The organism is Serratia sp. CY52157, from assembly GCF_052168495.1.
GTDB classification, from domain to species: Bacteria; Pseudomonadota; Gammaproteobacteria; order Enterobacterales; family Enterobacteriaceae; genus Serratia; species Serratia ureilytica.
Window position 1 is genome coordinate 169,666 of record NZ_JBJNMO010000006.1, and the last position, 57,188, is coordinate 226,853.

General features: G+C 59.5%; 52 protein-coding genes (2 of these 52 only partly in view). 22 read left to right on the forward strand and 30 right to left on the reverse strand.

Features of this window, described 5'->3' with window-relative positions; translation table 11 throughout:
* Positions 1-656: the 3' portion of an MFS transporter gene (locus tag ACJ8IP_RS19425; RefSeq protein ID WP_033633516.1), read on the forward strand. 592 nt of this gene lie to the left of the window's left edge; the window shows 656 of its 1,248 coding nt (coding positions 593-1,248); its start codon lies off the left edge, out of view; the stop codon is at positions 654-656.
* Positions 657-709: 53 nt separating this feature from the next.
* Here ACJ8IP_RS19425 and ACJ8IP_RS19430 read toward each other — a convergent pair whose 3' ends face one another.
* Positions 710-1,336: a LysE family translocator gene (locus ACJ8IP_RS19430; protein WP_033645107.1), complete on the reverse strand. Its 627-nt coding sequence runs from the start codon at positions 1,334-1,336 to the stop codon at positions 710-712.
* A 121-nt stretch (positions 1,337-1,457) separates the two neighbouring features.
* Here ACJ8IP_RS19430 and ACJ8IP_RS19435 point away from each other — a divergent pair, with 121 nt between their 5' ends.
* Positions 1,458-2,369, forward strand: coding sequence for a LysR family transcriptional regulator (locus ACJ8IP_RS19435; RefSeq protein WP_033645108.1), 912 nt, complete (start codon positions 1,458-1,460; stop codon positions 2,367-2,369).
* On the opposite strand, the gene selB is transcribed toward ACJ8IP_RS19435, so the two are convergent.
* The 8 genes from selB to fdnG all read right to left on the reverse strand — a co-directional run bounded on the left by selB (position 2,359) and on the right by fdnG (position 12,610).
* Positions 2,359-4,215: a selenocysteine-specific translation elongation factor gene (gene selB / locus ACJ8IP_RS19440; protein WP_442524498.1), complete on the reverse strand. Its 1,857-nt coding sequence runs from the start codon at positions 4,213-4,215 to the stop codon at positions 2,359-2,361. The genes ACJ8IP_RS19435 and selB overlap by 11 nt on opposite strands.
* On the reverse strand, positions 4,212-5,606 hold the full coding sequence (selA, locus tag ACJ8IP_RS19445; RefSeq protein ID WP_197809875.1) for an L-seryl-tRNA(Sec) selenium transferase: 1,395 nt from the start codon (positions 5,604-5,606) through the stop codon (positions 4,212-4,214). Before selA ends, selB begins: the two co-directional genes overlap by 4 nt.
* Before the next feature lie 69 nt (positions 5,607-5,675).
* Positions 5,676-6,281, reverse strand: coding sequence for a glutathione S-transferase (locus ACJ8IP_RS19450; RefSeq protein ID WP_122004618.1), 606 nt, complete (start codon positions 6,279-6,281; stop codon positions 5,676-5,678).
* Between the two features lie 40 nt (positions 6,282-6,321).
* The gene (locus ACJ8IP_RS19455; RefSeq protein WP_033645112.1) at positions 6,322-6,972 is read right to left on the reverse strand and encodes a DcrB-related protein; all 651 of its coding nucleotides are present in this window, start codon (positions 6,970-6,972) and stop codon (positions 6,322-6,324) included.
* Between the two features lie 114 nt (positions 6,973-7,086).
* Positions 7,087-8,016, reverse strand: a complete 930-nt coding sequence (fdhE, locus tag ACJ8IP_RS19460) for a formate dehydrogenase accessory protein FdhE (protein ID WP_069100543.1) — start codon at positions 8,014-8,016, stop codon at positions 7,087-7,089.
* On the reverse strand, positions 8,016-8,651 hold the full coding sequence (gene fdoI / locus ACJ8IP_RS19465; protein ID WP_004934017.1) for a formate dehydrogenase cytochrome b556 subunit: 636 nt from the start codon (positions 8,649-8,651) through the stop codon (positions 8,016-8,018). The genes fdhE and fdoI overlap by 1 nt, the downstream gene beginning before the upstream one ends.
* Positions 8,648-9,550: a formate dehydrogenase subunit beta gene (gene fdxH / locus ACJ8IP_RS19470; RefSeq protein WP_004934014.1), complete on the reverse strand. Its 903-nt coding sequence runs from the start codon at positions 9,548-9,550 to the stop codon at positions 8,648-8,650. The genes fdoI and fdxH overlap by 4 nt, the downstream gene beginning before the upstream one ends.
* Before the next feature lie 12 nt (positions 9,551-9,562).
* Complete coding sequence (gene fdnG, locus ACJ8IP_RS19475) at positions 9,563-12,610, reverse strand: formate dehydrogenase-N subunit alpha (protein WP_116286579.1); 3,048 nt, start codon at positions 12,608-12,610, stop codon at positions 9,563-9,565.
* A gap of 427 nt (positions 12,611-13,037) precedes the next feature.
* On the opposite strand from fdnG, the gene sodA reads away from it, so the two are divergent.
* Together sodA and ACJ8IP_RS19485 are read left to right on the forward strand one after the other, a co-directional pair.
* Entirely contained in the window at positions 13,038-13,658 is a 621-nt protein-coding gene (gene sodA, locus ACJ8IP_RS19480) for a superoxide dismutase [Mn] (protein ID WP_004934003.1), read from the forward strand.
* Positions 13,659-13,783: 125 nt separating this feature from the next.
* Positions 13,784-15,712 (forward strand): methyl-accepting chemotaxis protein, encoded by a 1,929-nt coding sequence (locus tag ACJ8IP_RS19485; RefSeq protein WP_122004620.1) that lies wholly within the window; start codon positions 13,784-13,786, stop codon positions 15,710-15,712.
* Between the two features lie 32 nt (positions 15,713-15,744).
* Here the strand turns inward: ACJ8IP_RS19485 and ACJ8IP_RS19490 are convergent, their stop codons facing one another.
* The gene (locus tag ACJ8IP_RS19490) at positions 15,745-16,359 is read right to left on the reverse strand and encodes a histidine phosphatase family protein (RefSeq protein ID WP_033652302.1); all 615 of its coding nucleotides are present in this window, start codon (positions 16,357-16,359) and stop codon (positions 15,745-15,747) included.
* Between the two features lie 135 nt (positions 16,360-16,494).
* On the opposite strand from ACJ8IP_RS19490, the gene yiiM reads away from it, so the two are divergent.
* Together yiiM and ACJ8IP_RS19500 are read left to right on the forward strand one after the other, a co-directional pair.
* Entirely contained in the window at positions 16,495-17,166 is a 672-nt protein-coding gene (yiiM, locus tag ACJ8IP_RS19495; protein ID WP_033645117.1) for a 6-hydroxyaminopurine reductase, read from the forward strand.
* 102 nt (positions 17,167-17,268) lie between these two features.
* Positions 17,269-18,048: a class I SAM-dependent methyltransferase gene (locus ACJ8IP_RS19500; protein ID WP_182074391.1), complete on the forward strand. Its 780-nt coding sequence runs from the start codon at positions 17,269-17,271 to the stop codon at positions 18,046-18,048.
* A gap of 11 nt (positions 18,049-18,059) precedes the next feature.
* Here ACJ8IP_RS19500 and ACJ8IP_RS19505 read toward each other — a convergent pair whose 3' ends face one another.
* Both ACJ8IP_RS19505 and ACJ8IP_RS19510 read right to left on the reverse strand, forming a co-directional pair.
* Positions 18,060-18,422 carry a YibL family ribosome-associated protein gene (locus ACJ8IP_RS19505; RefSeq protein ID WP_021504152.1) on the reverse strand — a complete coding sequence of 121 codons (363 nt, stop codon included), beginning with the start codon at positions 18,420-18,422 and terminating at the stop codon, positions 18,060-18,062.
* 73 nt (positions 18,423-18,495) lie between these two features.
* A complete protein-coding gene (locus ACJ8IP_RS19510; protein ID WP_042783403.1) occupies positions 18,496-19,962 on the reverse strand; it encodes an aminotransferase-like domain-containing protein in 1,467 nt (488 codons plus the stop codon).
* Positions 19,963-20,110: 148 nt separating this feature from the next.
* On the opposite strand from ACJ8IP_RS19510, the gene ACJ8IP_RS19515 reads away from it, so the two are divergent.
* The gene (locus ACJ8IP_RS19515) at positions 20,111-20,719 is read left to right on the forward strand and encodes a LysE family translocator (protein ID WP_033652305.1); all 609 of its coding nucleotides are present in this window, start codon (positions 20,111-20,113) and stop codon (positions 20,717-20,719) included.
* On the opposite strand, the gene ACJ8IP_RS19520 is transcribed toward ACJ8IP_RS19515, so the two are convergent.
* From ACJ8IP_RS19520 to glyQ, 6 genes are all read right to left on the reverse strand, one after another.
* Positions 20,716-21,267, reverse strand: a complete 552-nt coding sequence (locus ACJ8IP_RS19520) for an MltR family transcriptional regulator (RefSeq protein ID WP_016929575.1) — start codon at positions 21,265-21,267, stop codon at positions 20,716-20,718. The genes ACJ8IP_RS19515 and ACJ8IP_RS19520 overlap by 4 nt on opposite strands.
* Before the next feature lie 94 nt (positions 21,268-21,361).
* Entirely contained in the window at positions 21,362-22,507 is a 1,146-nt protein-coding gene (locus ACJ8IP_RS19525) for a mannitol-1-phosphate 5-dehydrogenase (RefSeq protein ID WP_033652306.1), read from the reverse strand.
* 58 nt (positions 22,508-22,565) lie between these two features.
* A complete protein-coding gene (locus ACJ8IP_RS19530) occupies positions 22,566-24,485 on the reverse strand; it encodes a PTS mannitol transporter subunit IICBA (RefSeq protein ID WP_108680012.1) in 1,920 nt (639 codons plus the stop codon).
* 542 nt (positions 24,486-25,027) lie between these two features.
* Positions 25,028-25,747, reverse strand: a complete 720-nt coding sequence (locus tag ACJ8IP_RS19535) for a DUF3053 domain-containing protein (RefSeq protein ID WP_025304780.1) — start codon at positions 25,745-25,747, stop codon at positions 25,028-25,030.
* Between the two features lie 331 nt (positions 25,748-26,078).
* On the reverse strand, positions 26,079-28,148 hold the full coding sequence (gene glyS, locus ACJ8IP_RS19540; RefSeq protein ID WP_442524499.1) for a glycine--tRNA ligase subunit beta: 2,070 nt from the start codon (positions 28,146-28,148) through the stop codon (positions 26,079-26,081).
* A 9-nt stretch (positions 28,149-28,157) separates the two neighbouring features.
* Entirely contained in the window at positions 28,158-29,075 is a 918-nt protein-coding gene (gene glyQ / locus ACJ8IP_RS19545) for a glycine--tRNA ligase subunit alpha (RefSeq protein WP_004933966.1), read from the reverse strand.
* 475 nt (positions 29,076-29,550) lie between these two features.
* On the opposite strand from glyQ, the gene ACJ8IP_RS19550 reads away from it, so the two are divergent.
* Positions 29,551-30,225 (forward strand): acyl-homoserine-lactone synthase, encoded by a 675-nt coding sequence (locus ACJ8IP_RS19550; RefSeq protein ID WP_033652309.1) that lies wholly within the window; start codon positions 29,551-29,553, stop codon positions 30,223-30,225.
* Here ACJ8IP_RS19550 and ACJ8IP_RS19555 read toward each other — a convergent pair.
* Complete coding sequence (locus ACJ8IP_RS19555; protein ID WP_033645125.1) at positions 30,172-30,918, reverse strand: helix-turn-helix transcriptional regulator; 747 nt, start codon at positions 30,916-30,918, stop codon at positions 30,172-30,174. The two genes, ACJ8IP_RS19550 and ACJ8IP_RS19555, sit on opposite strands and share 54 nt — an antisense overlap.
* Before the next feature lie 592 nt (positions 30,919-31,510).
* Positions 31,511-33,499: an autotransporter domain-containing esterase gene (locus ACJ8IP_RS19560; protein ID WP_033645126.1), complete on the reverse strand. Its 1,989-nt coding sequence runs from the start codon at positions 33,497-33,499 to the stop codon at positions 31,511-31,513.
* Positions 33,500-33,696: 197 nt separating this feature from the next.
* Here ACJ8IP_RS19560 and ACJ8IP_RS19565 point away from each other — a divergent pair, with 197 nt between their 5' ends.
* The 8 genes from ACJ8IP_RS19565 (at position 33,697) to ghrB (ending at position 41,132) form a co-directional block, all read left to right on the forward strand.
* Positions 33,697-34,263 carry a DNA-3-methyladenine glycosylase I gene (locus ACJ8IP_RS19565; protein WP_042783395.1) on the forward strand — a complete coding sequence of 189 codons (567 nt, stop codon included), beginning with the start codon at positions 33,697-33,699 and terminating at the stop codon, positions 34,261-34,263.
* Positions 34,260-34,712 carry an N-acetyltransferase gene (locus ACJ8IP_RS19570; protein WP_033645128.1) on the forward strand — a complete coding sequence of 151 codons (453 nt, stop codon included), beginning with the start codon at positions 34,260-34,262 and terminating at the stop codon, positions 34,710-34,712. The genes ACJ8IP_RS19565 and ACJ8IP_RS19570 overlap by 4 nt, the downstream gene beginning before the upstream one ends.
* Before the next feature lie 248 nt (positions 34,713-34,960).
* The gene (locus tag ACJ8IP_RS19575; RefSeq protein WP_108680009.1) at positions 34,961-35,623 is read left to right on the forward strand and encodes an OmpA family lipoprotein; all 663 of its coding nucleotides are present in this window, start codon (positions 34,961-34,963) and stop codon (positions 35,621-35,623) included.
* A gap of 124 nt (positions 35,624-35,747) precedes the next feature.
* A complete protein-coding gene (locus ACJ8IP_RS19580; RefSeq protein ID WP_004933951.1) occupies positions 35,748-36,782 on the forward strand; it encodes a LacI family DNA-binding transcriptional regulator in 1,035 nt (344 codons plus the stop codon).
* 165 nt (positions 36,783-36,947) lie between these two features.
* The gene (locus ACJ8IP_RS19585; protein WP_047573224.1) at positions 36,948-37,700 is read left to right on the forward strand and encodes a sugar phosphate isomerase/epimerase family protein; all 753 of its coding nucleotides are present in this window, start codon (positions 36,948-36,950) and stop codon (positions 37,698-37,700) included.
* Between the two features lie 7 nt (positions 37,701-37,707).
* Positions 37,708-38,673, forward strand: coding sequence for a sugar kinase (locus ACJ8IP_RS19590; protein WP_046688560.1), 966 nt, complete (start codon positions 37,708-37,710; stop codon positions 38,671-38,673).
* Positions 38,674-38,812: 139 nt separating this feature from the next.
* Positions 38,813-40,081, forward strand: a complete 1,269-nt coding sequence (locus ACJ8IP_RS19595) for an MFS transporter (RefSeq protein ID WP_033645131.1) — start codon at positions 38,813-38,815, stop codon at positions 40,079-40,081.
* Positions 40,082-40,154: 73 nt separating this feature from the next.
* Positions 40,155-41,132 carry a glyoxylate/hydroxypyruvate reductase GhrB gene (ghrB, locus tag ACJ8IP_RS19600; protein WP_033645132.1) on the forward strand — a complete coding sequence of 326 codons (978 nt, stop codon included), beginning with the start codon at positions 40,155-40,157 and terminating at the stop codon, positions 41,130-41,132.
* A gap of 67 nt (positions 41,133-41,199) precedes the next feature.
* Here the strand turns inward: ghrB and ACJ8IP_RS19605 are convergent, their stop codons facing one another.
* The 5 genes from ACJ8IP_RS19605 to ACJ8IP_RS19625 all read right to left on the reverse strand — a co-directional run bounded on the left by ACJ8IP_RS19605 (position 41,200) and on the right by ACJ8IP_RS19625 (position 46,448).
* On the reverse strand, positions 41,200-42,150 hold the full coding sequence (locus ACJ8IP_RS19605; RefSeq protein ID WP_240290129.1) for a hypothetical protein: 951 nt from the start codon (positions 42,148-42,150) through the stop codon (positions 41,200-41,202).
* Positions 42,140-43,402, reverse strand: a complete 1,263-nt coding sequence (locus ACJ8IP_RS19610) for an ATP-grasp domain-containing protein (RefSeq protein ID WP_033652315.1) — start codon at positions 43,400-43,402, stop codon at positions 42,140-42,142. Before ACJ8IP_RS19610 ends, ACJ8IP_RS19605 begins: the two co-directional genes overlap by 11 nt.
* Positions 43,403-43,505: 103 nt before the next feature.
* Positions 43,506-44,444, reverse strand: coding sequence for a phosphotransferase (locus tag ACJ8IP_RS19615; RefSeq protein WP_240290128.1), 939 nt, complete (start codon positions 44,442-44,444; stop codon positions 43,506-43,508).
* A 5-nt stretch (positions 44,445-44,449) separates the two neighbouring features.
* Positions 44,450-45,589, reverse strand: a complete 1,140-nt coding sequence (locus tag ACJ8IP_RS19620; RefSeq protein ID WP_046687995.1) for a trans-sulfuration enzyme family protein — start codon at positions 45,587-45,589, stop codon at positions 44,450-44,452.
* A 79-nt stretch (positions 45,590-45,668) separates the two neighbouring features.
* Complete coding sequence (locus tag ACJ8IP_RS19625; protein ID WP_033645137.1) at positions 45,669-46,448, reverse strand: 2OG-Fe dioxygenase family protein; 780 nt, start codon at positions 46,446-46,448, stop codon at positions 45,669-45,671.
* A 1,013-nt stretch (positions 46,449-47,461) separates the two neighbouring features.
* Between ACJ8IP_RS19625 and ACJ8IP_RS19630 the strand changes: the two genes are divergently transcribed.
* From ACJ8IP_RS19630 to ACJ8IP_RS19640, 3 genes are all read left to right on the forward strand, one after another.
* On the forward strand, positions 47,462-48,712 hold the full coding sequence (locus ACJ8IP_RS19630) for a valine--pyruvate transaminase (RefSeq protein ID WP_197782306.1): 1,251 nt from the start codon (positions 47,462-47,464) through the stop codon (positions 48,710-48,712).
* Between the two features lie 74 nt (positions 48,713-48,786).
* Positions 48,787-49,008 carry a ribbon-helix-helix domain-containing protein gene (locus ACJ8IP_RS19635; RefSeq protein WP_025304767.1) on the forward strand — a complete coding sequence of 74 codons (222 nt, stop codon included), beginning with the start codon at positions 48,787-48,789 and terminating at the stop codon, positions 49,006-49,008.
* The gene (locus tag ACJ8IP_RS19640) at positions 49,008-49,388 is read left to right on the forward strand and encodes a type II toxin-antitoxin system VapC family toxin (protein WP_147838417.1); all 381 of its coding nucleotides are present in this window, start codon (positions 49,008-49,010) and stop codon (positions 49,386-49,388) included. Before ACJ8IP_RS19635 ends, ACJ8IP_RS19640 begins: the two co-directional genes overlap by 1 nt.
* Positions 49,389-49,398: 10 nt before the next feature.
* Here the strand turns inward: ACJ8IP_RS19640 and ACJ8IP_RS19645 are convergent, their stop codons facing one another.
* The 3 genes from ACJ8IP_RS19645 to ibpA form a co-directional block, all read right to left on the reverse strand.
* Positions 49,399-51,057: a putative transporter gene (locus ACJ8IP_RS19645; protein ID WP_042783386.1), complete on the reverse strand. Its 1,659-nt coding sequence runs from the start codon at positions 51,055-51,057 to the stop codon at positions 49,399-49,401.
* Positions 51,058-51,224: 167 nt separating this feature from the next.
* The gene (gene ibpB, locus ACJ8IP_RS19650; protein ID WP_004933922.1) at positions 51,225-51,653 is read right to left on the reverse strand and encodes a small heat shock chaperone IbpB; all 429 of its coding nucleotides are present in this window, start codon (positions 51,651-51,653) and stop codon (positions 51,225-51,227) included.
* Between the two features lie 106 nt (positions 51,654-51,759).
* On the reverse strand, positions 51,760-52,173 hold the full coding sequence (ibpA, locus tag ACJ8IP_RS19655; protein ID WP_004933919.1) for a small heat shock chaperone IbpA: 414 nt from the start codon (positions 52,171-52,173) through the stop codon (positions 51,760-51,762).
* 309 nt (positions 52,174-52,482) lie between these two features.
* Between ibpA and ACJ8IP_RS19660 the strand changes: the two genes are divergently transcribed.
* The gene (locus ACJ8IP_RS19660; RefSeq protein ID WP_016929593.1) at positions 52,483-52,830 is read left to right on the forward strand and encodes a YceK/YidQ family lipoprotein; all 348 of its coding nucleotides are present in this window, start codon (positions 52,483-52,485) and stop codon (positions 52,828-52,830) included.
* A 30-nt stretch (positions 52,831-52,860) separates the two neighbouring features.
* Here the strand turns inward: ACJ8IP_RS19660 and ACJ8IP_RS19665 are convergent, their stop codons facing one another.
* Positions 52,861-54,141, reverse strand: coding sequence for a DUF3748 domain-containing protein (locus tag ACJ8IP_RS19665; protein WP_033652318.1), 1,281 nt, complete (start codon positions 54,139-54,141; stop codon positions 52,861-52,863).
* Between the two features lie 461 nt (positions 54,142-54,602).
* On the opposite strand from ACJ8IP_RS19665, the gene ACJ8IP_RS19670 reads away from it, so the two are divergent.
* Positions 54,603-55,571: a threonine/serine dehydratase gene (locus tag ACJ8IP_RS19670; protein ID WP_033645141.1), complete on the forward strand. Its 969-nt coding sequence runs from the start codon at positions 54,603-54,605 to the stop codon at positions 55,569-55,571.
* Positions 55,558-56,499: an ornithine cyclodeaminase family protein gene (locus ACJ8IP_RS19675; RefSeq protein ID WP_172755523.1), complete on the forward strand. Its 942-nt coding sequence runs from the start codon at positions 55,558-55,560 to the stop codon at positions 56,497-56,499. Before ACJ8IP_RS19670 ends, ACJ8IP_RS19675 begins: the two co-directional genes overlap by 14 nt.
* Before the next feature lie 25 nt (positions 56,500-56,524).
* Here ACJ8IP_RS19675 and yidA read toward each other — a convergent pair whose 3' ends face one another.
* Positions 56,525-57,188, reverse strand: the 3' portion of a protein-coding gene (gene yidA, locus ACJ8IP_RS19680) for a sugar-phosphatase (protein ID WP_172755522.1). 152 nt of this gene lie beyond the right edge of the window; 664 of the gene's 816 nt are visible here — the last part of the coding sequence; the start codon falls outside the window, past its right edge; the stop codon is at positions 56,525-56,527.

Consider the following 57,188-nt stretch of genomic DNA (forward strand, 5'->3'; position numbering starts at 1 on the left):
TGCAGGGCGAGGCGTTCTCCGCCGCCAACCTGTGGCGCGACTACCGCCAGGTGCTGGGCAACCGCCGCTTCCTGTGCGGCGCCCTGGCGATCGGTTTCGCCAGCCTGCCGCTGCTGGCCTGGATCGCCCAGTCGCCGGTGATCCTGATCAGCGGGGAGTCGTTGTCGACGCTGGATTACGGCCTGCTGCAGATCCCGGTGTTCGGCGCGCTGATCCTCGGCAACCTGACGCTGGCGCGCCTGACCGGCAAAAACAGCGTGGAGCGCCTGATCAAGCTGGGCGCTGGCCCGATGCTTCTGGGGCTGCTGATCGCCGCGCTGGCGACTCAATTCTCCAGCCACGCCTACCTGTGGATGACCGCCGGCCTGAGCCTGTACGCCTTCGGCATCGGCCTCGCCAACGCCGGGCTGTACCGCCTGACGCTGTTCTCCAGCAACGTCAGCAAAGGCACCGTGTCCGCCACCATGGGCATGCTGAGCATGATGGTGTTCACCGTCGGCATCGAGCTGGCCAAGGTCGCCTACGTCTGGGGCGGCAGCGGGCTGTTCAACCTGTTCAACCTCATCAGCGGCCTGTGCTGGCTGACGTTGGTGGCGCTGTTCCTCGCCAAACGCCGCAACGGCGATCCCACCCCGCAGCCGAACGGCGCGGCATAAGCGCGACGATAAAACGCCGGTCTGGTTTCCCGACCGGCGTTTTTTATGCGGCTTCAGCCGAGCAGCCCCCCCAGCGCATACCCCGCCCCCACCACCGCTACCGCCAACAACAGCAACGCCGACAGGACGGAGATCGCCCGTCGCGCGCGCTGCAATGCCGTTCCCGACAGCAGGGTGATATAGGCCAGCAAGATGGCGAAGTCCATCAGCACCCACAGCGCGGTCAGCAACGTCAGGCTGCCGCCGACCGAGGGGGTGACGGCGATGAACTGCGGAAAAAAGGCGACGAAGAAAATGATGTCCTTAGGGTTGGCGATGCCCACCAGAAAACCGTTCACGATCGCCGAGCGTTTTTGCGGCGGCGCAACGGGCCGCGCATCGGGGGCCGGCGAGGAGAAATCCTCATACAGCGAGGCGATCGCCATGCGGGCGATAAACAAGCAGCCCAACAGGCTGATCCCCTGCAGCATGCGCCTTTCGACGGCGAACAGCCCGGTGACGATCAGCGCAGCGATGCCGATCAGCAGCAGTGAGGCCCCGTTGCTGCCCAGCGCGGTCCACAGCGCCCGCCGGGCGCCAAAGCGCGTCGCGGTGTTGGCGACCATTACCACCACCGGCCCCGGCGTGGCGATAAGCAGGAAAATAGCGGCGAAATACGCCGCCAGCAACGACAGGTTCATCTTTATTTCACTCACATTCAGACGGTTGGCATCGGATCATTATGATGCCGCCGCCCCCGCCTTGAAAAAGGAGTAATCCTGTCGTTTACTGTGAATCAGACTCATCCTGAGAGACGCCGCGATGGCCAGTTCCCTTCCGCCGCTTTACGCCCTGCGCGCCTTCGAAAGCGCCGCCCGCACCGGCTCGTTCACGCTGGCCGCCGACGCGCTGCATCTCACCCCCAGCGCCGTCAGCAAGCATATCAAAACGCTGGAGCAGCACTTTGGCTGTCGCTTGTTCCAGCGCAATGGCCCGCGCATCGAGGTCACCCCGCAGGGAAAAATCTTCGCCGCCGAGCTGCAGCAGGGGTTTGCGCGCATCGAGCAAGCCTGCGAGCTGTTCAGAAGCCACCGCGATCTGCTGCGGCTGAAGGCGCCCTCTACCCTGACCCTGCGCTGGCTGCTGGACTGCCTGAGCCGGTTCCGGCAAACGGCGCAGGCGTTCGAAGTGCAGGCAGCCAGCGTGTGGATGGACATCGACAACGTGGACTTTTTCAGCGAACCCTACGACTGCGCCATTCTGCTCGGCAACGGCTATTTCGGCGCCAACACCGCCGCCGTAAAACTGTTCGACGAATGGCTGATCCCGATTTGCGCCCCTGCGCTGCTCGCCGACGCGCAGCGCGATCTTGCCGCCTGCCCGCTGCTCCATCCTTCGCCCGATCGGCGCGACTGGCGGCGCTGGCTGCAAAAAAGCGGCATCGCGACCCCGATCGATCTTATGCGCGGCCAGGTATTTGATTCGCTGGAACAGGGCAACGCGGCGGCCATCGCCGGGCACGGCGTCTCGATCGGCGATCTGGCGCTGAGCCTGCGGACGATTGAGGAGGGGTTATTGGCGGTGCCCTGTGACGCCGCCGTGCGCACCGGCGACGGTTACTATCTGGTTTGGCCGGAGGAATCGGCGAAACGGCCGCTGATCGAGCGTTTACAAGCGTTTCTCGCCGCCCAAACGCCCGACGTCAGCCGGGCCGCCGTCAGGTTTATCGGGTAGGGGACTCGCTACCGAACAACCCGCCGTCGCGCAGCAGATGCTCGTTGCCCTTGCGGCGGGTAAAGCCGCTGCGATCGAAGAACTCCAGCACCTGGATCGCCAGCTTGCGGCCGACGCCGAGCCGATCGCGGAAATCGGCGGCGTTGGCGCCCCCGCGCTCCGCATCCAGCTCGCGGATCAGCGCCGCGAACTGATCGATGCGTCGGCTGAGGTAGTAGCGATCCACCACCACCGCCGTCACATGGCCCAGCTGAGCCGCCTTGCGCAGCAGCGCGCGCACCCGGCTTTCCTCTTCGCCCAGCTCGCTCGCCAGATCGCGCACCCACCACGGCTCGTCGCCGAACAGCGGCTCGATGCGCGCCCACAGCGGCGCCTCGTCGGCGCTGAACGCCAGGCCGTGTTCCGGCAGATGCAGCCAGCCGCGCGTATTGCGCAGCGCGCCGGCCTTCAGCAGCCGATCGATCATCATAAACACCAGCGTTTCCGGCTGCTGAGGCAGGGCCATGCGCCGCAGGCGGGCGCGCCCTAAGCCCAGCTGATCGGCGTGCTGTTGGTGATACTCCGCCAGCACCTGCAGCAGGCGGCTTTCCGCCTGTTGCACCTGATCCTGCGCCAGCGCCCGGTCACCGACGATCAGCAGATCGCGGTTCGCCAGCAGTGCCGCCAGGCCGTCGTCGGTCAACTGACGCGCCCAGGCAAACGCCGCCAGCGACAGCGCGCCGTGCGGCAGCTCAAGCGCCAGCGCCTGCGCATCGTCCTGCGCCTGCGCCAGGGCCTGCAGCCAGGCCAGGTAGTCCGGCTGGCGCTTGCCGCGCTTGGGCGCATTCAGCCTGAGTACCCGGGCCGCGCCCAGCGTTTGCCGCGCGCCGATATCGCGCAGCACCAGCCGATCGTTCTGTGCCAGCCACAGCGGACGATCGAGGATCAGTTCCGCCAGCCCGTCGTTCAATAGCGAAATGCGCCCGGTGATGTGGCTGGCGGCATGGTGCAGATGCAGCGGCTGCCAATGGCGGATCGGCCGATCCGTCTCAAGCGCCACCAGAATGCGTTCCGCCGCCTCCGGCGGGCGCTGCGCCAGCAGCCAATCGCCGCGCGCGATCCGGTCTTTATCGACATCGCCGCTGATGTTAAGCGCGATGCGTTGCCCGGCCTGCGCCTGTTCCACGGTCTGATTCTGGGCATGCAGGCCGCGCACCCGCACCGGCGCGTCGGCGCCGGTCAGCCACAGCGTATCCCCCACCTTCACCCGGCCGCCGAGCGCGGTGCCGGTCACCACCAGCCCCGCCCCTTTGACGCTGAACGCACGGTCTACCGCCAGACGAAAACGGCGCGTCAGCGCATGCTCGCCGGGCGACAGCGCCAGCAAATGCGCGCGCAGCGCCTCGATACCCTCGCCCGCCGCCGCCGCGGTGACAAACAGCGGCGCATCGGGCCAGCCCTGGCGCGCCAGCTCGTCGCGCACCTGAACGCGCACCTCATCGATACGCGCCGCCTCCACCCGGTCGGCCTTGGTCAGCGCCACCGTCAGCGCCGCCCGCCCGCTCAGGCGCAGGATCGCCAGATGCTCGCGGGTCTGCGCCATCACACCATCGTCGCAGGCCACCACCAGCAGCGCATGGTCAATGCCGCCGACGCCCGCCAGCATATTGGCGAGGAATTTTTCGTGGCCGGGCACGTCGATAAAGCCCAGCACCCGGCCGTCCGGCTGCGGCCAGTAGGCGTAGCCCAGATCGATGGTCATGCCGCGGCGCTTTTCTTCCGGCAGGCGATCCGCGTTGATCCCGGAGATCGCCTGCAGCAGAGTGGTTTTGCCATGATCGACATGGCCGGCGGTGGCGATGATCATGATGCGCTCAACGCGTCGATCAGCGCCCCTTCCTGTTCCAGACAGCGCAGATCCAGCCACAACCGGCCGTCGCCAAGGCGGCCGATCACCGGCTGCGGCAGGCGGCGCCAGCGTTCAGCCAGCGCTTCCAGCGTAGCGCCACGGCCGTCGCGCGGCGTGAAGGTCAGCGCATAGCTGGGCAGACGATCCACCGGCAGCGAACCGCTGCCAATCTGCGACCAGCACGGTTCGGCGCGCAGCTCGAAATCGGCGGTGAACCGTGGCGTCAGCGCCGTCAGCAGCCGCTCGGCCGTCTGTTGCATCTCCTGCTGCGGGCGGGTCAGCAGCCGCAGCGTCGGCAGTTGCTCAGCCAGCTTTTCCGGCTGCAGATAAAGCCGCAGCGTGGCCTCCAGGGCCGCCAGCGTCAGCTTGCCGACGCGCAGCGCGCGCTTGAGCGGGTGCTGCTGCAGGCGCGCGATCAGCGCCTTTTTGCCGACGATGATGCCGGCCTGCGGGCCGCCCAGCAGCTTATCGCCGGAGAACGTCACCAGATCGACGCCGGCGGCCAGCAACCGCTGCGGCATCGGTTCGGCGGGCAGGCCGTACTGCGCCATATCGATCAGCGAGCCGCTGCCCAGATCGGTGGCGGTCGGCACGCCCTGTTCGGCCCCGAGCAGCGCCAGTTCGGCCTCATCGACCGCCGCGGTAAAGCCCTGAATGCTGTAGTTGCTGGTGTGCACTTTCATCAACAGGCCGGTCTGCTCGTTGATGGCCTGGCGGTAATCCTTCAGATGGGTGCGGTTGGTGGTGCCGACCTCAACCAATTGACAGCCGGCCTGGCGCATCACGTCGGGAATGCGGAACGCGCCGCCGATCTCCACCAGCTCGCCGCGCGATACCACCACCTCTTTGCCGGGGGCGATCGCCGCCAGCATCAGCAGCACCGCCGCCGCGTTGTTATTGACGATGCAAGCGTCTTCCGCGCCGGTCAGCCGGCACAGCAGACTCGCCACCGCCCGATCGCGATGGCCGCGCCCGGCGCCGTCCAGATCGTACTCCAGCGTCACCGCCTCCCCCATCACCGCGCTCACCGCATCCTGCACCGGCTGCGCCAGCAGGGCGCGCCCGAGGTTGGTGTGCAGCACAGTGCCGCTGAGGTTGAACACCGGCAATAACGCCGGGCGCTGCTGCCGGGCCAGCTCCGCCCGCAGCGCCTGCGGCCAGTCGCCGCACCAGGCCGGTAAACGTTGCTGCTGTTTTATCGCGTCGCGCGCCTCGGCCTGCAGCCGGCGCAGCAGTTCGCCGATCAGCGTCTGGCCATGCTGCGCCACCAGCGGTTCAATCGCGGGTTCACGCAGCAGGCGGTCGATGGCGGGCAGTTGGCTGTAAAGAAGGTGGGATTCAGTGCTCATGGTCGCTCGGTTTTCAGTTTAGACGTATCGGCATAGCAAAACCCCGCCGCGGCGGGGAGAAAAGAACGTTCAGGGCGGCGCCGTGCGGGCGAAACTTTCGCGGGCGAACAGGCGTTCGGCCAGCTTGACCAGCGCCGGACGTTGGACGCACCAGTTGGGCAGGATGCGGCGGAAATTCAGGTAGCCCAGCGCGCAGCCGGTGGCAATATCCGCCAGCGTCAGCCGCTCGGCATTGAGCCACGTTTTTTCCTGCGCCAGCGCCTCCAGCGCATCCAGGCCGCGCGTCAGCTTGTCACGTTGGCGCAGCATCCAGTTTTCGTCCTGCTTTTCCGGCGCACGCCGGCTTTCGCGGTACAGCGTCGCCGCCGCCTCAGTCACGCCGTCCGCCAGCGCCGCCACCTGGCGGACGCGCAGCGCCACGGCGCGATCGGCCGGCAAAAACGCCGGATCCACCGTCAGCAGTTCGAGGTATTCGGCCACGATCGGCGAGTCGTAAAACACCTCGCCGTCATCGGCGATCAGCACCGGCACTTTGCCGAGCGGGTTCTGCTCCTTCACCCGGCTGCCGGGCTCATACGGCGGATCGTTGACGAATTCAAACGCGATCCCCTTCTCCAGCAGCATCACGGAAATCTTGCGCACAAAGGGGCTGGTGTAACTGCCGATAAGCTTCATCCGGTCTCCTCCGCTTCGTCCTGGCCGCGGCGCAATGCCCTTACTTCACCGCCAGAGTATCGATAATCCGCTGCACCAGCGCCTGATGCACTTCCGGCGTTTTGGCCGGCGACAGCATTTGCAGCGTTACCACCCGTTTGTTGAACACCGTCAACACCAGGGTGGACACCACCTTTTGGCCGTTGACGGTCTGCTCGGTATCCACCCGGCGAAACTTCTGTTTGCCGACGGTGAAGTTCTCTTCTTTGGTGGTCTGGATATTCTGATAGCGCTCGGCCAGCACCGTGATGGCGCTCTGCGTCAGCTCTTTCAGCATTTTGTCGCTGGTATTGATCTTCATGCCGTCCGGCGGGATCACTTCGGACGAAACCGCGCTCTGGCGCGACTTGCCGTCGAGGAAGCGCTGGATGGTGGAGGTGCTGTCATTGACGATGCCGCTGTTCAGCGTTTGATCGCTAAAGCCCGGCGGCAACTCGAAGGTGATCTTGCCCTTCTGCAGCGACACGTTCAGCCCCGGCGGCGCGGGTGGGGCCTCTACCGGCGCAGGCGGCGGCGGTGGCGCGGGCTGCGTCACGGTCGGCTTGGTGTCCGGTGGCGGCACCGCCGGTTTGGTGTCGTCCTTGTTGTCGCAGGCCGCCAGTCCGATCGCCAACACGGCGACCGCGGTCAGTTTTGCCAGGGTGTTTAACATCGTGGTTCCTTTCGCTTGGCGCGTCATGGCCTAAACGTAGCAACTCGCCCGGGCGAATGCCAGAAGCCCGTTCTGAAATTGCTTGTCCGGCCCCGCGCGAACGGGGCCGGGCGGTTACTCCGCCGGGAACAGGAACGGATTGATGCTGCTGCGGCCGAAGCCTTCCTCTTCCATGCGGGCGTCCAGCACCAGCGAAGCCAGATCGTCGGCCACCGCTTCGACCTGCGGGTCTTTTTCCTGATAGAGGATCTTCAGGTAAGTGCCGCAGTCGCCGCAGCTTTCCGCCTTCACCGCCGCCTGCTCGCTGTCCAGCGACCAGTAGTTGAGATCGCGGGTCTGCTCGCAGTTGCTGCACTTCACCCGCACCACGTGCCATTCGCTTTCGCACAGGTTGCAGTGCAGGTAGCGCAGGCCGTTGACGGTGCCGATATGCACCATGCTGGAAACCGGGATGCTGCCGCACACCGGGCAGAACTGGCGCTGCTCGCCGTATTCGGCGCGCGCCTTGCCGGGGATCAGGCTGGCCATCTGCGCCCAATAGAGCGACAGTGCGGCCCAGAGGAACGGCGCCTTCTCGCTGCCCACCTTGCCGAACTCGCGGTTGAGCAAGGCGTCGGCCATCAGCTCCAGCTCGTGCGCCGAGGTCTTCTCCAGGTTGTCCAGCACCACCAGAATGTGTTCCGGCGCCTGCGGACGCAGCTCGGCGATCAGCGACGTCAGCAGCTTGCGCCAGTGCTCGCTGCGCGGGAACACGCTCAGATCGAGCGGCGGTTTGCCGCTGGCGGCACCCTGCACCAACGCTTCACTCAGATCGAGCTGCAGCGGGTTATCGTGCAGCGCATGCTGCTGCGCCTGCGCCAGCTCGGCGGCAAAGTTCAGGTAGTCACCCAGCGGGTTGTCGACCGCCAGCTGACGCAGACGATCGGCGCGGCGGCTGTACAGGCTTTTCAGGTTGGCGAAAAGTAACGGCGGGATGTTCTCCGCCGTTGTGGACTTCTCACGCTGTGCCCCTAACTGCTCTTTAGGAACGATGCGGATACTCATCAGGGTTTATCTTCCTGTCGTTTCTCGCGGACCTCACGGTACCAGCGCGGATGATGTTTCTTGGCCCAGGCCGCCGGCACCCAGCCTTCCACCATCGCGGTAATGGTGCCTTTTACCCACAATGCGGCGTAAATGTGCACCATAATCACGATGATAAGGCCGACCGCGGCCAGCGAATGCACCAGCAGCGCGATGCGGATCAGCGGGATGGAGAACGACGGCGCAAAATACGGCCGCCAGATCACCACGCCGCTGGCCAGCAGCAGCACCAGGCTGATAATCGCCGCCCAGAACACGCACTTCTGGCCGAAATTATAGCGCCCGGTGTCACCCACTTCCTCGTTCATGGCGATTTTGTGGATGTTCTTGGCCCAGACGATATCTTCCCGGTTGATCAGGTTATGCTTCCAGTAGCGCAGGAACATCAGCAGGAACGCGGCGAACATGATGACCCCGACAAACGGGTGCAGAATGCGCGCCAGCTGCGGCGTCCCGAAGATGTTCATCAGCCAGTTGAAGGAGGGGAAGAAGAACCCCAGCCCGCTGATGGCGGCGAACACGAAGCAGAACGCCACTATCCAGTGGTTGATGCGCTCCGGCGCGCTGTAACGCTGAATGGGCTTTTCCTTTCTCATTTGCGCGTCTCCTCGTCATGCGACTCGTCGTGCTCGTCCTCATCCTCGACGCGGTTAGGCCCGACGCCGACATAGTGGAACACGCTGGCCGCGAAGGTGGCGGCAAAGCCGATGGCCGCCAGGGGTTTCCACACGCCCTTCCAGAAGGTCACCGCCGGGCTGATGCTCGGGTTGTCCGGCAAACCGTGGTACAGCTGCGGTTTGTCGGCGTGGTGCAACACGTACATCACGTGCGTGCCGCCCACCCCTGCCGGATCGTACAGACCGGCGTTCTGGTAGCCGCGGGTGTTCAGCTCGCTAACGCGATCCGCCGCCACCTGCTTCATCGCTTCCTTGGTGCCGAAGTGAATGGCGCCGGTCGGGCAGGTTTTCACGCAGGCCGGTTCCTGGCCGACGTCCACGCGGTCGACGCACAGGGTGCACTTGTACACCCGGTTGTCGTCCTTGTTCATGCGCGGCACGTCGAACGGGCAGCCGGCGATGCAGTAGCCGCAGCCGATGCAGTGCTCGGACTGGAAGTCGACGATGCCGTTGGCGTACTGAATGATCGCGCCTTCCGACGGGCAGGCCTTCAGGCAGCCCGGATCGGCGCAGTGCATACAGCCATCCTTGCGGATCAGCCATTCCAGCTTGCCGTTTTCCTCCACCTCGGAGAAGCGCATCACCGTCCACGACTTGGCGGTCAGATCGGCGGGGTTATCGTACACCCCGACGTTGTGCCCCACTTCGTCGCGGATGTCGTTCCATTCGGAACAGGCCACCTGACAGGCCTTGCAGCCGATACAGGTGGTGACATCGATCAGTTTGGCCACTTCTTCCTGGTGGTCACGGGCGCGCGGCGCCGGCGTGAAGCCATTGGTGGCGGATTTACGAATGATGTCTTGAGATTGCATGGCCATAATTCGTCTCCGTTACACCTTTTCCACGTTGACCAGGAACGCCTTGAACTCCGGCGTTTGCGTATTGGCGTCGCCGACGAACGGCGTCAGCGTGTTGGCGATAAAGCCTTTCTTCGCCACCCCTTCGTAACCCCAGTGAATCGGGATGCCGATGGTGTCGACTTCCTGGCCGTGCACCTGCAGCGTGCGAATACGCTTGGTCACCACCGCCTTGGCCTTGATGTAGCCGCGGTTGGAACTGACCTTCACGGTATCGCCCTGCTTGATGCCCTTCTTCTCCGCCAGCTTTTCGCCGATCTCCACAAACTGCTCCGGCTGCGCGATGGCGTTCAGCCGCGCGTGCTTGGTCCAGTAGTGGAAGTGCTCGGTCAGACGATAGGTGGTGCCGACGTACGGGAACTTGTCGGATTTGCCCATCGCCGCCAGATCGTCCTTGAACACGCGCGCCGCCGGGTTGGACACCACGTTCGGGTGCAGCGGGTTGGTGCCGAGCGGCGTTTCGAACGGCTCGTAGTGTTCAGGGAACGGCCCTTCCGCCATCTTGTCGGTGGCGAACAGGCGGCCCATGCCTTCCGGCTGCATGATGAACGGCCCGACGTCGCTGCCCGGCGCGGCGGTGCTGTAGTCCGGGATATCGGCCCCGACCCACTTGGCGCCGTCCCACTCCAGCAGCTGGCGTTTCGGATCCCACGGTTTACCCTGCGGATCCGCCGAGGCGCGGTTGTACAGAATGCGACGGTTGAGCGGCCATGCCCAGGCCCAGCCCAGCGTGTTGCCGAGGCCGGACGGATCGGCGTTGTCGCGCCGCGCCATCTGGTTGCCGGCCGGCGTCCAGCTGCCGGCGAAGATCCAGCAACCGCTGGCGGTGGTACCGTCGTCGCGCAGCTGCGCGAACGAGCTGAGCAGCTCGCCTTTTTTCACCAGCACTTTGCCGTCGGCATCCAGCAGATCCGCCAGCGCCTTGCCGTTGTTCTCCTGCGCCACCTCTTCCGGCGCCGGGTTGTCCGGCGTCAGGTAGTCCCAGCGCATGTTCAGCACCTGTTCCGGCACCGCGCCGCCGTCGCGCGCATACATCTCGCGCAGGCGGCTGAAGATGCCCGCCAGGATCTCGCCATCGTTCAGCGCTTCACCCGGGGCGTCCGCGCCTTTCCAGTGCCACTGCAGCCAGCGGCCGGAGTTGACGATCGAGCCGTTCTCTTCGGCGAAGCAGGTGGACGGCAGGCGGAACACTTCGGTCTGGATCTGCGAGGAATCCACCTCGTTGAACTCGCCGTGGTTCTGCCAGAAGTTGGAGGTCTCGGTGTTCAACGGATCGATGGTCACCAGGAACTTCAGCTTGGACAGCGAAGCCACCACCTTGTTTTTGTTCGGGAACGACGCCACCGGGTTAAAGCCTTGGCAGAAGTAGCCGTTGACCTTGCCCTGCGACATCATCTCGAAGTACTGCAGCACGTCGTAGCCTTTGTCCCACTTAGGCAGCCAGTCAAAGCCCCAGCTGTTGTCCTTCTGCGCCTTGTCGCCGTAGAAGGTCTTCATCATGCTGACGAAGAATTTCGGGTAGTTGCCCCAGTAGTTCACCTGGCCCGGCAGCAGCGCCTTCGGCGTGTTGGCCTTCAGGTAGGTCTCGAGATCGGTCTGTTTCTCCGACGGCAGCGTCAGGTAGCCCGGCAGGCTCTGCGACAGCAGGCCGAGATCGGTCAGCCCCTGGATGTTGGAGTGGCCGCGCAGCGCGTTGACGCCGCCGCCCGCCATGCCCATGTTGCCGAGCAGCAGCTGGATCATCGCCATGGTGCGAATGTTCTGCGCGCCGACCGAGTGCTGAGTCCAGCCCAGGGCGTACAGGAACGAAGCGGTCTTATCCGCGACGCAGGTTTCGGCGATGTATTCGCACACCTTGAGGAAATCGTCCTTCGGCGTTCCGCAGATGTTGGTCACCACGTCAGGCGTGTAGCGGCTCACGTGCTGCTTCAGCAGGTTCCACACGCAGCGCGGATCCTGCAACGTGACGTCGCGCTTGGCGAAGCCGTTCTCGTCGAACTGGTAGTTCCAGGTGGTTTTGTCGTACTTGCGGTTTTCCGCGTCGTAGCCGCTGAACAAGCCGTCTTCGAAGGCAAAGTCTTCCCGCACCAGCAGGCTGGCGTTGGTGTAGGCCTCGACGTACTCGCGGTTAAACTTGTTGTTGGTCATCAGATACAGCAACACGCCCGACAGGAAAGCGATGTCGGTCCCGGAGCGGATCGGCGTGTAGAAGTCCGCCACCGATGCGGTTCGGGTAAAGCGCGGATCGATCACGATCAGCTTGGCATTGTTATGTATTTTGGCTTCCATCGCCCAGCGGAACCCCACCGGATGCGCTTCCGCCGCATTACCGCCCATGACGATAATCAAATTCGCGTTCTTGATATCAACCCAGTGGTTGGTCATCGCACCGCGACCAAATGTTGGAGCAAGACTTGCTACCGTTGGTCCGTGTCAGACACGCGCCTGGTTGTCTACGGCAAGCATGCCGAGAGCGCGACTAAATTTTTGCGACAGAAAACCGGTTTCGTTGCTGGCGGCCGAGGCGCACAGCATGCCGGTGGTCAGCCAACGGTTGACGGTAACGCCCTGGTCGTTGGTTTTGATGAAGTTGGCGTCACGGTCTTCTTTCACCAGCTTGGCGATGCGGGTAAAGGCGTCGTCCCAGCTGATGCGCTGCCATTTGTCCGACCCCGGCGCCCGGTATTCCGGGTACTTGAGGCGGCTTTCGCTGTGGATAAAGTCAACCAGGCCGGCGCCTTTCGGGCAAAGCGCGCCACGGTTTACCGGGTGATCCGGATCCCCTTCGATATGGAAAATGCTTTCTTTGGCGTTTTTGGCGCCATCACCAAGGCTGTACATCAACAGCCCACAGCCGACGGAACAATACGTACAGGTATTACGGGTCTCGCGGGCGCGCAGCAGTTTGTACTGCCGGGTTTCCGCCAACGCCACTTCGGGGGCAAAGCCCAGCGCGGCTACCGTCGTTCCTGCCATACCGCCAGCGCAGATCTTAAAGAACTGCCTTCTGCTGACCTGCATGGGGGTCTCCTTTACTCTCGATTGTCACATTGTTCAAATGGCGCTCCTCGCCAAAACGGCGGAGCGCTAATGTCACTGTTGTTATGCTGATACGCGACGCGGCGATATTACCACAGCGTGCTTGTGGTTGTTACACACTCGTGCTCATTCAGTGAACGCATTGGCACATTTCGATACATTTCGGCGTCGCAGCAGGCTCGGCGCTCTCTACAGTATAGAGAGTAACCAACGCATCGGCGCCAAGGCATGAAGAGGCGCTCAAGGCCTCCTTTCTATCAGTATGTTAACGCAGCGATTTGTTCATTAACCACACAGTCAGCAGGGCATTGATAATCATTTTCAATATCATTTAATTAACTATAATGATCCGACTGCTTACGCGGTGCTCGCCCTTTGCGCCGCCCATACACCACTGGAGATGATGATTATGAGTTATTCACTGCCATCCCTGCCGTACGCTTACGACGCACTGGAACCGCATTTCGACAAGCAGACGATGGAAATCCATCACACCAAACACCACCAGACCTACGTCAACAACGCCAACACCGTGCTGGAAGCTTACCCTGAGCTGGCCAAATACAGCGTTGAAGAGCTGATCCAGGATCTGGATAAAGTGCCTGCCGACAAACGCACTTTCATGCGCAACAACGCCGGCGGCCACGCCAACCACAGCTTCTTCTGGAAAAACCTGAAAACCGGCACCACGCTGGGCGGCGATCTGAAAGCGGCCATCGAGCGCGATTTCGGCAGCGTTGAGAAATTCCAGGAAGAGTTCGAGAAAGCCGCAGCCACCCGCTTCGGTTCCGGTTGGGCCTGGCTGGTGCTGAAAGACGGCAAACTGGCCGTGGTGTCTACCGCTAACCAGGACAGCCCGCTGATGGGCGAAGCCGTCGCCGGCGCTTCCGGTTTCCCAATCATCGGTCTGGACGTGTGGGAACACGCTTACTACCTGAAATATCAGAACAAACGCCCTGACTACATCAAGGCGTTCTGGAACGTGGTCAACTGGGACGAAGCGGCCGCACGCTTCGCCGCGAAGAAGTAATTCGCCCCCGTTGATGAAGATGCCCGCCGCAGGCGGGTATTTTTTTGCCTGAAATCCGCTAAAGTTTGACCACTTCTTGCCGATGGTTTGTTCAATTGACGTTCGCCCGGAGAAGGAAAAACGCTATGGCGGCATTGCAAGCATTGGCAGGAAAGTTCACCCATCTCACCGTAGGTAAAAAGCTCGGCTTCGGTTTCGCGCTGTTGCTGCTGTTGGCGGTCGTCATCGCCGGCACCGGGGCGCAATACCTGCACATCATCGAATCCCGCGCCGATCGCATCGACTTCAGCAACCGGCTGAACGAGGAGATCAACCAGGCCAAATACAACCGCGCCATGTACGGCCAGACCTACCAGCCGGAGTATCTGCAGAACAACCGCGCCAATATCGATAACGCCGTCAAACTGATAGACCAGGGCCAGACGTTGGACTGGGACGCCCAAAGCCGCAAGGATCTGCAGCGTCTGGTGACGCTGATTGGGGAATATCAGCAACAGCAAAAAATCTTTGAGCAGGCGGTCTCGGCGAAAGACGCGGTGCGCCAGAGCTGGAACATGTCGGAAGTGCAGGCCAGCCTGAGCCAAGTGGAGCGGCAGCTCACCAACGGCGATCTGCAGTTGGCCTTCATCCAGCTGAACCAGAAGCTGACCCAGGTGCGCTACGGCGCGCGCGGTCTGCTGCTGAGCCTGAACAAGGAAACCGAAGCGCCGCTGATGGCGGCCATCGACGACGCGCGCGACGCGGCCAACGCCTTGAGCCGCCGGGTCAGCGACGCGCAGCGCCCGCAGCTGCAACCGCTGCTGGCCGCCCTGGACGATTACAAAAACCGTATCGCGGCCTACCTGCCGGCCTATGAGCACGAGCAGCAGATCAGCCGACAGCTCGGTGAACGCGCGCATGAGATCGGCACGCTGGTGAACGCCTTTATGCAGGACGAATTGGTGCAGACGCGCAGCAACATCAACCTGGCGCAGCTGCAGATGGGCATCACCACCCTGATCGCGATTATCGCCGGAGTGCTTATCGCCTGGCGCATCACGCTGCAGATCACCCGTCCGCTGCAAAGTACGCTGGCGATGGCGGAACGCATCGCCAGCGGCGATCTGCGCCAGGCGCAGACCAGCACCCGCCGCGATGAGTTGGGGCAGTTGCTGAACGCGGTGGCGGCGATGAGCCAAAATCTGCGCACCATGATTGAGAAGATCCAGATGGGGGTCAGCCAGGTCTCCACCGCCTCCGCGGAAATCGCCGCCGGCAACACCGATCTCTCTTCCCGCACCGAGCAGCAGGCGGCGGCGGTCGAGGAAACCGCCGCCAGCATGGAACAGCTGACCGCCACGGTGAAACAGAACGCCGACAACGCCCATCATGCCAATCAGCTGGCCACCGACGCCTCGCAGACCGCGCAACAGGGCGGCAAGCTGGTGGAGAACGTGGTCAGCACCATGCGCGATATTTCCAGCAGTTCGCAGCGTATCGCAGAAATTACCACCCTGATCAACGGCATTGCCTTCCAGACCAACATCCTGGCGCTCAACGCCGCGGTGGAAGCGGCGCGCGCCGGCGAACAGGGACGCGGCTTCTCGGTGGTCGCCAGCGAAGTGCGCAGCCTGGCGAGCCGCAGCGCCCAGGCGGCGAAGGAGATCGAAGGGCTGATCGCCGAATCGGTCAGCCGGGTGAAAACCGGCACCGAACTGGTGGAAAGCACCGGCAATACCATGGAGCAGATCGTCCGCTCGGTTACCCACGTGCGCGACATCATGGCCGAGATCGCCGCCGCCTCCGATGAACAGACGCGCGGCATCGCCCAGATTGGCCAGGCGATCGTCGAAATGGACCATACCACTCAGCAGAACGCCGCGCTGGTGGAAGAGTCCGCCGCCGCCGCCGATTCGCTGGAAGAGCAGGCCGACATGCTGTTGCAGAGCGTTTCGGTGTTCCGTTTGGCGGAGCAGACCGAACCCGCCGCCGTGAAAGCCGCCGCGCCGAAAGCGCCGGCCGTAAAACCCGCGGCCGCCAACGCCGCAGCGGAAGAGAACTGGACCACCTTCTGACGCCCTCAGGCGAGGAATATCCGTTCCTCGCCCTATCTTTGTGGCAACAGGTGGGTCGCGACTCCCCAATTCAACAAGTTAAAACCAGAGGCGGTCGCATCAAGCATTGCGTAGCCGCAATTGCGATGACCGTATCTGCGGAGGTCCTCCTGCGGGTCGGCCCCTTTAAGCCACCAAATCAGTGCCTGCAGAGCATGGCCGTGCGTAACAACACCAAGCGTTTGATTTTGTCCATCGACAGCCAGATCGGACAGACAAGCCATCAGGCGCCAGGCAACCTCATAAGCATTCTCCCCTCCCGGAGCCGACGCCTCTGCCTTACCGGCAAAGAGGCACTGCGTCGCTTCTGGATAATCGCGCATGGCCTGCGCATAAGATAATCCTTCCAGTCGGCCAAAATCTTGCTCCTGCAAACGCCCATCCATTTGCACAGTGCAGCCACATCTCTCAGCCAACGTCTCCGCTGTCGTAAAAGCCCGACCAGCCGGTGAACTGATCAACAAAGTGACCGATAACATTTGCAAGCGAGCGCCAAGCCCAGCGATTTGACGTCGCCCCTCTTCTGTCAGCGGACTGTCACTTCGCCCCTGAATAATCCCCGAGCGGTTCCATTCTGACTCCGCATGCCTCAATACAATGAAACGCATGGTTTTTTCTCGACGATAGATAAAAGCCTAAATATAGACAGGAAAAACACATCCTTCCGTACAGGTAAACGCCGGGTAGTGTACGGGAACAACTCAGGCTATGCTGAGCCCTCGACGCGAGACACGGAGGCGCACATGCATCACCCAGACGTTTACATCGGCAGCATCCAACCCTATGAAGGCGGGCGCCCCAGCGCCATCGCCAAACGCCAGGTGGATGGCGCCATCCGGCTCACGCCGCTCGGCCTGGAAGGCGACGAACAGGCCGAAAAAAGCTACCACGGCGGGCCGGACCGCGCGCTGTGCCACTACCCGCGCGAGCATTATGCCCACTGGCGCGAGCAGTTTCCGGCGCAGGCCGAGCAATTTTGCGCCCCGGCCTTCGGCGAGAATATCTCCACCGAAGGGCTGACCGAACACAATGTGTTTATGGGCGACATCTTCCGCTGGGGCGAGGCGCTGATCCAGGTCACCCAGCCGCGCTCGCCGTGCTTCAAGCTCAATTATCACTTCGCCATCGAGGACATTTCGGTGCTGATGCAGCAAAGCGGCCGCTGCGGCTGGCTGTATCGGGTGGTGTCGCCGGGCGCGGTCAGCGGCGATCGTCCGCTGGCGCTGGCGGCGCGCAACAGCGATGTGTCGGTGGCCGAAGCCATCGCCATCGCCTGGCACATGCCGTTCGATGCGGAACAGTATCGCCGCCTGTTGGCGGTGGCCGGCCTCTCCGCCAGCTGGAGCAAGACCATGCTCACTCGGCTCGCCGAAGGGCGCCTTGAGGATTTCAACCGCCGCCTGCTCGGCCATTGAAAGCGCGGGCGGAAAAATGAAAAACGTGCGCCGAATGCCGCGTTAACCCTTTTCTTCCGCCTATACTGTAGCCGCACGTTTTTTCAGCCAGGAGCCAGGTATATGACCACCCCGACCCATTCGATTCATCACGCCGCCGCCGAGGGCTATCAGGCCAATGCCGATCGCTATGTGAAAGGCCGGCCGGATTACCCGCCGGAAATCGCCGCCTGGCTGCGTGACGTCATCGGCCTGCACGCCGGCATGACGGTCATCGATCTCGGCGCCGGCACCGGCAAGTTCACCCCGCGCCTGCTGGAAACCGGCGCGCAGGTGATCGCCGTCGAACCGGTGCCGCAAATGCTGGAAAAACTGTCGGCGGCGCTGCCGCAGGTGAAAACGCTGGCGGGCACCGCCGACGCGATCCCGCTACCGGACGAGTCGGTGGATGCCGTGGTGTGCGCCCAGTCCTTCCACTGGTTCGCCACGCCGCAGGCGCTGGCGGAAATCCAGCGCATTCTCAAGCCCGACGGCAAACTCGGCCTGGTGTGGAACATGCGCGATGCGCGCGTCGGTTGGGTGCGTAAACTGAATCAGATCGTCGATAGCCACGAAGGCGATGCGCCGCGTTTCTATACCGGCGAATGGCGCAAACTCTTCCCGTTCAAAGGCTTTGAACCGCTGCAGGAGCAGGTGTTTATGCTCGGCCACCGCGGCGCGGTGGAGGACGTGATCTACAACCGCGTGCGTTCAACCAGCTTTATCGCCGCGCTGCCGCAGCCGCAACAGGAGCAGGTTATCGATCGGTTGCGCCAACTGGTGGCGGAAGAAGAGGAACTGCGGGGCAAGGACACGGTCACCGTGCCCTATCAGACCAAGGCGTATTTCACCACCAAGGTCTGACGCCCGGGGATTCAGAACGCTTTCTTGGCGTAGCCGGTGACCGCTTTCAGGCCCATCTCGCGGCCCAACGCGGTCATCGGGTGCACTACGATCAGCCCGCGCGCGCTTTTCTTCAGCGCGCCCATATCGGCCTGCTCTTTCTTGGTGATCTCGCGGCTGAACGGCAGCTGGCTCAGCTTCTGCGCTTCGGCGCTCAGCTTCTCGCCGCGCACGTTTTTCAGGCGCTCGATCTCCGTCGCCAGTTTCTCTTTCTCTTTGGTGTGCTGCGCGATCAACTCAGGGTTGCCCTGTTGGATCACGGTGGCGTCTTTGTGGTTCAAGGCGTCCAGCAGGTCGCTCAGGCGCTTGATCTCTGCCTTTTCTTTCTCTTTCATGGTCTCTGGCCCGTTGTGCCCAAAATGGCACGCTAATCAATGATACCGGCATTGTAGCAAAAGGCGCGCGCCGTTACCCGTCCTGCGCAATGCCGGGCGGCAGGCCGCTCATCTCGCAGGCCCTGGCGCCGAGCCGAGCCAGCGCCTGGGTGTAGCGCGCGTTGAACGGGTAGCAGCAGGAGAGCCGCAGCGCGTTGCGGTAGCGCCCGCTCGGGGAATACAGGGTGCCCGGCGTCAAACAGATCTGCTCCTCCAGCAGCTGATGGAACAGCGCCACGCTGTCCACGCCGGGAGGGAATTCGACCCAGAACACGAAGCCGCCCGCCGGCTGCGTGGCCAGCGTGCCGCGCGGGAAATGCCGGGCGATCAGCGCCCTCGCCTCGTCGACCTGCGCCGCATAGCGCTTGCGCAGGTTGCGCAAATGGTGATCGTAGCCGCCGCTCTCCAGGAAGGTCGCCAGCGTTTCCGACAGCAGCTGCGACTCGGACATCGACGACACCGCCTTCAGCTTGCGCAACGCCTCGTGAAAACGGCCGCCGCAGATCCAGCCGACGCGAAAATCCGGCGCCAGCGTTTTGGTGAAGCTGGAGCAAAACAGCACCCAGCCGTCGCGATCGAACGCCTTCACCGCCGGCGACAGCGCGCCGCCAAACTGGATCTCGGCATACAGCCCATCTTCAATCAACGGCACCTGATGATCGTTCATCAGCCGCGCCAGCCGCTTTTTCGCGGCCAGCGGCATGGTGCAACCCAGCGGGTTTTGCACCGTCGGCATGGCGATCACCGCATTCAGCCGCTTCTCGTTCAGCAGCAGCTCCAGCGCGTCCAGCGACAGCCCCAGCTGGGGATCGGTAGGGATTTCCAACGCTTTCAGCCCCAGGCTGGCCAGCAGCGGCAGCAGATAAAAGTAGGTCGGCGACTCCAGCCCGACGCAGTCGCCCGGTTTGGTGGTGACGCGCAGCGCCAGCTGCAGCGCCTCCATGCAGCCGTGGGTCAACACCACGTCGCCCGGCTCCAACAGCATGCCGAGCGTCATTGAGCGGCGGGCGATCTGCTGACGCAGCCGCAGGCTGCCGGGCGGCAACGGATATTGTCCGATCAGATCCGGCTGGCGGCGCAGTTGGGAAGACAGCATGCGCCCCAGTTTGCCGCCGGGATAGAAATCACTGGTCTGCGGGCAGGCCAGCGCAATGTTGGTGAAGGCTGGGTTCTGCTGGGCGGCGAACACCGTATCGATCAACGCCAGCACGTCGTCCGCCGGCGGCTCGATGCGGCCGCTGGGCGCCGAGGCCATCTTCAGCGCCGGCAGCGTGCTGCGGACATAAAACCCCGACTGCGGCCGCGCTTCGATCAGCCCGCGATCCTCCAGCGTGCGGTAAGCCGACACGACGGTATTGATGCTGACGCGATGGGTTTGCGCACAGCGCCGCACCGAAGGCAAGCGGTCGCCGGGCTGCAGCGTGCCGCGGCGAATGGCTTCGGCCAGCGTATCCGCCAGCTGCAGGTAACGGGTATCCGGGGTTTCATCGAGCAAGGTCACAGTTTCTCTCCAGGCAATGGGTACAGTTTACATTTCATACAACTGTAACCATGACAATATCCGATTTGTGATTCTGTCACCATCCCATCGCAGCGATTATGCTGATCCTCTCGTTATTACCGTCATTTTCACGTTCAAGGAACCTGCCATGCTGGACTCCGCCTTTGTCAGCTACGTCACCGTCATGTCGATCACTCCCGGCCCCAACAACCTGCTGCTGGCCTCGTCGGGCGTTAACTTCGGCCTGCGCCGCACCCTGCCGATGCTGTTCGGCATCTGCGTCGGTTGTGCGGTACAGCTGGCGATCATTATCCCGCTGCTGGCGCTGGCGCTGAGCTGGGCCGGCGTCATCCGCCTGCCGCTGGCGGTGATCGGCTGCGCCTATCTGCTGTGGCTGTCATGGAAGCTGTTTCAGGCGGCCTCGCCGGACGCCAAAGAACAGGCGCAGCCGATGAGCCTGCTCAGCGGCGCGCTGTTTCAGGCGGTCAACCCCAAGGCCTGGCTGATGGTGATCAACGTGGCGATCCTGTTCACCCCGCGCGAAGGCGCCACTTTCGTCCATACGCTGTCTATCATCGCCGGTTTCGCGCTGCTGAACTTGCCGTGCGTGCTGCTGTGGGCGGTGTTGGGCGACCGGTTGCGCAACGCGCTGCGGGTCACCTGGAAACTGCGCGCCTTCAACGGCGTGATGTCCGGGCTGATGGCCGCCACCGCGCTGTGGTTGCTGTTCGACGAATGGCGCGCGGCCTTCGCTTAGCCGCGGCCGAGAGGAGAGAGTCGGGAAGGTTGTTTGGCGCCGATGCCGGCGATCAGGTCGGTAATGGACAGCACCATGGTGGAGCGCACCATCTGCTGATAGCGCTGGCGCTGCATGGCGATCAGCGCTTCATCCGCCTCGCCCGGCTGCAGGAAGGTCGGCACCGGAGGCAGCGCGGCCACGCAGTGCAGCTCGCCGAACGGCCCGAGGATTTCGTCGTCGACGAAGCGGTATTCCGAACCGTCGTGGTTCAGCTCTTCGCGCATCGCCATCAGCAGTTCGGCGTCTTCATATTCGTGGCGGGAGATCACCCCCAGCCCGTACATCAGCTTCAGGCGTACCGACAGCTCCCCCAGCGGGCCGCTGCCGGACAATAGCGGTTCGACGGCATATTTCACCGCATAGTCGTCCTTGCGGAATACCTGCACCACCAGCACGTTGAGCGCTTCCGCCAGCAGCTCTACCGCCGCGATCAGGAAGCTGCGCACCGTTTTGCCCGCGTTCAGCTTTTCCAGAACCTGGTTTTCAAATGCCTGTGCTTCTTCCATCGTCGCTTTTCGAAAGGCGTGGGGAGGGCCGTCGATGCCGAACTCGGGTTCCAGGAGCGCAGCAAGCTGCGCTCGGGTGTTCATCATCACGATTCTACTTGTGCATGGCGTTATACACAGCAACGGCCTCTTCTACAACCTCGCTTTCCGCCGGCAGGCCGGAAATTTGCGCCAGCGCGGCTTTCGGCCCGAGCGTGTTCAGCAGTTCCGCCAGTTCCTGCGCCTGCGGATCCTGTTCGCTGCGGTAGCTCATGGCGGCGGCGATGCCCTGGATCAGGTTGGCATGCGGCAGGCCGTATTCCAGCGTGCCCAGCAGCGGTTTGATCAGGCGATCGCCGGCGCTCAGTTTACGCAGCGGCTGGCGCCCTACGCGCTCGACGTCGTCGTGCAGATACGGATTTTCAAAGCGGCCGAGGATTTTGTTGATGTAGGCGGCATGCTTGTCGGCGTCGAAGCCGTAACGCTTGATCAGCACCGCGCCGCTCTCTTCCATCGCCCCTTTCACCACGCGGCGGATCGCCGGGTCGAGAATGGCGTCGCGAATGGTTTGCAGCCCGGCCCGTTGACCGAGGTAGGCGGTGATGGCGTGGCCGGTGTTGAGGGTGAACAGCTTGCGCTCGACGAACGCCATCAGGTTGTCGGTCAGTTCCATGCCGGCGATCGCCGGTGGCTGGCCTTTAAACTGCGTCTGATCGACGATCCATTCGCTGAAGGTTTCCACCGTCACTTCCAGCGGATCGCTGCTGTCCGCCGGCGGCACAATGCGGTCGACCGCCGAATCGACGAAGCCGACGTGCTGTTCAACCCATGCCTGCTCGTCCTGCGGCAGCGCGGCGAACACGTGCTGCTTCAGCTGGCTGGTGCCGCGCACCATGTTCTCGCAGGCGATGATGTTCAGCGGCTGCACATTGCCCTGCTGATGGCGCAGCACCAGCCCTTTGGCGATCGTGCCGGCGATTTTGGCGAGAATTTGCGGGCCAACGGCGGTGGTCACCAGATCCGCCTCGGCGATCAGCGCCGCCGCGGCCTCGCTGCCGCTGTTGACGGCGCTGACGTTGTTGACGCGCTCCACGCGCTCTTGCTCGCCCACCACGTGCACCGAGTAGCTTTTTCGGCTGTTCAGCAGATCCAGCACCGTTTGATTGACGTCGGCGAAGGTCACCTCAACCCCCGCGTCCGCCAGCAGCTTGCCGATAAAACCACGGCCGATATTCCCTGCGCCAAAATGTAATGCTTTCATAACTCTACCTTCTTAATGTCGAAGGGTGCAGCAAGCTGCACCCTTTAAAATGATTCCGTTATCCGGCTTTTTTGCCGCCGAGCAGGTCCAGCACTTCCTGAACGCTGGTGGTATTCGCCAGCCGCTCGATCACGCTCTCGTCATCCAGCGCGTTGGTCAGGCTGGTGATCACCTGAATATGCTCGTTGTTGCGCGCGGCGATGCCGATCACCAGACGGGCCACTTCATCCTCTTCATCGCCGAAGCGCACGCCCTGTGGGTACTGACAGAACACCACGCCGGTGCGCAGCACCCGGTCTTTGGCCTCGATGGTGCCGTGCGGCACGGCGATCGATTCGCCCAGGTAAGTGGAGGTGAGCTTTTCGCGCTCCAGCATCGCCGGCACGTATTCCGCCTCGACGTAGCCGCCCTTCACCAGCTGCTCGCCGGCGAAGCGGATCGCCTGCTCTTTGTCGCTGGCCTGCAGGTTGAGGAACACGTTGCTCTCGCTCAGCTTGAACAGGTTCGGTTCCCCGGCTTCAAAGCTGTCGTCCAGCGCGCCCAGCACCTTCTGCTGGTTGTCGGTGGTTTTGTTGACCGCCACCAAACGCTCGACCAGATCGCTGTACAGCTTGCTGTCGAGGAAGTTGGTCAGCGAGATGTGCTGGGCCTGCGGCGCGTGGCGCATCGCGCGCTCGGTCAGATCGCGGTGGGTGATCACCAGATCCACGTCGTCCGGCAGGCTGTTGATGGCGCTGTTGGTCACCGAGATGTTCTTCAGTCCGGCGTCGGCCACTTTCTTGCGCAGCACCCCGGCGCCCATGGCGCTGGAACCCATGCCCGCATCGCAGGCGACGATGATTTTGCGCACGGTGCTCAGATCGCCGTCGACCGATGCCGCCGCCGCCGCGCCGCCTTTGGACTGCGATTTCATCTCTTGCATGCGACGGGTCGCGGCTTCCAGATCGTCATCCTCTTTCACCTTGGAGGTTTTCAGCAGGAAAGCGGATACCACGAAGGAGACGGCGAAGGCTGCGCATACCGCCGCAATGTTGGCGAAGTAAGCGCCTTTCGGCGTCATCGCCAGCACCGCCAAAATCGAACCCGGGGAAGCCGGAGAAACCAGGCCTCCGTTCAGCATCGTCAGGGTAAAGACGCCGGTCATGCCGCCCAGGATCACCGCCAGCAGCAAGCGTGGGTTCATCAGCACGTAGGGGAAGTAGATTTCGTGGATGCCGCCCAGGAAGTGAATGATCGCCGCACCGCCGGCGGATTGCTTGGCGCTGCCGCGGCCAAAGAACATGTAGGCCATCAGCACGCCCATGCCCGGACCTGGGTTGGCTTCTATCAGGAAGAACACCGATTTGCCGGCTTCCGTGGCCTGCTGAATACCCAGCGGCGAGAAGATGCCGTGGTTGATGGCGTTGTTCAGGAACAGGATTTTCGCCGGTTCAACGAAGATGGAGGCCAGTGGCAGCAGGTTGTTCGTCACCATCACGTGCACGCCCGCGGCCAACAGTTTGGAGAGCACCTCCACCAGCGGCCCGATGCCCAGGAAGGCCAGGATCGCCAGCAGCATGCCGATGATGCCGGCGGAGAAGTTGTTCACCAGCATTTCAAAGCCGCTTTTGATCTTGCCGTCCACCCAGCGATCGAAATGCTTGATGGCCCAACCGCCCAGCGGGCCGGCGATCATCGCGCCGAGGAACATCGGCATGTCGGCGCCGACGATGACGCCCATGGTGGTGATGGCGCCGACCACGCCGCCGCGATCGCCGCCCACCAGCCGCCCGCCGGTGTAGCCGATCAGCAGCGGCAGCAGGTAGGTGATCATCGGGCCAACCAGCTTAGCCAAGGTCTCATTCGGCAGCCAGCCGGTTGGAATGAATAGCGCGGTGATAATCCCCCAGGCGATAAAGGCGCCGATGTTGGGCATCACCATGTTGCTCAGGAAGCGGCCAAAGTTTTGCACTTTAACCTTGATGTCTGGTGAAAACATAAAACACACCCCTATTGTTACGCGCTGACAATAGAGCGCGTGATTATTGTTGTGACGATCCAGCCGTGTTGCCGCTGTATGCGAAACGGACTCTATCACGCTGTTTTTGTCACGCGAACTTCACGGATTTTTTGTGATACAAATCACACACAACACCCCAACAAACCACCCTTTATAGTGATAAAGATCACATTTATGGCGTGTAAAAAAAGCACAGTGAGAAAAAAGTCGCCACAAAACCCCCAATAAAGTGACTATGATCACATTTTTAAATTGGCGTTTTGTTTTTGAATTGTGACATTAGTCACAATTTATTTTTAGCTGCAGCGCCGATCGCAACGCTCTGTTTGATCTTCCCTGTGAGCACTCATCCCGCCGGGAACTAGCGAAGTGATGAATGAAAGAAAACTACATTGCCTAATGAATGGATTAATTGAAGTGTAGTACAGAAGCCTGCGCAATAAGCCAGCAAGCGATTGGAAACGCTGAGGGGAAATAAAACAGGCCGGCAATGCCGGCCTGTTTCGCGCCTGGACGCGTTATTATTGCGTCACGCTTTGAATGGTTTTCTGCGCATTCATCAGGTTCTGCTGCTTAGCCACCAGATTCGACATCATGGTGTTGTATTGCGCCACCTGCTGCGCAGTGCGGAACTGCACGCCGTTGTTGTTGAAGCTGACCTGATTGCCCTGGCTCTGCAAGAAGTCGCCGACCTGCACCAGATCCTGCACAAAGCTGGCGGTAGTCGGGATCGCCGGCATCAAGGCGTTGGCCGGGGCGGTGACTATCTTGTCATAGGCCTGGTTGTACACCGCCTTCAGATCGTCAGGCTGCTTCAGCGCCGCGTGGGCAGTATCCGCCTGCGATTTGGCCGACTGGATCTGCTGGCCCAACAGGTTCAACGCCCCGACCGATTGCTGCAGCGCGTCGCGTTTGTTCAGGTAGTCCTGCGCGGTGCGGATCTGGTTAATCTGATCCAGCGCCGGGGTCAGGCTGGCGCCGACCGATTTGGACAACTGCTGCGAAAAACCGACCAAAATCGCGTAATCGCCGGCATAGTTGCCGAACTTCTGCTTCTGATCTTCGCTCAGCGTGGGGATGTTCGCCCCGCTGCGCATCACGGTATTCTGTAAGTAATCGATAAATGCTTTGCGCTGTTCCGGCTCTTTATCGCCGCAGGCGGTCAATTGCATGACCACCAACAATGCCAATACCGGTGCCAACCAACGCGCGAAACCTCTGCTCTGGATCCCTACCGCCATGTGACATAACTCCTGTTATAAACCTGCTTTTTCATTGGACTCCGCCCCTTTTTCCGCACTCCGTGCGCCTATAAGAATAGATCAACTGGCGGCGTTCCGATACGCGATTCCACTTGCGGTGAACATTGTCTCGGCCGGAGGCGGTTGAACATCGTGCGCAAAACGCACTGAGGTTCATTGCCGTCGGCGACCGGACGCTTCAATTTCCCCAAGTCGCCCCCCAAGTCGCCCCCCAAGTCGCCCCCCAAGTCGCCAGGCGACCTTGCCTTCGCACCCAGGAAACGGAAATAAAAAAGGCGCCCGCAGGCGCCTTTTCACAGCAGAGAATCGCTTACTGCAGCACGGAGATATCCGCCACCTGCAGGAACAGCTCGCGCAGTTTGCTCAGCAGCGTCAGGCGGTTAACGCGCACTTCCGCATCGTCCGCCATCACCATCACGTTGTCGAAGAACGCATCCACCGGCTCACGCAGCGCGGCCAGTTCCACCAGCGCTTCCTGGTAGTTGCCCGCCGCGAAATACGGCTGCAGCTTGTCGCGCAGCACCACCAGGTGAGTCGCCAGCTGGATCTCCGCCGCATCCTTCAGCACCGAGGCGCGCACGCTGTCGTTCAGCGTTTCGGTAGACTTGGCCAGAATGTTGGAGACGCGTTTGTTGGCCGCAGCCAATGCCGCCGCTTCGTCCAGCGTACGGAAATGGGATACCGCCTTGACGCGCGCGTCGAAGTCGGCCGGTTTGGTCGGACGGCGCGCCAGCACCGCCTGAATGGTATCGACCGCGTGGCCTTCTTCCTGATACCAGGCACGGAAACGACCCAGCATGAATTCCACCACGTCGTCGACCACCTTGGCATTGGTCAACTTGCTGCCGTACAGGCGCACGGCCTCTTCGGTCAGAGTCTGCAGATCCAATGGCAGGTTTTTCTCGACGATGATGCGCAACACGCCCAGCGCGGCGCGGCGCAGCGCGAACGGGTCTTTATCGCCCTTCGGATGCTGCCCGATGCCGAAGATGCCGGCCAGGGTGTCCATCTTGTCGGCGATCGCCAGCGAGCAGGCCACCAGCGACTGCGGCAGCGCATCACCGGCGTAGCGCGGCTGATACTGCTCGTTCAGGGCAACGGCGACATCTTCCGCCTCACCGTCGTGGCGCGCATAGTGCATGCCCATCACGCCCTGGGTGTCGGTGAATTCGAACACCATGTTGGTCATCAGGTCGCACTTCGACAACAGGCCAGCACGGGTGGCGTGGTTGACGTCGGCGCCAATCTGGCCGGCAACCCAGCCCGCCAGCGCCTGGATGCGATCGGTTTTGTCGCGCAGGGTGCCCAGCTGCTGTTGGAACAGCACGGTTTCCAGGCGCGGCAGGTTGTCTTCCAGACGTTTTTTGCGGTCGGTGTTGAAGAAGAACTCGGCGTCGGCCAGGCGCGGACGCACCACCTTCTCGTTGCCGGAGATGATCTGCTGCGGGTCTTTCGACTCGATGTTGGCTACGAAGATAAAGTTCGGCAGCAGTTTGCCCGCAGTGTCGTACACCGGGAAATACTTCTGGTCGCCCTTCATGGTGTACACCAGCGCTTCCGCCGGCACCGCCAGGAATTTCTCTTCGAATTTGGCGGTCAGCACCACCGGCCATTCCACCAGCGAGGCCACTTCTTCCAGCAGGCTGTCGCTCAGATCGGCCTTGCCGCCGATCTTCTGCGCCGCCAGTTCGGCGTCGCGTTTGATAAGGGCTTTGCGCGCTTCGTAGTCAGCGACCACTTTGCCGCGCTCCAGCAGGATCTGCGGGTATTGGTCGGCATTGTCGAGGGTGAACTCGGCTTCGCCCATGAAGCGGTGGCCGCGCACGGTGCGCGCGGATTCGATGCCCAGCACGGTGCCCGGGATCAGATCGGCGCCCAGCAGCATCGTGACGGTGTGCACCGGACGCACGAACTGCACGTCGGAATCGCCCCAGCGCATCAGTTTCGGGATCGGCAGCTTGCCGAGCGCGGTGCTGACCATGCCGGCCAGCAGTTGTTGCGCCGACTGGCCTTTGACATGGGCGCGGTACATCAACCACTCGCCCTTATCGGTCACCAGGCGCTCTGCCTGATCGACGGTGATGCCGCAGCCGCGCGCCCAGCCTTCGGCCGCTTTGCTCGGTTTGCCTTCGGCGTCGAACGCCTGAGCGATCGCCGGGCCGCGTTTTTCAATTTCGCGATCGGCCTGCGCCGCGCTCAGGTTGGCCACTTTCAGCGCCAGACGGCGCGGTGCGGCGAACCAGCTCACGTCACCGTGTTCCAGGCCGGCGTTGTCCAGCTCGGCGGTGAAGTTGGCGGCGAAAGATTCCGCCAGGGAACGAAGAGCCTTCGGCGGCAGCTCTTCCGTGCCGATTTCCACCAGGAAAGTCTGTTGAGTCATGGCTGCCTCTTAGTTCTCGTTCTTCTTGTTGCACATCGGGAAGCCCAGCGCTTCGCGGGAAGCGTAGTAGGCTTCGGCAACGGCTTTGGTCAGCGTGCGGATGCGCAGAATGTAGCGTTGACGCTCGGTCACCGAAATCGCCTTGCGCGCGTCCAGCAGGTTGAAGGTATGGCCCGCCTTCAGGATGCGTTCGTAGGCCGGCAGCGGCAGCGGTTTTTCCAGCGCCAGCAGCGATTGGGCTTCTTTCTCGTACTGCTCGAAGCAGGAGAACAGGAAGTCGACATCGGCGTATTCGAAGTTGTAGGTGGACTGCTCCACTTCGTTCTGATGGAACACGTCGCCGTAGGTGGTGACGCCCAGCGGGCCGTTGCTCCACACCAGATCGTACACGCTGTCCACGCCCTGGATGTACATCGCCAGACGCTCCAGGCCATAGGTGATCTCGCCGGTCACCGGCTTGCACTCCAGGCCGCCGACCTGCTGGAAGTAGGTGAACTGCGTCACTTCCATGCCGTTCAGCCACACTTCCCAACCCAGGCCCCAGGCGCCGAGCGTCGGGTTCTCCCAGTTGTCTTCCACGAAGCGGATGTCGTGGATGGTCGGATCCAGACCCAGCTCTTTCAGCGAGCCCAGGTAGAGTTCCTGAATGTTGTCCGGCGATGGCTTAATCACCACCTGGAACTGATAGTAGTGCTGCAGACGGTTCGGGTTTTCGCCGTAGCGGCCGTCGGTCGGGCGACGGGATGGCTGCACATAAGCGGCGGCCATCGGCTCCGGCCCCAGTGCGCGCAGGCACGTCATCGGGTGTGAGGTTCCCGCGCCGACTTCCATGTCCAATGGTTGAACGATGGTGCAGCCCTGGCGCGCCCAATAATCCTGCAGTGTCAGGATCAGGCCCTGGAAGGTCTTGGTATCAAACTTTTGCATGTTGAATTCGCACGCGATACAAGTGGATTTATATGGAATGCGCCAGTATACCCTTTGACCGTAAGATATACAGCCAGAATCCGGCAACAAGTGCGAATCGGGGCGAGAAGCGCTGGATTTTCACCCGTCGGCCAAGAAAACCGTCGGCAGCATCGGCGCCGCAGAGGGCGAGGTCACCGCACCGCTTTCGCAGGCTCGGGTATCGGCTGGCTTTAGAGAAACGCCGATTCATCCCCCGCATGCTTCCACTACCGGCAGCTTGAGGCTTCTTCGACAAACAACAGGCGTGTTGAACAATATTCAAATAAGTGAATGGAATGAAAAAAAACATAACTCAGTGTTATATATTTACTTTATTCTCACCAACGCGGCATCGACTGAAATTTACTTGCCATAGTGACTCTGGTAGTATAACAAGGACAAATAACAGCCGCAGCTAAAAAGCCATTTAAGTCGCTTAGGAAAAAGATTGAAAATGATAGAGCTCTTTGACGTAGACTATAATTTGCTGCCAGATAACAGATCGAAAGAACTATTCTCTTTAAGAAAAAAAACGTTTAAAGACCGTTTAGACTGGCTCGTTAATTGCGAAAATAACATGGAGTTTGACGAATACGACAACCGTCACGCCACCTATATTTTCGGTACCTACCAAGATCACGTCATTTGCAGCTTGCGATTTATCGAAACGAAATACCCAAACATGATCAGCGATGGCGTATTCGACAATTACTTTAACGGTATAAAACTCCCCGAAGGGAATTACGTTGAAGCCAGCAGATTATTTATAGACAAGGCGCGCATTCAAGCACTTCAACTCCATCAAGCGCCAATTAGCACCATGCTTTTCCTGTCGATGATAAACTATGCAAGAAGCTGCGGCTACGAAGGCATATACGCCATTATCAGTCACCCGATGCGCATTATTTTCCAACGCTCCGGCTGGCATATCTCGGTGGTAAAAACCGGATGCTCCGAAAAGAATAAAAATATTTATCTGATCTATCTGCCGATAGACGATGCCAACCGGAACAGATTGCTGGCGCGCATCAACCAACACGCCACAAAGTGGGATAACCCGTTGGATTCCTGGCCATTATCCTTCCGAGTCAGCGAGAAGCGGCCGGATGAGCTGCAGCTCCACACCTAACCTGATGGCATGTTTGGCATTGGTGACGCCAAGCTTTTTGACGGCGTTGCCGATGTGATATTTTACGGTGGTGAGTTTTATTCCCAGGATAAGGGCAATTTCTTGATAGGATTTACCTAAGCTCGCCCAGTAGATGATCTCATTTTCACGCTTGGAGAAAAACTCTCGCTGGTTCATTTTTTCAAAGTCAGCAGGCGTGCTCATTTCCTGGTAGAGCGCCGTCATTTTGCCGTGCATGGTAATCAGCAGCATTTGAATTTCGGCCTTATTATTGTCAATCTGCTGTTCAACATCCGCATCACAATGCTTATCCAACATAATGGATAACACCACCAGATTATGATGATGATCGTGCAAGACGAAAGTATACCCATTAATAATATTGTAGTTCTTGGCCATATCAAAAATCTTTGGCAATTTTAATCCTGCGCCAATTTCCAAATCTTTATCCCAGGTAAACGGGGTAATTCTATGTGACGCGGTAATCAAAACAGGATCAATAAACTGATAGTTGTTTTTGATATAAAACTCGAACCACTCCGTTCTATTGGAAATGATTGAAAAGCTAGTCGGATTTCTTTTATTCATTATAGCATAAGCATATTTTATATTATTGTATTTGCTCAGCCCGCGTTCCAACTCTTCTTTTATAGAGGCATTAATGGTTTCATTATTGAAAAAAAAGTTAGACACTCACCAATCCTCTTCAAGAAATAACATCACTATAAAACTGAGAAGAGTATAACCCGGTTGCGCCGCCAAGTAAATTAAACCGACAGGCATAATAGGAAGCGTTAATAATCAACAGGCGTTTTAAAGAGTCAATTAAAATAATTTCGGAGGGGAAATTAATTTAATCGAGAAATAAGCGCGTCGCTGAAGAAGGGGCGGCAGAGGGCATTATCCGGCAAAGAAACACAAAGAAAACAAAATCATAACAACTCGGCATCATGACATGCATCTGACAAAAGCGTTCTGTCGCGTTGAAGATGAGAGGGGGCCAGACAGGCAGGCGAAAACGCCCCGCATCCGATGATGAAGGGAAAAAGCCATTGACAGTGAAGATTTGGATATACAATAATAACCAAAATTTTCCCTGGTGTTGGCCAAGTGGCTACCTGATCCTTTATAGGATCAGTTTTTTTTTGTAGCGCTGTATTTTATCGTTATGCAATAACGATAAGAACTTTCAGCGATAAATGATAGTTGTACTAAAGTACAGTCTCATCCGCCCACATCGCCTCGCCATCTCGCCGTCACAGGCTCTATCCTCTCCCGAGAGTTCTCAGAAGCGCGCGCTGACGCCGACGTTATACATAAACTGCTCGCCGCTGCTCAGGCCGCCGGTTTGCGAGACGGTGGCGAAGGCCGACACTCTGTCCGTCAACGGCATGTTGGCCCCCAGCGTGACATCCACCCAGTTTTTGTCCTGACCCGCACTGTCGCGAGTAAATGAGGTTTGCGTCGATTTCAGGCCGCCGCCGGCGCGGTAGACGTCATCGCCGAACTGATGCTGATAACTCACTTCCGCATAGGGGTTAAACACGCCGAATTGCGTATCCAACCGCCAGCCCAACGCGCCGATCTGCGAATGATAGGTTTGATCGTTGAAGCGCATGGCGGTGCTGTCATCACCGTCTTCGCTGTAGCCGGACACATGGCTGTAATCCCAGGCGAACTGCGCCACCGGCCCGGTGGTGAGGTAAGCAGCGATAGGGAAGTCATAGCCGGCGGTCACGCGCGCGCCCCACTGCTTGCCGGAGGTCGAACCGGTTTCGGTACGCGTCAGCGGCCCCAACCGCATGCTGCGACGGATGTCGTCATAATCCATCGTCGCATAGTGCAGATCGGCATTGACCCATCCCTGCTCGAATATGGCCAGCGAACTGAAGGCCGACAGCAGCACCCCACGCGCCTTGTAGTCATAGCGGCTGGAAGGATGCTGATCGTCGTTGGAACCGGCGATCAACGCACCGATCAACCAGCTGTCGGTCAGCTGATAGTCCACGCCGACGGTCAGGTTGTGGGTGGTGGCGTTGCCATCCCCCGCCGCCCGGTTATCGGCATAGTCATAGTGCTGGCCTGCGTAGCCGCCGAACACGCCCAGCGAGCCCTGCGGATTGTCGCCGTTGCGCAGCTGCTGGAAACGGCTGTCGAGCGTGGCGCGGCTGTCACGCGCCATCGCCGCCGTCGCCTGATTCAGCGCCACCACCTGCGCCGGACCATCCAACACCGCCTGGATATAATCCGCAATCAGCAGGTGCGCCTGCGGGCTGGGGTGGAAATGGTCGGAGAACAGATAGGACTGGCCGGCGTCGAAGCCAGGCATGTCGGAACGGCAAACCGCCGAGGAAACGCCCGCCGGACAAGCCATGCCGGCCGTGTTGGCGAAGCCGAACTGCGCCGGATTGGCGATCGCTTCGGCGAACAGCTTGTTCACGTCCACCCGCACGATATTGCCGCCCCCCTGCGCCAGCAAACGGTCTTCGCTTTGATTATAGAAATCGGTCAGCTGAGCGGCCTGCGCGCTCAGGCTGTCATACGCCGCCACAAGCTGGGCGGCGATCGCCTGCTGCACCTGAGGGATCGCGCTGCCCTGCTTCGCCGCGGCGGCCAACGCCGCGTGGATCGCCTGCGTGCGCGAAGCGTTGTCCGGGGTTGCCACCGAATTGAGCGTGGCATAGGCCGCCTGAATCGCCGCCCCCTGTACCGGCGGCAGCGCCTGCTGAATAATCAGCTCCATCAGCTGCGGCGTGGAGCCGATGTTCGGCACCGTCGGCACGATCACCGTGCCGGCGCCGGCGTTCAGCAGCGAATGCACCTGCGCGGCGGCGGCCGCGGCGCTGTTATAGGCCACGCCGGGCGCGGTAGCGGCGTTCAGCGCCGCCGCCGCCAAATCGTTACCGCCGATCCAGTGAATATACAAACCGTCGCCATCGGCCTGGCCGTTAACCCGATTCAGGTAGCGCTGCACCTGATCCTGAGTGTTGTCGACCGGGTTCAGGCCCGGCACCGCCACGGCGCCGCCGGCGGCGTAGTTTTCACCGCCGTTGTCCGAGGCCACCAGCGCCGCGCCGATGCGTTGCGCCAACGCTTCGTCGTACAGCAGGTGCTGACTGCCGTCATAGGTGAACCGGCCGTTGTTGCCGGTATCACTCAGGCTGTCGCCAAAGACGTAGAGTTGGTCATACGCCTGAACCGGAAGGGTCACACTGCAAAGTAACGCCACTGCAAGCGCCGCCGGGCGGGGCATGCATGTTATTTTTAGAGGCATGAATCGACTCCTGAGAGCCTGCAAATGAAGGCAATGTCGTTTTTATCGTTGGCCGGTTTTCCACCGGCCATGTAGTAACTATTGTCGGCTTTTTCGTCACGTCAAGCGGGGCTGCGGACAAAACAATCAGAGGCTTGCCAAGTTCACCGCTTCGAGCGATGATTACTGTTCATAAATACAGCATAAGGACATTCAGGATGGCAGACGAACGTTGCGGTTGGGTGACGGCCGATCCGTTGTATCTCGAGTATCACGACAAGGAATGGGGCACGCCCACCACCGACGCGCGCGAGCTGTTTGAAATGCTGTGTCTGGAGGGACAACAGGCCGGTCTTTCCTGGATCACCGTGCTGAAAAAGCGCGAGAACTACCGCCGCGCCTTCCATGATTTCGATCCGCAGCGGGTCGCCGCCATGACCGAACAAGACGTGGAAAGGCTGCTGCAAGACAGCGGCATCATCCGTCACCGCGGCAAGATAGAAGCCATCATCACCAACGCCAAAGCCTATCTGGCGATGGAGGCGGCCGGCGAGAATTTCGTCACCTTCATATGGGACTTCGTCGGCGGCCGGCCCCAGCTCAACCGCTGGCAGGCGCTGAACCAGGTTCCGGCCAAAACCGAGCAGTCAGACGCCATGTCCAAGGCGTTGAAAAAGCGCGGCTTCAAGTTTATCGGCTCCACCATCTGTTACGCCTTCATGCAGGCCAGCGGGCTGGTGAACGATCATCTCACGGGGTGCATGTGCTACCCAAAGCCACGGTGATCCGCCCCTGTGGCCCGGCGGATATTGACCGGCTGATGGCGCTCTGGCTGCCCAGCACCATCGCCGCCCATCCGTTCGTGGCGGAAAAATACTGGCGTGAAAGCGCCGCACTGGTGCGGGAAAATTACCTGCCGCGCGCGCAGAGCTGGGCCTGCTGGCATGAAAACGAGATCGTCGGCTTTATCAGCGTGCTGGACGAACAGTTCATCGGCGCGCTGTTTGTCGATCGGGCGTATCACGGCCGCGGCGTAGCCCGGGCGCTGATGACGCACGTGCAGCAGCGCTACCGCCGGCTCAGCCTGGAGGTTTATCAGCAAAACCTGCGCGCCTGCGCGTTTTACCACAAGCACGGTTTTCAGGTAACGCAGCGCCTGTTTAACGACGAAACCCAGGCCTATACGCTGATCATGAACTGGCCGGCAATCGAGAATTCAACCGGTTACGGTTAAAAAAGGCGCATTCGCGCCCTGGCGGCGCGCAATTAGGAATCCGCTGCATGGCGCCGCCCGGCGTTTTGTCGCATAACTCCCCCAGCACTTACCCGCGCTCATCATTTGTCACGTTTTTCTCCGGAACTGCCGGCGAGCCAACGCGTCATAGTAGCGCGGTGATGCGGGCCCCACCTGCGTCGCCTACTTTTTTGCGCCCCCGTGTTGGGCCGGCGCGTACAGATATTGATGCCATTAAGGACAAGAACATGAAAAAACGCATTGTAATTATTGCCGGCGCAGTGAGCGTCGCGCTCACGCTGTCGGCCTGTACCACCAACCCTTACACCGGCGAATCCGAAGTCGGCAAGTCCGGCATCGGCGCGGGCCTCGGGGCCGCACTGGGCGCCGGCGTCGGCGTACTGTCCTCTTCCAAGAAAGATCGCGGCAAGGGCGCGCTGATCGGCGCGGCGGCCGGTGCGGCGCTCGGCGGCGGCGCTGGCTATTACATGGACGTGCAGGAAGCCAAACTGCGCGACAAGATGAAAGGCACCGGCGTCAGCGTCACCCGTCAGGGCGACAACATCGTGCTGAACATGCCGAACAACGTGACCTTCGACAGCAGCAGCGCCACGCTGAAACCGGCGGGCGCCAATACCCTGACCGGCGTCGCCATGGTGCTGAAAGAGTATCCGAAAACCGCAGTCAACGTCATCGGCTACACCGACAGCACCGGTTCCCGTTCGCTCAACATGAACCTGTCGCAGCAGCGCGCCGATGGCGTAGCCAGCGCGCTGATCACCCAGGGCGTGGCGGCGAACCGTATCCGCACCGCCGGTGCCGGCCCGGACAACCCGATCGCGTCCAACAGCACCGCGGAAGGCAAGGCGCAAAACCGCCGCGTCGAGATCACCCTCAGCCCGCTGCAGTAATCCCGCGCGGGGCGCCACCGGCGCCCCGCCGCTTCCCTGCGATTTTCTCCTTATCCTTCAACATTCCCGCCCGCACGCCGGGTATGGTAGTCTCCTTGGCAATTAACCGCAGGAGGGATCGGCTGTGAGCACTGTCAAGGCAACGCGCGCCTCAGGACGCGCCACCATCAGCGATGTAGCGAGCATCGCCAAAACCGGCAAGACCAGCGTGTCACGCTATCTGAATGGTGAACAGCACCTGCTTTCCGACGATCTCAAACAGCGCATCGAACAGGCAATCCAGCAGCTCGACTACCGCCCAAGCCAGATGGCGCGCAGCCTGAAGGGCGGCCAAACGCGCCTGATCGGCCTGATCCTCGCCGATATCACCAACCCCTATTCGGTGGACGTGATGCGCGGCATCGAGGCCGCCTGCCGCCAACACGGCTTTACCCTGCTGGTGTGCAACACCAACAACGAAGTCAATCAGGAACAGCACTACCTGCAGCTGCTCAGCAGTTACCGGGTGGAAGGCATCGTGGTCAACGCGGTCGGCATGCGCGAGGAAGCGTTATCCACGCTGCAACAGTCGATGCTGCCGATGGTGCTGATCGACCGCAAAATCCCCGACTTCGCCTGCGACGTAGTGGGCCTGAACAACCGTGAAGCCGCCACCGTCGCCACCGAGCACCTGCTGCAACAAGGCTTCGAAGCGATCCTGTTCCTCAGCGAACCGCTCGGTACGGTCAATACCCGCCTGGAACGCCTGCACGCCTTCAGGCATACCATGGCGCAGCACCCTGCGCTGCTGGCGGAGCAGGCCGAAACGCCGCTCAACGATCGGCAGAAGCTGGAACAGGTGCTGAGCGATTTCAGCGGCCGTCATCGCGGCATGCGCAAGGCGGTGATCTCCGCCAACGGCGCCCTGACGCTGCAGGTGGCGCGCGCCATGCGCCGGCTCGGCATCCAGTGGGGCAACGACATCGGCCTGCTGGGCTTCGACGAGCTGGAGTGGGCGGAACTGGCGGGCGTCGGCATCACCACGCTGAAACAACCCACCTACCAAATGGGGCACGCGGCGCTGGAGCGGCTGGTGCAGCGTATTCAGGGTCTGGCCGCCCCCAGCGGCGAGCAGATGTTCTCCGGCGAGCTGATCGTCCGCGGCTCCACCACCCGCTAACCCGCCTTCTCCGGGGCCCTAACCGCCCCGCCTTCATCGGCTGTTTTTTGCTCAGCTTCGTGATTGCGATCATATTTTTACACTCTGTCGCTTTCTACTGGAACCGGTTCCATTTAACGTACCGGTAACAGCAGCGGCGGCGACAATGCCGCCTCAGGAGTCAAAATGAAAACAGAAATCATCGTGGTCACCGGCGCCTACGGCGCCGATACCGTCAAACAACAGGGCGGCCAGCGCGCGCTGTTGCCCATCATCGCCGGCGCGGGCGCCGACGGGGTGGAGATCCGCCGCGAACTGTTCGCCGCCGGCGAACTGGACAGCCTGCCTGCGCTGGCCCAGGAGATAGAACGCCAGCAGCTGTTCGCCGTCTATTCCGCCCCTGAGGCGCTGTTCACTCCGCAACATACGCTGAATCCCGACCTGCCGGCGCTGCTGGCGGAAGCGCAGGCGCTGAACGCGCGCCAGCTGAAGCTCTCCCTCGGCCATTTCCGCCCCGGCTTCGATTTTACCGAGCTGAAAGTGGCGCTGGAGCAACATCCGGTCAAACTGGTGGTCGAGAACGACCAAACGCCGGACTGCGGCATTTTGTCGATGCTGAACGCCTTTTTCCATGCAGCGGAAGATAGCCACCTGCCGGTCAGCATGACCTTCGATATGGCCAACTGGCTGTGGGTGGGGCAAGACGCCTTCGCCGCCGCCGAGCGCCTGGCCCGCCACGTCGGTTACGTGCACGTCAAGGCCGCGACGCAAGGCCCGCGCGGCTGGCGCGCCATTGCGCTGGACGATACCGACGGCAGCTGGCGCGATCTGCTGGCCCGCCTGCCGCACGATGCGCCGCGCGGCATCGAATTCCCGTTGCAGGGTGATGACCTGGAAGCCGTCACCCGCCATTACGTCAATATTTTGCGTGCGGAGTAACCCCATGATGACAACGTTAACGGCAACGACGGCGCAGCAGGCGCCCCTGGATGTGGTCACGCTGGGTGAAGCCATGGCGATGTTCGTGGCGGCGCAGACCGGCGATTTGGCGGAGGTGGAAACCTTCACCAAACGCATCGCCGGCGCCGAACTGAACGTGGCGATCGGCCTGGCCCGTCTGGGCATGAACGTCGGCTGGGTCAGCCGCGTCGGCAACGACTCGTTTGGCCGCTTCACCCTGCAGCAGCTGAAAAAAGAAGGCATCAACTACCGGCAGGTGACGGTCGACGGCCACTATCCGACCGGTTTTCAGGTGAAATCCAAGACTACCGATGGTACCGATCCCAGCGTGGAATATTTCCGTAAAGGCTCGGCGGCCAGCCGCCTGTCAGTCGCCGATTTCAACCGCGAGTATTTCGGTTCCGCGCGCCACCTGCACCTGAGCGGCGTGGCGGCGGCGCTGTCCGGCGAATCGCTGGCGCTGTGCCACCATGCGGCGCGCGAGATGCGCGCCATGGGCAAAACCATTTCGTTCGATCCCAATCTGCGCCCGGTGCTGTGGCCCAGTCGCGAGGTGATGATCGAGCAGCTGAACCAGCTGGCGTTCGCCGCCGACTGGGTGCTGCCGGGGTTGAAAGAGGGACAGATCCTCACCGGCCAGTCGACGCCGGAAGGCATCGCCGATTTCTATCTGGAGCGCGGCGTGCAGGCGGTGATCATCAAAACCGGCCCGGACGGCGCCTGGTTTAAAACCGCCGCCGGCGATAAAGCGGCGGTGGCCGCGGTCAAGGTCGACAACGTGGTGGATACCGTAGGGGCGGGTGACGGCTTTGCCGTCGGCACCCTCAGCGCCCTGCTGGAAGGCAAAACGCTGGTACAGGCGGTGCAACGCGGCAACAAAATCGGCTCGCTGGCGATCCAGGCCATCGGCGACAGCGAAGGCTTGCCGACCCGCGCGGCGCTGGCCGAATAACAATAAAAAAACGACTTCTCCGCATGACGTCAGCCTCTGGCCCTACAACCGGGACGCGTCGGGAGAGCATCTGCCCCTTCGTCTTTCATGCCCAACGGGCTGGGCGAAGGGGATGCAACACCACTGAAGGATACTGAACATGAACAAAGCGACTGTCGCGGCCAAACGCTGGTGGTACATCATGCCCATCGTGTTTATCACCTACAGCCTGGCCTATCTCGATCGCGCCAACTTCAGCTTCGCCTCCGCCGCCGGCATCAATGAGGATCTCGGCATCACCAAGGGCATGGCCTCGCTGCTGGGCGCGCTGTTTTTCCTCGGTTATTTCTTCTTCCAAATTCCCGGCGCCATCTACGCCGAGCGCCGCAGCGTCAAAAAACTGATCTTCTGGTGCCTGATCCTGTGGGGCGGCTGCGCCTCGCTGACCGGCGTGGTCAGCAATATCCCGATGTTGGCCGCCATCCGCTTTATCCTCGGCGTGGTGGAAGCGGCGGTGATGCCGGCAATGCTGATTTACATCAGCAACTGGTTCACCAAATCGGAGCGTTCACGCGCCAATACCTTCCTGATCCTCGGCAACCCGGTGACGGTGCTGTGGATGTCGGTGGTGTCCGGTTACCTGATCCACGCCTTCGGCTGGCGCGAAATGTTCATCATCGAGGGCATTCCGGCGGTCATCTGGGCGTTCTGCTGGTGGGTGCTGGCGAAAGACAAACCGGCGCAGGCTGGCTGGTTGAGCGCCGATGAGAAACAGGCGCTGCAACAGCAGCTGGACGAAGAACAGAAAGGCATCAAGGCCGTGCGCAACTACGGCGAAGCCTTCCGTTCGCGCAACGTGATCCTGCTGTGCGTGCAGTACTTCGCCTGGAGCATCGGCGTATACGGCTTCGTGCTGTGGCTGCCTTCCATCCTGCGCAGCGGCATGCAGATGGGCATGGTGGAAGCCGGCTGGCTGTCGGCGGTGCCTTACCTGGCGGCGACCATCGCCATGATCGTGGTCTCCTGGGCGTCGGACAAAATGCAAAACCGCAAGCTGTTTGTCTGGCCGCTGCTGCTGATCGGCGCGCTGGCGTTCTTCGGCTCTTACGCCGTCGGCACCAACCATTTCTGGATCTCTTACGGCCTGCTGGTGGTCGCCGGCGCCGCGATGTACGCCCCCTACGGGCCGTTCTTCGCCATCATTCCGGAAATGCTGCCGAAAAACGTCGCCGGCGGCGCCATGGCGCTGATCAACAGCATGGGCGCGCTGGGTTCGTTCTTCGGTTCCTGGTTCGTCGGTTACCTGAACGGCGCCACCGGCAGCCCGGCGGCTTCCTACATGTTTATGGCCATCGCACTGGTGGTGGCGGTGGTGTTGACGCTGATCGTCAAGCCCGCCCGCAACGAGATCCAGCCGCAGATGGCTTGATCCGGTTATACTTTTCCTCTGTCAATCAACCCGAGGGGGCGCCATGCCCCCTTTGGCCCAGCTGGAGTTCGTGATGAAACCTTCTATCGTATTGTACAAAAGCCTGCCCGCCGACCTGCGTGAACGTCTGGAACAGCACTTCACCGTACACGCGTTCAACGGCCTGCAGCCGGAGAACCGCGAGGAACTGCGCCAGGCGTTGCAGCAGGCCGAAGGGATCATCGGTTCCGGCGGCAAAATTGACGAAGCCTTCCTGCAGCAGGCACCCAAACTGCGCGCGGCTTCGACCGTTTCCGTCGGCTACGACAACTTCGACGTCGAGGCGCTCAACGCCCATAACGTGCTGTTGATGCACACCCCGACGGTGCTGACCGAAACCGTCGCCGACACCATCATGAGCCTGGTGCTGGCGACGGCGCGCCGGGTGGTGGAAGTGGCGGAACGGGTCAAAGCCGGCGAATGGCGCGGCAGCATCGGGCCGGACTGGTTCGGCGTCGACGTGCACCACAAAACCATCGGCATCCTCGGCATGGGCCGCATCGGCCTGGCGCTGGCGCAGCGCGCGCACTTCGGCTTCGGCATGCCGGTGCTGTACAACGCCCGCCGCACGCACGAAGAGGCAGAGCAACGCTTCAACGCCCGTCGCTGCGACCTGGATACCCTGCTGGCCGAGTCGGATTTCGTTTGCATCACGCTGCCGCTGACCGAACAAACTTTCCATCTGATCGGCCGCGATCAGCTGGCGAAGATGAAGAAAAGCGGCATTCTGATCAACGCCGGCCGCGGGCCGGTGGTGGATGAGCAGGCGCTGATCGAAGCGCTGCAAAACGGCGTGATCCACGCCGCGGGGTTGGATGTGTTCGAGAAGGAACCGCTGCCGGCCGACTCGCCGCTGCTCAGTATGCCGAACGTAGTGGCGTTGCCGCACATCGGCTCCGCCACCCATGAAACGCGCTACGGCATGGCCGCCTGCGCGGTGGATAACTTGATCGCGGCATTGACCGGCACGGTGAAAGAAAACTGCGTCAACCCGCAGCTGTTGCAGAAATAACTCAGCGCGGCCGGCGATCTGCGGATCGCCGGCCTCGCCGCTTTTTGCGGCTGTCGACGGAGTATTTTCACTCCGTCAAACTCACGGGCTTTCCCCTTATCTTGCTGACGATAAATTTGCCCACGTCGTCATTGGCGATCAGCATGACCAGCAGCAGCATCACCAACACCGCCAGTTTCATATGGCTGTAGGCTATCGACGGGTCAAAAGCCTCCAGCAACAGCGTAATGCAGGGTGAAACATTCACAATAATGTTGGTGGTCAAGGCGCTGGTGAGTTCAATACCCTTTTGCAGCATCCATAGCGGCAATATATTCCCTAATATGACGATGATCGGCAGGTACATCCAGAAGCTGGATTGCGTCGTTGCCAATACGCCTTCGCTCGGCAACATCAGCGCGCAAACGCCAATGAGCAAGGGAAATCTGAACGACTGAATATTGACGGCGTTAAACGCTTGTTTGGACAATGATTTTGCAATATAGGTGCCGACAGCCATACAGGTTGAGGTGACGAGACACACTAAGCCAAGCGCCAGAACAAATAGGGTGTTTGAATCGAAGGGGTTAAAACGCTGCCCTTTCACGGCCAATATCATCAGCACGGCGACAATAAAAGCCAGCATCACGGCTATAACGATGTTTTTTACCCCCACCGAGTTTCGATTATAAATCTCAATGAAAACAGAAATGATCGGGCTCAGTCCAAAAAGCATGGCCACCAGAATGGAGGGCTCCGTCCATTTCAACCCAACGAAAAGCCCAACCCAAGCTCCCAGCGTAGAGATATTCAATAATAGAATTAACTTCCAGGCGTTGAGGCAAGCTCGCAGCTTGACGGGGAAAAACAGCACGGAGATCACAAAGAAACCGAGCCAGGTCAAGGTGAAAGTCCAAAACAATAATACGAACAGATCGATGCTCTGCAACAAACCTGAGAGAAAAACATCTATGGCCGCACCCAGGATGCAATATCCAAGAATGTACGTTGGGCCGGACGCCTTGATTTTAGTGTTCATAGACTTCAAACATGCCCTTACTTTCAAGGCCAACGATATATTGATAGTCGGCATTGAGCTGATCGGCGCAACGGTGGCTTAACGCAATCCAGCCCGGAGAGCTGTAAACGTCCGTCGTGAGTTTTATTTCCTGATCAACATCCGGCAGATTTGATTTCTTGTAGGAAGGCAAACCGGCGATGGTATCGACATGCTTAACGGCCTTGATAGTGCCAGCGCTAAAAGATATCAGCTCTTTAATTTTTAAATAGTTTAACGGTTTATATTCCTCTGCGACCGCTTCCAGGAATGCCTCGGTTGAACACACGCTCAGTACCAGTTCGTCAATCTGCGTGCGCTTCAACGCCAGGGATGACAACGCCGGAAAACCCGCGCCGTGCGGTCTGGCCCCGGTTTCAATTAGCGTCCAACCGTCTTTGGTTAAAAACAGTTCCGAGTGCGCTGCGCCAAACGTGATCCCTAAAGCATCCAGACAGCTAAAGATGTAATCTTTGAGCTGAGCGTGATTCTGCGCATCGAAGGAGGTCAGTTCGGTGAACTCACAGATGGAATCGGCCCCGTTGTAACTGCCCTTGCCCATCTTCCATATCGCACAGATCTTGTGACGGCCTTGATAACTGACAGTATCGACGACGTACTCTTCCCCCTCAATAAAAGGCTGCAGAATAATGACTTCATTTTTTAAATTGAGCTGATTGCTTTTTTTGAACAAATCACCCGAATGAGCTTCAACTTCTTCAACCGTTTTGCAAACAAAAACGGAGTCCGTGCCTGCGCTGTCAACGGGTTTTAGCACCAGCTTCCGGTATTTTTTAAACAGCTCGGTCGCATATTGCGTGGCGTCTTTAAGGGTAGTTAACCGGTGCGTGGGGATATGATTGATCGCGCTATTTTTCAGGCACTCCTGCATCAGGTATTTATTCCTGCGAGAACGGCTCGTGCCGGTATCGTTACCGGGCAGGTCCAGAAGCTCAGCCAGGTGATCTGCGAGTTCAATGCCTGTTTCACAGCCTGCAATCACCGCGATAACATCATACTCTTGCAATTGATTGAGGATCTCATCCCCCGTGTATTGCAAACTGATAAAGAAATCATCTCCTCTGTAGCTATTCAGCAGCTTCGCCGGGATATCTTCTCGACTTTGAATGTGCGCGCACCCGTATCCTTTTTTATTGAATTCCGGTGCCACATCATTTCCGGATGAGTAGGCGTCAACGAGGATGACGATTTTTTTCGTGTCTTTGATGTCCATGCAGCGGGTTACTCCGTACTATAATCAGGGCCGAATATTAACGTTCGATTGTCTTGGCGTCGAATTTACGCTCGACGCCCTTTTACTTTATGAAGGGAACGTGTCAGCAAATTTGTGAGAAGTCGGTGCGTTCAATACTTTTAGCCAGGCTTGTCATTTCGCGATATTTATCAGATTTATCACCACCCGGCTGATAGATTCTATACCGCCAATAACGCCAAAGAGATGTCAGAATGGCCGCGTATTCCGTATAGGTTTTCAACACCTTAATTTCGCGCGCTTCAAGCATTCTTATAGAATTATAACCCGCGATGATATGCTTCGCTTTTTCCGGCGACAGCGTCCCATTGATGTCGCAGGTGCCGACAATCGCCATGGCGATATCGAAAACGGAGTGATAAATACAGGTCAACTCAAAATCTATCATGCCGACGAACTGCTCGCCTTCAAACAGCATATTGTCGTAGAAAAGATCGGAATGGATGACAGAGGTAGGCAAGCCGCTGATGCGTTCTACGGCAAGATGCCTGAGTCTATCTTTGGCCCAGCGCTCATAATCCTGATCGATATTGGCATCGAGGGCATCCATGAACTTTTTCTGCTCATAGAAGACTGAGTCTGTTAAGAAATTAGGGACGGGGATCGTATGCAGTTTCGCCATGGCAACACCGAGCTGCCTGAGCATATGTTCGTTGAAATCCCGGCGGACGGCGCCATCCATATAGGTTCTTAATAGAGAGTGCTTGCCCCTTAATATAATTGAATAGCTTTCTTGCCCTTTGGGTTTGACCAGCAAGGAGGTCTCATAATCATGTGCTTCCAGCCATACCAGCGTCTTTGCCATGATCTCAACGTCATCACGGCTTTGCTCTTCAATAATGCTGAAAACACAGCGGCCGATATCCGTTTCGAGGCAGTAATTGGTATTGCCGGATCCCATCCCCAAGAAGGCGCTGCTTTTTACCGTCAGCCCATAAAGAGATTCTATGCGGTGAACTTCATCACTATTCAACGTTGAGCCTGTTTGCATTTCTAATTCCATATCATTCACTTGAGCGCTTGATGCAAATCTTCATACAAGTCATTAACGTCTTCGATGCCGACTGACATTCGTATTAATTGCCTCGTAATCCCTGATTTTTTCTGCTCCTGCTCGCTAAGACTTCTGAACGACGATGAGGCCTGATAAGGCGAGTTCAGCGTGGTCTCCAAATCCCCCAAACTGTTGGAAGGGACGATGAGATTTAACTTCTTCTGAAAACTTGTCGCGTCAAACCGCGGGGCGATTTCAAAGCTGACCATGCCGCCGAACCCCCGCATCTGTTCGCGGGCAACGCTATGATTATGATGACTCGGCAACCCCGGATAGAACACGTTCGTCACATTAGGGTGCTCATTTAAACGGCTGGCCAGTTCCATCGCGTTGCGGTTAATGGCATTCATTCGAATGGCCAACGTGCGCAAGCTTCGCTCAAGCAGATGACATGACTGCGCGTTCAGACACCCGCCAAAGTCATTCATATATTCGGCCATTGCAGCAATGGACTCTTCACTGCCGACAGCCACGCCGCCTGACACATCGCCGTGGCCGCCCAAAAACTTGGTAGCGCTGTGCAATACCAAATCGACGCCATATTCCAGAGGGTTTTGGTTGATCGGCGTCGCCACGGTGTTATCAATAATGGTGAACACCCCCCGACTCTTGGCGAATCGGGTCAATAGCTCAATGTTCAGAATTTTAAGCAATGGATTAGTCGGTGTTTCGATATATATCATTCGCGTATTCGAATTGACTAATGCGATGATGCTCTCTACTTCACAACTCTCCGAAACGCTGTATGTGATGCCTAATTTTGCAAAATGATTCTGTACAAACTTGAGCGCACCTGAATACACGCCGTTTTGTAAAACAATATGGTCACCGGCTTTTAAATGCGAAAGCATCGCCGTCGCGAAAGCCGCCATACCGGAACTGAATACCAGAGCGGCCTCACCACCGCTTTCCAATGCGCACATCTTCTCGGCAACGGCGCGCTGATTGGGTAAGTTACCATGTCTTGGATAGACATCTTCTGTCATATCAAGATGCTTGTGAGAACTCGCGGAGAATAGCGGAGAAAGAATGCCACCATGCATTTCGTCGATAATGGTCCCGCTGTGAACGGCAAGAGTTTCTTTTGCTAACACGGTTACTGCCTATTTTCGAGTATCAGGAAGTGGGGGGCATGCCTTGAATAAAGGATCCCCCCGTTCATGTGAGTCTTTATTACGATGGGTTATTTGGCACCGCGAACATCGGGGTGAAATCGATTAATATGACATCGCGGAAGCCCACCTTACCGTGCCCATCCACATGAACCGGTTTCACCTGGTGCCAGACTAGATCATCAACGATGCCGATGGAGTCCAGCGGTTTGAGCATCGCCTCATTACACAGGATGTTCGTCTTGGTGTTATCTGTAATGATGTTCTCACCGCCAGAAACACCATCACGATTGATCAAATGTATCCAGGTGCAAGGCTCGCCATCCTTATGAAGTCGATTCGGTACGGAAATCCCCGGCGCATCAACCGTCGCTTTCATTCTGATGAAGTGAATGCCGACCTCCATGGGAATCGTGGAAGCATACTCATGTAACGGGGAATTTTTAAAATCATGCAGGACAAGCGACGTGATCAGATTATTTGACAAAATTTCGTTTGGGACAGGCTGAAATTTCCTTGCCTCCTCAACGACCTCATCATTAAATCCGACATCTTGTTTGTAACTGTAGGCGTGTTCGGAAGATTGAGGAATCAAGAGATTAAAGCAAGGTAAAAGCACATATTTACTGTGCTGCCGATAGCGCCCCGCATTTTCACCGTAGGGATCCAGAGCAAGCGTATCGAAATGCCGCTGAATAATACTTAAGTCTGATTTTTGCGCATCGGTAAGGTTAAAGTCATCCGAAGCCAATTTGCAATACCCTACATCTGTCATCATGGGGTATGCGCTCACACGGCACTCAAGTGTGTTCTCAAACTCTTTAATGTTACCACGAATCATCGTGCAATCTTCCTTTTTACTCTGATTGGAATAACGACATATTGATGTTCACCGCAATGCTCATGAACATTGAACAGCAAATGCTTCCCTGTTTTTCAAGTGAAGTAATTCATCTCACAAATAAAAGAGCTTGATTATTTATTCTTTAAACTTCCTGCACGCTAAAAAGTGCGAAAGAGAATTTTATAGATTTCTTTTCCACTTATTTATCGAAACCAGACTTGCGTTGTTTTTCATTGCTACCTGACCTCATCTCACTTGTACGCGGTGAGCGAAAGTCTACGCTGCATATGGGTTTTCAAATGACGCCAGGTGAATCGGCGCGAAACCTTTATCCTCCAACCCTACCCGCCTAATGGGCTGCGATGCCTGACGATGCGCATCTGCCGGACACAGAGCGCCCTACCCTGGCGTTACGCCGCTGAATGCTATTTGCGGCTCCCTCGCGGGCAGTATGATTAGTATTTTTTATACAAAATAGCCAATTTTCGGCAACGGCAACGTACATGCCCCATGCTGGCCAGCAGGAGACACCGCTCATCAAACCGATTGCTCTGTAGATAGACAAGGACGAAACTGGCAACTAACTATGGTCAGCCAAGTAAAACCGCCTTGAAAGCCGTGCTTTTGGCATGGCTTCATCCACGCTACCGCACTACTCATCCCTTTCCGAGCATTAGTTTAGACAATCTTTATTGTTAAGATAAATTTAACGGATGCGGAAGTTACTCGATATGGTTATAAATTGCCATAGTGTTAATGAAATGCAGCGAAAAAGTGTGATCTGGGTCGGGGCCGCAAAACCTGTGCCAACCCTAAGATCGCGTGACTGAAAGGTTGAGGCGATAATGGCGTGGGCCGGCGAACGGTCACAATAATCCAGCGTAATATGCTGCTAATCGAACGCAGGGCAAAACTTGTGCCCACCGGTCGATTTGTCAGCCGCATTGCAGCGGGGTTTATCTGGCGGTATGGTGGGTGATTACCTGCTAAAAAACAGTACTGCTGCACCTATGACTTTCTCACTTTTCGGCGAAAAATTTACCCGTTATGCGGGCATTACCCGTTTGATGGACGACCTGAACGAAGGCCTGCGCACCCCCGGCGCCATCATGCTCGGCGGCGGCAACCCCGCACAGATCCCAGAGATGGAAGCCTATTTCAAACAGCTGTGCCAGGAGATGCTCGACCAGGGCAAACTGACCGAAGCGCTGTGCAACTACGATGGCCCGCAAGGCAAGGACGCGCTGCTGAAAGCGCTGGCCAATCTGTTGCGCGACGAGCTCGGCTGGGAGATCTCGCCACAGAATATTGCACTGACTAACGGCAGTCAGAGCGCGTTTTTCTACTTGTTCAACCTGTTCGCCGGCCGCTACGCCGACGGCTCGCGCCGCCGCGTGTTGTTCCCACTGGCGCCGGAATATATCGGCTATGCCGACGCCGGGCTGGATGAAGGGCTGTTCGTCTCCGCCAAACCGAACATCGAGCTGCTCCCGGACGGCCAGTTCAAGTATCACGTCGATTTCGAACATCTCACCATCGGTGATGACATCGGCATGATCTGCGTTTCACGGCCGACCAACCCGACCGGCAACGTGATCACCGACGAAGAGCTGATGAAGCTCGATCTGCTGGCGCAACAGCGCGATATTCCGCTGGTCATCGACAACGCCTACGGCGTGCCGTTCCCCGGCATTATCTTCAGCGACGCCACGCCGCTGTGGAACCCGAACACCATCCTGTGCATGAGCCTGTCCAAGCTCGGCCTGCCCGGCTCGCGCTGCGGCATCGTGATCGCCGACGAGAAGGTGATCACCGCACTGACCAACATGAACGGCATCATCAGCCTGTCCCCAGGCAGCATGGGGCCGGCGATGGCGACGGAAATGATCGAGCGCGGCGATCTGCTGCGCCTGTCGAACGAGGTGATTCGCCCGTTCTACAAACAGCGCGTCGAGCACACCATCGAGATCATTCGCCGCTACCTGTCGCCGGAACGCTGCCTGATCCACAAACCGGAAGGGGCTATCTTCCTCTGGCTGTGGTTCAAGGATCTGCCGATCACCACCGAGGTGCTGTATCAGCGCCTGAAAAAGCGCGGCGTGCTGATGGTGCCGGGCCACTACTTCTTCCCGGGGCTGGAGCACGACTGGCCACACACTCACCAGTGCATGCGCATGAACTACGTGCCCGATCCGGAGAAAATCGAGCGCGGCGTGGCTATTCTGGCGGAAGAGATCGAGCGCGCACATCAGGAAGGCTAACGCCGACTGATTGAAAATCGACCGATAAAGATATACGATGCATATATCGTATATCTTTTTTTGGAGGGCCAACGATGACTCGCATCGTGATCGATTTACCTGAAGAAGACCTGCGGCAGCTCGATAATCTGAAAAATATCCGCCACGTTCCCCGGGCCGAGATCATTCGTCAAGCAGTCTCTCGCTATCTGACGGAGAACCACGTGGAAGATCCCAGCAACGCTTTCGGGCTCTGGTCCGGGGCGATGGGAGATGGCGTGGAGTACGAAAATCGTCAGCGTGAGGAGTGGGAATAATGGTGGCTCAACGGGCGTTATTCGACACCAATATCCTGATCGATTATCTCAACGGCATTCCTCAAGCCAGGGACGTTCTGGTCGAGTATCACATCAATCCGGCCATCAGCGCCATCACCTGGATGGAAGTGATGGTAGGTGCTAAAAAACAGGGTCCGACACTGGAGCTGAAAACACGTCAGTTTTTAGGGCAATTTCTGCTGCTGCCTATTACCGATGAAGTCGCCGAACGCGCCGTAGAACTGCGCCACTCACAGCATGTGAAACTGCCAGACGCCATTATCTGGGCCACCGCGCAGGTGGGATTCCGGATGCTCATCTCCCGCAACCCCAAAGATTTCGGCACTGACAATGGCGTGTTGATGCCTTATCGGCTGTAGACGATCCGCACTACAACGTCCAGAACAGCACCGCCAGCAGCTGCGGCGACATGATGCGCAGGAACATCGCCAGCGGATATACGGTGGCGTAAGACAGCGCGGCGGCGCCGCTGGTGGGATGCAGGCCGTTGGCGAACGCCAGCGCCGGCGGATCGGTCATCGACCCCGCCAACATGCCGGACAGCGTCAGGTAATTCATTTTGCCCACCGTGCGCGCCAGAATGCCGACGCTCAGCAGAGGAATGGCGGTGATTAACGCGCCATAACCAATCCATGTCAGCCCCTCGCCGTGCAGCAACGTATCGATAAAATTGCCGCCCGATTTCAAACCGACCACCGCCAGAAACAGCACGATGCCCAGTTCGCGCAGCGCCAGGTTGGCGCTCGGCGGCATAAACCAATACAGCTTGCCGATACTGCCGATGCGCCCCAGGATCAGCGCCGCCACCAACGGCCCGCCGGCCAGCCCCAGCCGCAATGCCGCCGGGAAGCCGGGCACAAACAGCGGAATGGAGCCCAGCAGCACCCCGAGGCCGATGCCGATAAAGACCGGCAGCATCTGCACCTGCTGCAGCTTTTGTTGGGCGTTGCCGACGATTGCCGTCACCGCGTCGATGGCCTCCGGCCGGCCGACCAGGTTGAGAATATCGCCAAACTGCAGCGTCACGTTGCTGCCGGCCACCAGCTCCACGCCGGCGCGGTTGAGGCGTGAAATCACCACGTCATACTTCTGCTTCAGGTTCAGATCGCGGATTTTTTTCCCCAGCACCTGCTCGTTGGTCACCGCCGCCCTCACTACCTGCAGCGCAGTGCCGCGCGTGGACAGCGAAGCGTCGACCTCTTCGCCGATCACCAGCCGGGCGTTCTCCAGATCTTCGCGTTTGCCCACCAGGTGCAGATAGTCGCCGAGCTCCAGCCGCTCATGCGGCGCCGGCACCATCAACATCTCGCCGCGTTTGAGGCGCGAACAGACGATCGCTTCACCGTTGAGCAGCGGCACGCTTTTGATCGCCATGCCCTGCAGATTGGGGTTACGCACCGCCACGTTCATGGCGTGCAACAGCTCGCGCTGATTGCCCAGGCTGCTTTCAAACGCCTGCGCCTCGCGCTCGATGTTGATGCGAAAAACCAATCGGATCAGCCACATCACCAGCAGGATGCCGCAAATGCCGAACGGATAGGCCATGGCGTAACCCATGCCCATGCCGTCCACCAATGCCGGATCGGAACCGAGATCGGTCAGGATTTGCTGACCGGCGCCCAGCGCCGGCGTGTTGGTGACCGCGCCGGAGAACACGCCGAGGATGATCGGCAGCGGCACGTCGAACAGCTTGTGCACTGCCGCCGCCACTGCGCCGCCGGTCAGCACCAGCAGCACCGCGAAGGCGTTGAGCCGCAGACCGGAGACGCGCAGCGAAGAGAAGAAGCCGGGGCCAACCTGAATGCCGATGGTGTAAACGAACAGGATCAGGCCAAACTCCTGGATGAAGTGCAGCATGTCCCCGTTCAGGCTGATTTGCCCGCTCTGGGCGAAGTGGCCGACCAGGATGCCGCCGAACAGCACGCCGCCAATCCCCAGCCCGACACCGTACAACTTCCAGTTCCCCATCCACAGCCCAATGACGGCCGCCAACGCCAACATGCTGACGGTCAGGGCGATATCGCTCATAGGTCACATCCTTGCCAAAGTTGAACATGGGATTTGCGGGCATAGACACACAATTAACAAGGATTATGGCATCGGGCAGACGGGGGGACTGTGGCGTGCGCCACATAACGCAACGGGGGAGATCCGTCTGGATCTCCCCCACATGATGATGACCGTTTTTCAGTCGGTTATTTGGCTTCCAGCTCCGGCGTCGCGCCGATGGCGATGCGCTGAGGCTGCAAGGCTTCCGGAACCTGACGCACCAGATCGATGTGCAACAGGCCATTTTCAAATTTGGCCTCGGACACCTGCAGGTGTTCCGCCAGAGTGAAGGTCAGCTGGAACTCTTTGCACACCAGCCCCTGATGCAGGTACTCGACCTGTTTTTCCGGCGGCGTGGGTTTACCGCTGACGGTCAGCCGCGGCCCTTCCACTTCAATATTCAGTTCGCTCTGCCGGAAACCGGCCAGCGCCAGAGAAATGCGGTAGTGATTGTCATCGCTTTTCTCGATGTTATACGGCGGGAACCCCTGGGGTTCCTGGCCCCCCATGGAACTGGCCAGTTTATCAAAACCAATCCATTGACGCAGAAGCGGGGATAGATCGTAATTACGCATAGGAACAACTCCTTTCATTAAGCGAGATGTGTTTATTCAGCCCCCTGACGGCAGGCGGATTATTACTGCATATTTGCCGACAGCGTTCCTGCCGGCGAAAACGGAATTATTTAATTTCGATACGGCGCGGTTTTAATGTTTCCGGCACGATGCGCTGCATATCGATATACAGCAGACCGTTTTCCAGTTTGGCGCCTTTAATTTGAATATGTTCGGCCAGCTGGAATTTACGCTCGAAATTACGCTCAGCGATGCCCTGATATAAATAGGTTTTTTCTGCCGGTTCGTTATTGTGCGCACCGCGCACGATCAGCAGATTATCTTGCGTGGTGATCTCCAGCTCCTGCTCGGCAAACCCGGCTACCGCAATGGCGATGCGATAATGATTTTCGTCCACCAGCTCGACATTATAAGGGGGATAACCGCCGTTGCCCTGGCTCTGGCCGGCCTCCAGCGCGTTGAACAGGCGATCGAAACCAATGGCGGAACGGTATAGCGGAGAAAGATCGAAATTACGCATAAAACAGCCTCCTAAGGCACTTCAGCGAGGTTGAAATAAATACGCCTTCCATTCTGGACAGGCTAATTAAGCCAGAATTCCCTTACGGCAAATTCTCAATCCGGCTCTGATGATAAAATGGGGGTTGATTTCATCAATTCAACGGGCGAGGATCAAAAAAAGCGCTTTTCGGTTAGGTGAAAGTTTTTTTACCACTTACACTAAAGTGAGAGAGCCGCCACAGAGCGGGATTTTGCTTCTTTTAAAGCAGCAACAGGATGTTATAAATCAGCTTAATTTAGGGGCACAGCAACCCTGCAGGATGGATTAATGACGACGATGAAAGCGATAGCGACGGGCTGCATGTTGTTGGCGACCAGCGGTTGCTCCAGCGTGATGAGCCATACCGGCCCGAATCAGGGTTACTATCCCGGCACCCGCGCCAGCGTGGACATGCTGAAGGACGACAACACCAGCTGGGCGATGATGCCGCTGGTGGCGCTGGATCTGCCGTTCTCCGCAGTGATGGATACCGTGCTGCTGCCTTACGACTATCTGCGTTCAGGCAATGACGCCACCGCAGACTCGCCAAAAGCGCGCATCCTGCGCAGCGAGCAGCAGAATCTGGCGGCAACCGGCAACCCCGGCGAGGGCAACGACAGCACCGCCACACACTAATCTCGCACGCAGCGGGCCATCAGGCCCGCCTTACGCCTCAACCACAAAGATCTGGTTGAATCCGGCAATCTCGCGCATAAATGCCACTTTCTTGCCATCCGGCGAAAACACCACGGCATCCCCCGACGGCGGCTGCACGCTGCGCTGCGTTAAACGCTGCAGGCGGCCGCTGGCGACCTCACACAGCATCACGCTGTTGTCACACACCAGGGCTATCGTCCCGCCCTGCGGGTGCCAGCTGAACGCCGACTGGATGTCATGCTCGCCGCGGCTGACCTGGCGCGGCTCACCGCCGTTCGGCGACACCGTCCACAGTTGCACCACGCCGCCGTCATCCTTCATCAGAAAAGCTATCTGGCTGCCGTCCGGCGAGCTGCGCAGCCAATGGCGCGGCGCACCGACCACGCCCGGAAAACGGCGTTCACCGGTAAAGGTCACCCGCCGCTGCCTGACGCCAAGCGGCGGCGCGGGCAGCTCGCTTTCCGTCCCCTGCAGCGGCACCGCGCCGGCCCTGGCGTAGTCGGCGTCGTTCTCCGGCAGATCGACGATAAACACCTCCGGCAGTTTCTCGCCGGCGGCGGACAGCGTATCGCCGATGAACGCCAGCGCCCAACGTTGCCGACTGCCGTCGGCCTTACGGTAGCCTTCGCGGCCAATCCAGCCTTCTTCGTAGGCGCGATTGATCTGATCGCTGCCCGGCTGCGGCTGCGGCACGGTCTCGCTAACCAGCACGCAATAGTGGCTGCCGTCATATTCACGGGGATGCTGTTTCGGCGGATTGACCCCGTGCAGCGGCACGGCCACGCCGACGTTGCGCAGATCGCGCGCCGGATCGCATTCATGCATCACGTGATCGTTGTAGGTAAAGCTGAGGCGGCTGCCGTCCGGGCTGAAAACGTGCACATGGCTGCCGCCGCGCAGCGCGCCGGGCGTGTAGGGCGCCGTGATATCCAGCGCGTCGAGGGTAATGGCCAACTCGCGATCCGGTTCGCTGACGATCACCCCGCGGCGGTGGTGAAAATCATACTGCCAGGCGCTGTCCGGGTGTTCCGGGCCGTGGATGAAGACGTAACGCGCCGGCGCATCAGGGCTGACCGTGACCACGCCGACGTGTGCGCCGTGCTGGGCGCGATAAACCACTTCCACCGCGCCGCTGGCGACGTTAACCCGCTCGATGCTCAGGCCGGTGAAAGAGGCGCCGCGCGGGCGCACGTCATAAGCCAGCCATTGGCTGTCCGGCGTCCAGACGTTGATATTGGTTAACTGATGCCCGCGTGGGTCGAAAGTCAGTTGTTTTTCCCGATGGCTCATGACGGCTCTCCTGCGCATGCTGGCACTGAACGGCCATCTTACCGGATCGGCAGCCGCGTTTCATATGGCCGGCGAGGACGAGCCGGGGGCTTTCCCGCGTCGAAATTTCCATGAGACTTATCCGTTAAGCCTATCGACGACGCCGGCAGGAAATAAACGCCCGGCAAGCCGGCCCCATTCCTGATGGGGAAACTCAACGACGCCCAAACGGTATAAGTAAAGGAAGCGAGCATTATTTTATTGATTATCCTTCTCCTCATTAAATACGCCCGCAGCGACACCTTACTTAACGCAAATAAATAAAAAATTGTGCCGCTAAACGACAAGTAATGTTTATTTTCACCGCATACGCGATGCGCCCCCCGGCCATTTCCGCTTTCTGGCCGGGTTGCCCGACGGGGTTTACAATAAATACAAAAAAGTACAAAATGGATTTTAAGTCTAAAAAATCCGGAGCCGGTATGAACCCCCTTTTCGATGCCATTGTTTCTGCCCATCAGCAACTGCGCCCTCAGGTGCGAGTCACGCCATTGGAGCGCAGCGTGCTGCTTTCTCAGCAATTGGGTTGCGAGCTGTATTTGAAATGCGATCACCTGCAGCACACCGGTTCCTTTAAATTTCGCGGCGCCAGTAACAAGCTGCGGTTGCTGGATAACGCGCAACGCCGGCGCGGCGTGATCGCCGCCTCTACCGGCAACCACGGTCAGGCCGTCGCTTTGGCGGGGCAACTGATGGGCGTTGGCGTCACGGTTTATGCGCCGGAGACGGCGGCGAGCATCAAGCTCGACACCATTCGCGCGTTGGGCGGCACCGTGGAATTGGTGCCGGGCGATGCGCTGAACGCCGAACTGGCGGGGGAACAGGCCGCACGCGAACAGGGGAAAACCTATATCTCGCCGTATAACGACGAGCAGGTGATCGCCGGCCAGGGCACCTGCGGCATGGAGCTGGTTGAACAGCTCACCGATCTGGACGCGGTGTTCGTGGCGGTCGGCGGCGGGGGTTATATCGCCGGCATCGGCACCGTTCTGCGGCAACTGTCGCCGAACACTCAGCTTATCGCCTGCTGGCCGGAAAACGCCACCAGCCTGTACAGCGCGCTGGAAGCGGGTCATATCTTCCCGGTGGAAGAGCAAGAAACCCTGTCCGACGGCACCGCCGGCGGCGTCGAGCCGGGCGCCGTGACCTTTCCGCTGTGCCAACAGCTGATCGACCGCAAAGTGCTGGTCAGCGAGGCGGAGATTAAACACGCGATGCGCCGGATAGCCGCCAGCGATCGCTGGATTATCGAAGGCGCGGCCGGCGTGGCGCTGGCGGCGGCGATCAAACTGGCGCCGGAATACCAGGGTAAAAAGGTGGCGGTGGTGCTGTGCGGCAAGAACATCGTGCTGGAGAAATACCTCAAGGCCATCGCCGATGCACATCCTTAATCGGCAGCAAATCCTCGCCGCGTTCGACGCCGAGACCATAACGCCGCTGCTGAAGCAGGGTTTTATCGCCTACTCGCAACAGCGGGTGCAACAGCCGCCGGTGCAGCATTTCCTGTTCGAGCGGGCCGACGGCGACTGCTGCATCAAGTCCGCCTGGTTGGAAGGCGACGAACTGTTCGTGGTCAAGATCTCTACCGGTTTCTATCGCAATGCCGAACACGGCCTGCCGAGCAATCAGGGGCTGATGATGGCGTTCTCCGCCCAGACCGGTGAGCCGCAGGCGCTGCTGCAAGATGAAGGTTGGCTGACCGCGCTGCGCACCGCCCTGGCCGGCCGCATCGTCGCCGAGCTGTGCGCGCCGCCGCATATTCAGGCGATCGGCATTGTCGGCACAGGCCTGCAGGCGCGGCTGCAGCTGCAATGCCTGAAACCGGTGACCGATTGCCGCGAGGTATGGGTGTGGGGGCGAGACGAACAGGCGCTGGCGGCGTATCGGCGCGATGCCGAAGCCGAGGGTTTTCGGGTGCGGGTTACGCAGAATGCGGCGGAACTGGCGGCGCACTGTCAGCTGATCGTGACTACCACGCCCAGCCGCGAACCGATATTGCAGGCGGCGGATATTCGGCCCGGTACGCACATCACCGCCGTGGGCGCCGACACGCCCGGCAAGCAGGAACTGGCGACCGAGCTGGTGGCCCGCGCGGACGCGCTGCTGGTCGATGCCCTGGCGCAGTGTGCGGACTATGGCGAGATCGCGACGGCTTATCGGCAAAAAAGGCTGATTTCAACGCCAATCGTCGAAATTGGCGCCGTCTTGGCGCAGGGAGGGCGGGTACGACGCGAGCCGCAGCACATCACCATCGCCGATCTCACCGGGCTGGCGATTCAGGATCTGCAGATCGCCAAAGGGGTGTTGGCGAAAGTATAAAGGGGCGCCGCAGCGCCCCGCGCTATCAGGCGTTGAGCACGAACTTCTCGATAGCGCGTGCCACGCCGTCTTCGGTATTGGCGCTGGTGACAAACTGCGCCACCGCTTTCAGCTCGGGAATGGCATTGCCCATCGCCACGCCGACGCCGGCATATTCTATCATCGCCGTATCGTTGGCCTGATCCCCCAACGTCATGATGTTCTCCCGCGCCACGCCGAGATGCTCGGCCAGCATTCTCACCCCGGCGCCTTTATCGACGTTTTTGTGCAAAATCTCAAGGTAGTAAGGCGCGCTTTTCAGGATGGTGTAACGCGCGCGCGTTTCTTCCGGGATGCGCGCGATAGCGCGGTCCAACAGCTCCGGCTCGTCGATCATCATCACTTTAGGGAAACGCATTTGGCGATCCATCTCTTCCACGCTGCGGTATTTCAGCGGAATGCCGGTCATTTCCGCTTCGTGTATGGTGTACTTGCCGATATCCTTGTTCGGGGTATACAGGGTATCGAAATCAAACGCCTGGTAGTGAACACCGAACTCGCGCGCCATCTGCTCAAAGTGCAGATAATCCTCAAAGCCCAGCGTTTCTTGCAGAATGCAGGCGCCGTCGACCGCACGCAGCACCAGCGCGCCGTTATAGGTGATACAGAAATCGCCGGGGCCTTGAATGTCCAACTGGCGCAGATAATCC

Bases quoted from the DNA above. Each gene is read 5' to 3' on its own strand.
- ACJ8IP_RS19430 (WP_033645107.1), bottom strand. From the start codon at position 1,336: ATGAACCTGTCGTTGCTGGCGGCGTATTTCGCCGCTATTTTCCTGCTT.
- ACJ8IP_RS19435 (WP_033645108.1), top strand. From the start codon at position 1,458: ATGGCCAGTTCCCTTCCGCCGCTTTACGCCCTGCGCGCCTTCGAAAGC.
- selB (WP_442524498.1), bottom strand. From the start codon at position 4,215: ATGATCATCGCCACCGCCGGCCATGTCGATCATGGCAAAACCACTCTG.
- selA (WP_197809875.1), bottom strand. From the start codon at position 5,606: ATGAGCACTGAATCCCACCTTCTTTACAGCCAACTGCCCGCCATCGAC.
- ACJ8IP_RS19450 (WP_122004618.1), bottom strand. From the start codon at position 6,281: ATGAAGCTTATCGGCAGTTACACCAGCCCCTTTGTGCGCAAGATTTCC.
- ACJ8IP_RS19455 (WP_033645112.1), bottom strand. From the start codon at position 6,972: ATGTTAAACACCCTGGCAAAACTGACCGCGGTCGCCGTGTTGGCGATC.
- fdhE (WP_069100543.1), bottom strand. From the start codon at position 8,016: ATGAGTATCCGCATCGTTCCTAAAGAGCAGTTAGGGGCACAGCGTGAG.
- fdoI (WP_004934017.1), bottom strand. From the start codon at position 8,651: ATGAGAAAGGAAAAGCCCATTCAGCGTTACAGCGCGCCGGAGCGCATC.
- fdxH (WP_004934014.1), bottom strand. From the start codon at position 9,550: ATGGCCATGCAATCTCAAGACATCATTCGTAAATCCGCCACCAATGGC.
- sodA (WP_004934003.1), top strand. From the start codon at position 13,038: ATGAGTTATTCACTGCCATCCCTGCCGTACGCTTACGACGCACTGGAA.
- ACJ8IP_RS19485 (WP_122004620.1), top strand. From the start codon at position 13,784: ATGGCGGCATTGCAAGCATTGGCAGGAAAGTTCACCCATCTCACCGTA.
- ACJ8IP_RS19490 (WP_033652302.1), bottom strand. From the start codon at position 16,359: ATGCGTTTCATTGTATTGAGGCATGCGGAGTCAGAATGGAACCGCTCG.
- yiiM (WP_033645117.1), top strand. From the start codon at position 16,495: ATGCATCACCCAGACGTTTACATCGGCAGCATCCAACCCTATGAAGGC.
- ACJ8IP_RS19500 (WP_182074391.1), top strand. From the start codon at position 17,269: ATGACCACCCCGACCCATTCGATTCATCACGCCGCCGCCGAGGGCTAT.
- ACJ8IP_RS19505 (WP_021504152.1), bottom strand. From the start codon at position 18,422: ATGAAAGAGAAAGAAAAGGCAGAGATCAAGCGCCTGAGCGACCTGCTG.
- ACJ8IP_RS19515 (WP_033652305.1), top strand. From the start codon at position 20,111: ATGCTGGACTCCGCCTTTGTCAGCTACGTCACCGTCATGTCGATCACT.
- ACJ8IP_RS19520 (WP_016929575.1), bottom strand. From the start codon at position 21,267: ATGGAAGAAGCACAGGCATTTGAAAACCAGGTTCTGGAAAAGCTGAAC.
- ACJ8IP_RS19525 (WP_033652306.1), bottom strand. From the start codon at position 22,507: ATGAAAGCATTACATTTTGGCGCAGGGAATATCGGCCGTGGTTTTATC.
- ACJ8IP_RS19530 (WP_108680012.1), bottom strand. From the start codon at position 24,485: ATGTTTTCACCAGACATCAAGGTTAAAGTGCAAAACTTTGGCCGCTTC.
- ACJ8IP_RS19535 (WP_025304780.1), bottom strand. From the start codon at position 25,747: ATGGCGGTAGGGATCCAGAGCAGAGGTTTCGCGCGTTGGTTGGCACCG.
- glyS (WP_442524499.1), bottom strand. From the start codon at position 28,148: ATGACTCAACAGACTTTCCTGGTGGAAATCGGCACGGAAGAGCTGCCG.
- glyQ (WP_004933966.1), bottom strand. From the start codon at position 29,075: ATGCAAAAGTTTGATACCAAGACCTTCCAGGGCCTGATCCTGACACTG.
- ACJ8IP_RS19550 (WP_033652309.1), top strand. From the start codon at position 29,551: ATGATAGAGCTCTTTGACGTAGACTATAATTTGCTGCCAGATAACAGA.
- ACJ8IP_RS19560 (WP_033645126.1), bottom strand. From the start codon at position 33,499: ATGCCTCTAAAAATAACATGCATGCCCCGCCCGGCGGCGCTTGCAGTG.
- ACJ8IP_RS19565 (WP_042783395.1), top strand. From the start codon at position 33,697: ATGGCAGACGAACGTTGCGGTTGGGTGACGGCCGATCCGTTGTATCTC.
- ACJ8IP_RS19575 (WP_108680009.1), top strand. From the start codon at position 34,961: ATGAAAAAACGCATTGTAATTATTGCCGGCGCAGTGAGCGTCGCGCTC.
- ACJ8IP_RS19585 (WP_047573224.1), top strand. From the start codon at position 36,948: ATGAAAACAGAAATCATCGTGGTCACCGGCGCCTACGGCGCCGATACC.
- ACJ8IP_RS19590 (WP_046688560.1), top strand. From the start codon at position 37,708: ATGACAACGTTAACGGCAACGACGGCGCAGCAGGCGCCCCTGGATGTG.
- ACJ8IP_RS19595 (WP_033645131.1), top strand. From the start codon at position 38,813: ATGAACAAAGCGACTGTCGCGGCCAAACGCTGGTGGTACATCATGCCC.
- ghrB (WP_033645132.1), top strand. From the start codon at position 40,155: ATGAAACCTTCTATCGTATTGTACAAAAGCCTGCCCGCCGACCTGCGT.
- ACJ8IP_RS19605 (WP_240290129.1), bottom strand. From the start codon at position 42,150: ATGAACACTAAAATCAAGGCGTCCGGCCCAACGTACATTCTTGGATAT.
- ACJ8IP_RS19610 (WP_033652315.1), bottom strand. From the start codon at position 43,402: ATGGACATCAAAGACACGAAAAAAATCGTCATCCTCGTTGACGCCTAC.
- ACJ8IP_RS19615 (WP_240290128.1), bottom strand. From the start codon at position 44,444: ATGGAATTAGAAATGCAAACAGGCTCAACGTTGAATAGTGATGAAGTT.
- ACJ8IP_RS19625 (WP_033645137.1), bottom strand. From the start codon at position 46,448: ATGATTCGTGGTAACATTAAAGAGTTTGAGAACACACTTGAGTGCCGT.
- ACJ8IP_RS19630 (WP_197782306.1), top strand. From the start codon at position 47,462: ATGACTTTCTCACTTTTCGGCGAAAAATTTACCCGTTATGCGGGCATT.
- ACJ8IP_RS19635 (WP_025304767.1), top strand. From the start codon at position 48,787: ATGACTCGCATCGTGATCGATTTACCTGAAGAAGACCTGCGGCAGCTC.
- ACJ8IP_RS19640 (WP_147838417.1), top strand. From the start codon at position 49,008: ATGGTGGCTCAACGGGCGTTATTCGACACCAATATCCTGATCGATTAT.
- ACJ8IP_RS19645 (WP_042783386.1), bottom strand. From the start codon at position 51,057: ATGAGCGATATCGCCCTGACCGTCAGCATGTTGGCGTTGGCGGCCGTC.
- ibpB (WP_004933922.1), bottom strand. From the start codon at position 51,653: ATGCGTAATTACGATCTATCCCCGCTTCTGCGTCAATGGATTGGTTTT.
- ibpA (WP_004933919.1), bottom strand. From the start codon at position 52,173: ATGCGTAATTTCGATCTTTCTCCGCTATACCGTTCCGCCATTGGTTTC.
- ACJ8IP_RS19660 (WP_016929593.1), top strand. From the start codon at position 52,483: ATGACGACGATGAAAGCGATAGCGACGGGCTGCATGTTGTTGGCGACC.
- ACJ8IP_RS19665 (WP_033652318.1), bottom strand. From the start codon at position 54,141: ATGAGCCATCGGGAAAAACAACTGACTTTCGACCCACGCGGGCATCAG.
- ACJ8IP_RS19670 (WP_033645141.1), top strand. From the start codon at position 54,603: ATGAACCCCCTTTTCGATGCCATTGTTTCTGCCCATCAGCAACTGCGC.
- ACJ8IP_RS19675 (WP_172755523.1), top strand. From the start codon at position 55,558: ATGCACATCCTTAATCGGCAGCAAATCCTCGCCGCGTTCGACGCCGAG.